Genomic DNA, 57671 nt, shown 5'->3' with positions numbered 1-57671 from the left:
GCGCAAAGCACGTATCGAGGCCGCGGATGCGGCTGTTGATCGAGCTTCCGCTGAGCGTCGAGTGACGCGTCTGAACGTGCGCCTGTCCACGGCATTGGCCTGGATCAATAGCTACTCGGTTGAGCGTAAAGATGCGTTGTTCCAGGACTTCTATAAAGAGAACCGTCTTCTAAGCGATACCGTCCTTTCACAGATTGCGGGTGGCCGCGCTCAACCCGCCGATGCGGTGACACCTAAACAGGAAGCTGCTCAACTGGCCGAGCAGCAGGATGATTTAGTTCGCCAACGTGCACAGGCCCGGGCTGCCCTCAAGCGCTGGATTGGCCCTGCCGCCAATGACAAACCGGTGGGCAGCTTGCCTGATTGGCCCATCGAAACCTCTGGTTACTCCCATAAGCTGCAACATCACCCCGAACTAGCGGCTTTTGTGCCGATGACCCGAGAAGCACAAGCCAAGATCCGTGAAGCTGAGGCGGAAAAGCAATCTGACTGGAGCTGGGAATTCGACTATCAGCATCGAGGCCAACAATTCGGTGACATGGTTAGCGTGCAATTTTCATGGGATCTCCCGCTGTTTCCTGACTCTCGGCAAAACCCCAAGATTGCGGCCAAGCACGCCGAACTAAACCAGCTTGAGGCTGAGCGCGAAGCCCTGTCACGCGAGCATACCCAGCAACTAGAGGATGAACTGGCCGACTACGAGCGCCTCAATCGTGCAGTCAACCGTAATCAGGAAAGCTTGTTGCCGCTGGCTAAAGAAAAGGTCGAACTCACCATGGCCAGCTACCGCTCCGGCAAGGGTGATTTGAACTCTGTTGTGGCCGCCCGACGCGAACTCATCGAAGCCCGTCTCAAGCAGATTGACGTTGAAGAGCAACGTGCTCTTACCAGCGCTCGCCTGTATTTCTCCTACGGGGAGTCCGCTCAATGATTTTTAAAGTCTGGAAAGGGACTTTGGTCGTCGGCATCTCGATTGCCTTGGGTGTTGCCGGTGGTTACTGGTTAGCTCAACCGCGAATGAGCGGAGTAGCTGGTGTCGTGCCGGATCAGGAACCCAAAGCCTCTGCCGATCGAAAAGTTCTGTATTGGTATGACCCAATGTACCCACAACAGAAATTCGATAAACCGGGTAAGTCACCCTTCATGGACATGCAGATGATCCCTCAATACGCAGATACCAAGGGGGACAGCGCTGCCATTCGAATTGATCCAAGCCTGACTCAGAACCTTGGTGTGCGACTGGCAAGCGTCAGTCGAGGCGTATTTGCCTCGACACTGAACGTGGTAGGTGTGCTGGCCTTCAACGAACGGGACGTTGCAGTCATTCAGGCCCGTACGGCGGGTTTTGTCGAGCGCGTGTATGCCCATGCACCTGGTGATGTGCTGAAGGCGAATGCCGCCTTGGCAGATATCTTGGTGCCGGAGTGGGCAGCTGCGCAGGAGGAATTTCTCGCCCTCAAGCGTATTGGCGATGCTGGCTTGCTGACAGCGGCCCGTCAGCGATTGCGGCTTACCGGAATGCCAACTTCGTTAATTGCTCAAGTTGAGCGCAGTAGCAAGGTTCAGCCGAACCTGACTCTGACCACCCCTATTGGTGGTGTGCTTCAAGAACTGAGTGTGCGTGAAGGTATGACGGTGGCCGCAGGCGAGACGCTGGCTCGTGTTAATGGTTTGAGCAGTGTCTGGCTGGCCGTGGCTGTACCAGAGTCGGAAGCTGGGTCAATCGTCGTAGGACAAGCAGCTGAAGCGCGTTTGTCCGCGTTCCCTGGAGTTGTGCTCAAGGGCGTCGTTAGTGCGATTCTTCCGGAAACCAGTTCGGACAGTCGCACACTTCGCGTTCGAGTCGAGTTACCCAATCCGGATGGTCGACTCAGACCAGGTTTGACCGCACAGGTAAGCCTCAACCGTTCGACGGAGCAAAGTGTTTTGTGGGTGCCGAGCGAGGCTGTCATTCGTACCGGTCGACGTGCGTTGGTGATGCTCTCTGAAGACGCTGGTCGATATCGCCCGGTGGAGGTGCAGTTAGGACAGGATAACGATGGCAAGACGGCTATATTGAAAGGCTTGGAAGAGGGGCAGAAAGTGGTGACCTCTGGCCAGTTCCTGCTCGACTCGGAGGCCAGTCTCAAGGGCGTTGTCGCAAGCTCATTGGACGTTTCGCCATCTACTGTAACCGTCGGAGCTTTGCATGAGGCCGATGGTCAGATCGTTGAGATCAACGACAAAGAAGTCACGCTCGCCCACGGTCCCTTCAGAACATTGGGTATGTCAGGCATGACGATGACTTTCCCTCTCGCCGCTCCAGCTCTGATGAAGGATCTTAAAACGGGCGACAAGGTTCGGATTGCTGTCAGCCAGACGGATGATGGTCTGCGCGTTGAGCGTCTGGAACGCTCTGGGAGCCAGCCATGATTGCGGCCCTTATTCGCTGGTCGGTGGCCAACCGCTTTCTTGTGTTGCTGGCGACGCTGTTCGTAACGGCATGGGGTATCTGGGCGGTTCAAAGTACGCCCATCGATGCATTGCCAGACCTGTCGGATGTTCAGGTAATTATCCGTACACCTTATCCAGGCCAAGCCCCACAGATCGTCGAGAACCAGGTGACCTATCCATTGGCAACCACCATGCTCTCAGTGCCTGGGGCCAAGACTGTGCGCGGTTATTCCTTCTTTGGCGACAGCTTCGTTTACGTGCTGTTCGAAGACGGAACTGACTTGTACTGGGCCCGCTCGCGGGTGTTGGAGTACTTGAGCCAGATACAGAGTCGCCTTCCGGCCAGTGCCAAGCCCGCCTTAGGACCTGATGCCACAGGGGTTGGCTGGATTTTTCAGTACGCGCTGGTTGATCGCAGCGGTGGGCACGATCTGGCGCAACTGCGAGCCCTACAGGATTGGTTTCTCAAGTTCGAGCTCAAGACACTGCCGAACGTTGCGGAAGTGGCCACTGTGGGTGGCATGGTCAAACAGTACCAGGTCCAACTCGATCCGCTTAAGTTGGCGAACTTGGGTATCACGCAGTCTGAGGTGACCGAGGCGATCGGCAAGGCCAATCAGGAAACCGGTGGGGCCGTGCTGGAAATGGCGGAGACAGAGTTCATCGTACGAGCTTCCGGCTACCTGAAGACGCTCAATGACTTTCGCGCTATCCCACTCAAACTGGGCACGGGCGGTGTGCCGGTCACCCTGGGCGATGTTGCCACGATTCAGTTGGGGCCTGAGATGCGTCGAGGCATCACCGAACTGGATGGCGAAGGTGAGACTGTCGGCGGCGTGGTGATTCTGCGCAGCGGTAAGAATGCTCGTGAAACCATTGCGGCGGTCAAAACCAAACTCGACGAGCTGAAAAGCAGTTTGCCGGCCGGGGTAGAAATCGTCACCACCTACGACCGCAGCAAGTTGATTGATCGTGCCGTGGAAAACCTCAGCCACAAGCTGATCGAAGAGTTCATCGTCGTCGCGTTGGTCTGCGGGATCTTTCTCTGGCACCTGCGCTCATCCCTGGTAGCAATTATCTCCCTGCCAGTGGGGGTGTTGATTGCTTTCATCGTCATGCGCTACCAAGGCATCAATGCCAACATCATGTCCTTGGGCGGGATCGCCATCGCTATCGGCGCCATGGTCGACGCCGCAGTGGTGATGATCGAGAATGCCCACAAGAAGGTAGAGGCCTGGCACATGGCCCACCCAGGGGAAGAACTCAAGGGTGAGCATCACTGGCACGTGATGACCGAAGCGGCTGCCGAGGTAGGACCTGCATTGTTCTTCTGTCTGCTGATCATCACCCTGTCGTTCATTCCGGTGTTCACGCTGGAGGCTCAGGAAGGACGTCTATTCGGTCCATTGGCGTTCACCAAAACCTACGCTATGGCCGCAGCGGCTGGACTGTCGGTAACTCTCGTACCGGTGCTGATGGGGTATTGGATTCGTGGACGAATTCCCAATGAGCAACAGAATCCGCTAAATCGCTGGCTGATCCGGATCTACGAGCCCGCTCTGGACGCCGTATTACGTCGACCCAAAGTAACCCTGCTGGTTGCGTTGCTGGTCTTTGTCAGCGCGTTGTGGCCGATCTCTCGTCTGGGTGGTGAGTTTCTTCCCCCGCTGGACGAGGGGGACCTGCTCTATATGCCATCAGCTCTGCCGGGATTATCGGCTCAGAAGGCCGCGCAACTGCTTCAACAGACTGACCGTCTGATAAAGACAGTTCCAGAGGTAGAACACGTATTCGGAAAAGCCGGCCGCGCTGAAACCGCGACTGACCCCGCACCTTTGGAAATGTTCGAAACCACCATCCAATTCAAGCCGCACGAGCAATGGCGGCCAGGCATGACCCAGGAAAAGCTCGTGGAGGAGCTGGACCGAGTGGTGCGTGTCCCAGGCTTGACCAACATCTGGATACCGCCGATTCGTAACCGCATCGACATGCTGGCTACCGGTATCAAAAGCCCGATTGGTGTGAAAGTTGCCGCTACCAACCTGACGGAGATCGATGCCGTAACCCAAGCCGTCGAACGTGTGGCCAAGGACGTGCCAGGTGTCAGTTCAGTGTTGGCCGAACGACTGACCGGTGGCCGCTATATTGACGTAGATATAGATCGTAACGCTGCGGCCCGCTATGGGTTAAATATTGCCGATGTGCAGTCGATCGTGGCCGGCGCAATAGGCGGTGAAAACGTCGGGGAGACGATTGAAGGGCTGGCTCGTTTCCCGATCAACGTCCGTTACCCTCGCGAGTGGCGTGACTCACTCGGTGCCCTGGAGCAGTTGCCGATCTACACACCTTTGGGTAGTCAGATCACCCTTGGCACTGTGGCGAAGATCAAGGTCAGCGATGGTCCGCCGATGCTCAAGAGTGAGAACGCACGACCTTCAGGCTGGGTGTATATCGACGTGCGTGGCCGGGACATTGCCTCCGTAGTCGCCGATCTACGCCGGGTCGTCAGTGAGCAGGTTAAGTTGCAGCCCGGCATGAGCCTGAGCTACTCAGGTCAGTTCGAGTTTCTCGAAAGGGCCAACGCACGACTCAAACTGGTGGTGCCTGCCACGCTGTTGATCATCTTCGTGTTGCTCTACCTGACATTTGCACGCCTTGATGAGGCTTTGCTGATTATGGCCACGCTGCCATTCGCTCTCACGGGCGGGGCATGGTTTCTCTATCTGTTGGGATTCAACCTGTCGGTTGCCACTGGGGTTGGCTTTATCGCCTTGGCCGGCGTTTCTGCCGAATTTGGCGTAATCATGCTGCTCTACCTGAAGAACACCTGGGCTGAGCGTGAAGACCTTGGCGACAGCACTGAGCGCGGGCTGGTGGCGGCGATTCGTGAAGGCGCTGTGCAACGCGTGCGGCCCAAAGCCATGACCGTGGCCGTAATCATTGCAGGCCTTTTACCTATCTTGTTGGGCAGCGGTACTGGTAGCGAAGTGATGAGCCGTATCGCCGCACCCATGGTCGGCGGCATGGTCACGGCCCCCTTGCTTTCCCTGTTTGTCATTCCGGCAGCCTATTACCTGATACGACGCCGGCGCCTCTTAGCTGAACCTGATAAGGAAGTTAATACGTAAATAGAAAATGTAGAAAACGAGGTCGCATTTGCTGCCTAGTTTTTTAAAGCATCAACTGCTTTTTGGACATCTGGAAACTCAGCCATATCTGTCTCCCTACCTGGCGCTAGGGTTTGACCGCCAACTGCCTCGAGAAAGAGCGGCGAGGACTCTGATGTTTGTGGTTTTCAGGAAAAAAGTATTGATATTAGCGAGTTTATGTCTTTTGCATAAATTCGCTAATATCGTTACATACGTTGTTGCCAGCGCTATTACTCAGCGGTGCCTACCAGGATAGCGGTCAACGTCACCGCTCTGTTCGATGAGCCAATAGAGGCCTCCTGCTAAAAGCCGACTCAGCATTAATCGTCCTCAAATCTCCCTTGAAATTGAGTTAAATGACCTCAATATGATTTTATCTGGCCATCATTATTTTGCATCATGGATGTTTTTCGGGGATAGGTCGCGAATGGCAGAGCAAGAAGAAACTAAGCCCGTGAACGGACGTTTCAACACTAATGATGAAACGAAGCGGATCGTATGGATTCAGACAGCTGGCCATTGTTGGTACCCACATCCAAGGCGACAAGTCACCCCGTCCACCACCAGCTCCACGAACAACGGAAGATCATCATGCTCAAACCACTGCCCTTTCAGGCTCACATCGAATTACAGGTTTACGCGGCGACGCCAGAAGACGGCAGAGTGCGCTGAAGGCAGCGTTTGAGCAACTGGCTCAAAATACTCCTCAAAGCCATACCGTGTTGAAGGATCGTAAAGCAGGGTTCACCTTCAGGGTCACGGCGATGAACCTTGACGACAATAAGCCCAGCCCTGCCATTCCGCCCCAAGTTTAAGGGAAAAGTCCGCTGCATCCACAAGCCCGCAGGTGTGGGCTAAGCCTGTACGAGTAATCGAATGGAACGCAGACGCTGCGTACTGATACCTAGGAAAACATACAGTATTTTTCACTACTTATTCATAGGAACTTTGCAACCCCTGGAAAGCATGCTCAGAAAAACAAAATTTATGGGAAACCTATTTCCTAATGTGATCGATGTACCGGTTTGAGAAGGTGGCCTTGTTTTCGCGCGAGGACGCCCATGAACTTACCACGCCCTACCCGGACCACAGTGCTACTCAGTATCTGCCTTGTCATCATGGCCGGGATGCTGAGTTATCAGCATCACCAACTATCCAATCTCAGTACTAGCCTTGCGTCGACCGCAGACAAAGACTCACTCGACGCGCTTCTTGCGCGACTGGGCAAAGTCGACGAGCGGCTTGATATGGTGGATGGAAAGCACCTTGTATCCAATGAGGATTTCCGTTCCGGACAGCAGGCGCTATCGAACCGTATTGATGCAGCGCAGGCCTACGCTAAGCAAGCGACCGAAACAGCCAAGGAAATCTCACAAAATGCCGCGTCTACAGGGGAGCTAGTAGCGCTCAAGGCCAGCGTCGAAACGCTTGATAGCCGTGTTCACGAAATAAGCCAATCCCAGATCAAGCAACCTACCGCAGCTCCCTCCAAGCCCAAAGCAGTTGTCCGCAAACCACCTCCCGTTCAAAAGCCCAGCACTAGCGTCGTTACGCCGAAATCGCCCCCGTTCACCGTTATAGGCATCGAGTACCGGGGCGGTGAACGCTTTTTGTCCGTAGCACCGCCAGGCAGCACACAGTTAAACCAGATCTACCTAATTCGTCCTGGTGACGCAGTGGCGGGTACTGAGTGGCGCCTCAACACACTGGACGGCAGATCAGCACGCTTTGACGTGGCTGGAAAACCGCAAACCGTAACCGTCGCGCAATAGGACCTCTTTTATGTATTTCCCAACGCCCATATCAGAAAAGCCGAGATCCACGAGCGCCTCGCGGCTCACTACAGGCTTGGCTATCCTTGCCTTTGCCTATGGCTGCCAGGCTGCTCCGGAACACGCTGCGTCAACTACAAACACTCAAATCAACGAGCTCGGCATCCAGAATCCCTCCCAAGGTGCCAGTCAGACAGAACTCGCCCGCGAGTGGGGGTTAACCCCCCAAGAGTGGACCCGTTATCAAACGGTTATGGCGGGACCGCGCGGGATCTATTCGCCAGGACTGGATCCGTTGACCGCGCTTGGCATCGAAGCCAAATCGGCTGAAGAGCGCAGACGGTACGCAGAACTACAGGTGCAGGCCGAGCGACAACGTATCGATAAGGAGCTTGCCTACCAAAGAGCTTATGACCAAGCCTTTGCTCGCCTCTATCCCAATGAAAAAGTCATCCAAATATCATCAGGCCCGACATCTCCCGCAGGCTCTGGCACCACCACAGCTCTAAAAGGTACAGGGCGATTAGCCGTTTTTGTTCAAGACAGCTGCACCGCCTGCATTGCTCGAGTGAAAGACCTTCAGACTCAGAAACAACCCTTTGATCTGTACTTCGTGGGTAGCCAAGGTGACGACGAGACCATTCGCCGTTGGGCGATCCTGGCAGGCATCGAGCCAACTAGCGTGCGCAACCGACAGATCACACTGAATCACGACGCCGGCCGCTGGCTCGGCCTTGGACTCGGCGGCGAGCTACCAGCTGTGGTGCGCGAGGTGAATGGGCAATGGCAGCGTCAGTAGTACGCGCAGTGCTGGCTGGCTTTCTTCTAATTGGCGCTGCAATGGCTAACAGTGCAGAGGTCCCGCCACCGGCCTATCAATTGATTGCGTTGCCTGCCGGAGTTCCATCCGAGGTGCTCTATTCAGTCGCACTGCAGGAGAGCGGTACGCGACTGCGTGGCCAGATCGTGCCCTGGCCATGGACGTTAAATGTCGCCGGTGCCGGCTACCGCTTTGCGACCCGTAGCGATGCATGCAGGGCACTGATGCTTGCGATTCAGACCGCTGGCCCCAATCGGGTCGACGTCGGTCTAGGGCAAACCAATATCGGTGCCAATGGCCATCGTTACAGCTACCCCTGCGAAGGACTGGATCCTTACAAAAACCTTTCGGTTACGGCTCAGATCCTGGCCGAGCAAAAAGCCAAAGGCGGAGATTGGATCACGGCCGCTGGCCGATACCACCGCCCGGCCGGCGGCGAACCTGCTGCCCGCTACCGCCGCGCATTTGCCCAACATCTTAGCCGGGTCACCGGCATCAACCTGATGGCGAACAACCCATGAATGGACTGTTGAGTTTCGTGCTTTTGCTGTGCTTGGCCACCCCAATTGTGGTGAACGCAAGCTCGTTGATTGTGGTTGAAGACCGGGGCGGTGTATCCGCCCTGCCCTACTACCAAGACTTAGCACCTGAACTTACCGCGCAATCCACACCAATCGAAACTATGGGGGTACGTGGCCATGGGTCTTTTCCCGTGCGCTCAGACCAGCTTGTCCCCGGCCAAGAGCAGGGCCGGGTTATAAACGCGCCAGGCCTACAACCTCTTTTCCTGGTGGGTGACGATGAAATGTCCAGAGCCTGGCTGACTCAACGCCGTGAGCAACTGCTGCAGTTGCAAGCGGTAGGTCTGGTAGTGAACGTGGCCAGTGCCGAGCGATTTGCAGAGGTACAACGATGGGCAGGCGACCTGCAGATGGTTCCAGCGCCGTCAAACGACCTGGCGCAGCGCGTTGGAATCAAACACTACCCACTGCTCATTACTGCAACAGCCATTCAGCAGTAGGAGACAGGGATGCCGCCACCTCAGTCACTCACCGTGGTGATCAGACAACCGGAAGATCCGCGAACTTGCCAGCTGATTTTGGAGCAAGTGACCTACGTGGTTTGGCTTTATGGCGGCCGCGTGACGTCCACAGAACAGGGTGACGCCATCGCTATGCGCGAGAAGCTAGCCGACCGAATACCGGAACATGAGCTAGCACTGGTGAAACAGGAGCTGGAAGAGCAGTTCCCCTTAAAACTCAATAAGCTTTAAAGGCACGCAACCATGGCCAGCCCCTTCACTATCGAGTCATTGCTTCGTCCTGCCGTCGAGCTTTACACGGTCTTGGTTTGTGCTGCTGCAGCGCTGCTTTGTATTTTCGCGCCCTGGGCGTTTGCACTGACGCCTTTATTTGGAGTGGTTGCCGCTACTGGCTTTTTAGGTCTTGGGTTTGTTCGCCTGAAGCAGGCCCTGATGGTATTGCGCTACCGACGCAATATCCGGCGCCTCCCCCACTACACCATGACCAGCAAAGAAATTCCGGTCAGCAACGAGCGGCTTTTTATAGGCAAAGGCTTTCGCTGGACTCAAAAACATACCCAGCGCTTGATGGACACTTACCTCCCCAAATATGCCGAGTACGTCGAGCCTACCTCGACCTACAACTGGGCAAGGCGGCTTGAAGAACGATTGGAATTCGCCCCCTTCCCACTCAAGCTTCTGGCAAAGGCTACCGCTTGGGACGTGCCATTGAACCCGGCGCGTCCACTTCCACCGGTCGGCGGCCTACCGCGCTTACACGGCATAGAACCGAACGAAGGTGACGTCAGCTTGCCATTGGGTGAACGTGTTGGGCACTCCCTGGTGTTGGGTACTACACGAGTGGGCAAAACCCGCCTGGCCGAACTGTTTATCACCCAAGACATCAGGCGCACCCGCAGACGGCCCCGCCGGCGCGTTCAGATGGGGCGCCGTGTTCAGCCTGTTCATCGGAGCCCGCGCAGCGTCGATAAAACTGATGAGATGAACCTTGATCGCGAGGTGGTTATTGTCTTCGACCCCAAAGGCGATGCCGACCTCCTGAAACGCATGTACATAGAGTGCAAGCGTGCCGGCAGACTGGATGAGTTTTACGTATTCCATTTGGGCTGGCCCGACCACTCCGCTCGTTACAATGCCGTTGGCCGATTTGGTCGGATCTCAGAGGTGGCGACCCGGATTGCCGGTCAACTATCAGGAGAAGGCAACTCGGCCGCGTTCCGCGAGTTCGCCTGGCGTTTCGTCAACATCATCGCACGCGCTTTGGTGGCCCTCGGACGTCGACCGGACTACGAGCAGATCCTCAAGCATGTGACCAACATTGATGCGCTCTTCATCGAGTACGCACAGAAGTACTTTGCTGAGCATGATCCGAAGGCCTGGCAAACTGTGGTCGAATTGGAAGGCAAGATCGATCGTAAAAACCTCAGTTTTGCTATGAAGGATCGACCGCTGAGAGTAGTGGCCTTGGACATGTACCTCACTCAGCAACGCATCTCCGATCCTGTGATGGAAGGCCTGCGATCAGCGGTACGTTATGACAAAACCTATTTCGACAAGATTGTGGCCAGCCTGCTACCACTGCTGGAAAAACTGACCACGGGGCGTATTGCTGAGCTGCTTTCTCCAGACTACATGGACCTTGAGGACCCACGACCAATCTTTGACTGGATGCAGGTCATCCGCAAACGGGCGGTGGTCTATGTCGGTCTGGATGCCTTGTCCGATACAGAGGTGGCTGCGGCAGTGGGCAACTCCATGTTCAGCGATCTGGTGTCAGTCGCGGGCCACATCTACAAATTCGGCATCGATGATGGTTTGCCCGGGGCAAGCGTTGGGAAGGTGGCGATTAACGTGCACGCCGACGAGTTCAACGAACTGATGGGCGATGAGTTCATTCCGATGATCAACAAAGGCGGCGGCGCCGGCATGCAGGTTACGGCCTACACCCAGACCATGAGCGACATCGAGGCCAAAATCGGTAACCGCGCAAAAGCGGGCCAAGTCATCGGTAACTTCAACAACCTGTTCATGTTGCGTGTTCGTGAAACCGCCACCGCCGAGCTGTTGACAAACCAGTTGCCCAAGGTCCAGGTGTTCACCAGCACACCGGCCAGCAGTGCCAATGATGCGATCAATGGCAAGACCGCTTTCACATCCAACACCCACGACCAGATCCAAAGCGTCAGCGTGCCGATGATCGAACCGGCGCACGTCGTTGCGCTGCCCAAGGGGCAATGCTTTGCCCTGATCGAGGGCGGCAACCTGTGGAAGATTCGTATGCCGTTGCCGGCAAACGATCCCGATGAAGTCATGCCCAAGGATCTTCAGGCATTGGTTGAAGGTATGCGCAAAGGATCCGGAACGAGCAACGATTGGTGGCAAGCGCCGGGTTATGAAGCATTAGGCGAATCGCTTCCAGATGATCTGGTCAATGATTTCCGCAAGTTGGCCACCGACGAGAAAGTCGCATAAGCCTGAAGGAGCAAGGCCATGGCCGATATCGCGGAAAAAGCCAAGCAACAGCAGGAAGGTCAAAAAACCTTCCTGGGCATGCTGTTCTCGGCTCCCTTTCACTTCCTGGGGGTGATGTTCGGCTCCCTGCTGGGCGCCGTCATCGTTGAATGGCTATGCATGTACGTGTTCTGGCCTGATGCTGGCTGGAAACATGCCCAGCAGATGTTCCAGCATGAATTGAGCAGGCTATCCCAAGACTTGCTACAGAGCGTTGTGATCAAAGAACCTGGACGCACAGCTACGTGGCTGGCAGAAACCGTGTATGACTGGCTGATGGTGAAAACCGGCCTGCAGGACAACATCAATGCACTAACCCAGTACGCCCGATCCATATCGCAACAACAAGCAGGCACCTTCAATCTCCGCTACGAGCTCGGCCGAGTCATGATCAAGTTCCAGGACTACGGCTTGGCTGCCCTGTATACCGTGCTGACCTTCTGTGTACGGATGGTCATCCTGACACTGACACTCCCACTCTTTGCACTGGCAGCGTTCACCGGTCTCGTCGACGGTCTGGTGAAGCGTGATCTGCGAAAATTCGGCTCCGGCCGGGAGTCCAGTTACCTGTATCACAAAGCGCGGGGGACGATCATTCCACTGACTATCGTGCCCTGGACGGTCTACTTGGCCATCCCCATCAGTGTCAGCCCACTTTTAATTCTGTTGCCCTGCGCAGTGCTGTTGGGCGCTTCCGTCTACATCACTGTCTCAAGTTTCAAAAAATACCTTTAGGAGCTGCCAATGCAGTGGACTCAAGAACAGCAGCCTATTATCCATTCAAGAGCTGACAAGTTACTGGTCCAGGCTTTTGCCGGTACCGGCAAAACCACCACATTGGTGGGCTACGCCACCCATCACGCCTCAGTGAAAATGCTGTACCTCTGCTACAACAAATCCGTTGAACTTGCGGCCAAGGGCCGCTTTCCTCGCAGCAACGTAGTGTGCAAGACCGCGCATGGCCTCGCATACGCAGTCTATGGCAACCAGTACGCCGCCAAGCAGACAAACAACTTGCGCCTGACTGATATCGCCAGAGCCGTCAACACGCAGGACTGGGAGCTCGTGCGGGACGTCCTCAGTACGCTAAACAACTTTATGGCCAGCGCCGACGACGAGCTGGGAAGCGGGCATTTTCCTAGGTTCCAAGAGCAAAGAATGCTCACCAGTGCCCAGGAGCGAAACCTGAACAGCGCGCTTACCGTGGCCAGCACCGTCTGGAACCGCATGATCGATCCTCAGGACACCGGAATGTCGATCACCCATGACGCTTACCTAAAGTTGTATCAGCTAAGCAAGCCCGACCTGTGCGAACGTTTTAATGCGATCCTTCTCGATGAAGGTCAAGACGTGAACCCGGTTATTGCCGACATTGTAAAAATACAACGGATCCGCAAGGTGACCGTTGGCGATCCCCATCAGCAGATCTATCGCTTCCGCGGCGCCGAAGACGCGCTCAACAGCGATTGGATGGCCGGTGCCGAACGCCATTACCTGACCCAAAGCTTTCGTTTCGGCCCAGCGGTCGCTCATGTGGCCAACATCATTCTCTTCTACAAGGGGGAAACACGAAAACTGCAGGGGTTAGGGCCCAACACACTGGTAAAACGGGCGCTGCCTGAAGATTTACCGCATCGCACGTTTATCCATCGCACCGTTACTGGCGTTATCGAGAACGCCCTGCTCTTGGTCGCGATGAACCCCAAAATCTTCTGGGTTGGTGGTATCGACAGCTATTCGCTGCGCGACCTGGAAGACCTTTACATGTTCAGCAGAAACCGTAATCAAGAAGTCCAGAACCGCAAGCTGCTGCGGGATTACCGAGACTTTGCGCAGTACGTAGAAATTGCTGAGGTAAGCCAAGACAGTGCGATGCTGCGATCGATCAAGATCATTGCGGCATATCCAGACCTACCTCAGCGAATTCAAACCCTACGCTCCCGGTCAGTGGATAACGAGCTGGATGCCACGCTGACGCTTACGACTGGGCATAAATCTAAAGGACTGGAGTGGGACTTTGTCAGCCTATATGACGATTTCACGGCTGACCCTTTGTCCGCAGATATGGATCAGGGACGTCGAGATGATGAGCTGAATTTGCTGTACGTGAGCGTGACGCGGGGAATGAAGATTCTAGCGTTGAACTCGATGGTGCTGTCGATCATGCAGCGCTATGTAGATGCTCGTACCTCTCCAACCCAACCTCAGAAATCATCTGCTTAGCAAAAAACTATTTCTGATTGCTGGCACGCACTGAGAGTTGAAACCCTGATAGCTCCGAACACTGAGGACGTCGTCATGGGCCGGCAGAAATTTGAATACCATACCGAATTCTCCCCGTTGGGCTACCTGACCCGAACCAAAAAAGTCCTGATGTTCAAATCTGAAGAACCTACGACCGAACCTGATATTCAGGGGTTTCTACAGAATCTTGGGCATCAACAGCGCCTATTAGAACTTGGTAAAGAGGGCTGGGAACTGGTCAGTGTTCAATCAGTCATCAGGGGTGACGTCAAAATCGGTAATCAAAATGCCCAAGGCTGGGCCTACGGCATCGCCTTGCCTTCGGGCTTTCTGATGTTCTTCAAACGCGCTATCCATAATGACTGATGGGTTCGCCCCGGTTTGAAGAAATCCTTCAAGCTCTGAATATGGTTTTCTTGCGGCGTGGGCTGGGATGAAAACGGCAAGCTGACGGCATCAGGAATTACCAGAGCCCAGCCGTGATCCAGTATCCACGCCTCACTGCACTCACTTGCCGACTTGCCTTAGCAGGCCTCATTGCGCTTTTTGGATTGGGTTTGCCTATCCCCTATGTAGCGGCTGCCTCGGCCTCCGAACAGGCCAATCTGGAAGTGATGATCCGCCAGTTAAATGCCTTGGAGGACACCGCACGTCGTAGCGCTCAGGTGGCAGACGAGCCAGGCAAGCGCTACTTCTTCGATTACCAACGCCTGGCCGGCGATATCGCGCAAATTCGCCACGGTCTTGAGGGATACCTGACCCCTAGCCGAGCCCAGCCACGTGATCCGGTGGAGCTTTCCGGCCAATACACGGCTGAAGGACACAAGCCATGAGCATGAATGGCGCTCAAGCGTCCGCCTTTCAAGCTGCGGGAGGATTCCCCGCCTCGTTGAGCTACCTATTTTTCGTCGGCGTGGCCGTGGCAATCGTTTTCTTGTGGGGGGCCTGGGCCGTCTGGAGCTGCTACCGAGGGTGGGCCACCGGCAATCTTGACCGGACGATTGCTTCGACGTCGGTTGTTCGCATCCTGCTCCTTTGCATGATCCTCACCACGTTTGTTCTCAGTTAACTCTATCGGAGATTCACCATGCCTTTGCTCTCAAAAAAACGCAGATTGCTGATCAGCATTCTTGCACTCCCTCAACTGGCCATGGCTGCGCTGCCCCAGTCTCAGCCCCCCACACGCGGCGAAGGCTCCAATCTGATGCAAACCATGCAGAACTACGCCTTTGACGGCTTTTCTCTGCTCGGTCTCATCATCTGCGCCGTCATTTTCAGCGGGGTGGCCTGGCATGCCTTTGGCACCTACCACGAGATCCAGCACGGCAAAAAGAAATGGATGGACTTAGGCGCTACCGCCGCTGTCGGTGTAGCCATCTTGGGTGTCGCCATCTTCCTGGTCACTAAGGCAACAAACATTCTTTAAAGAGCCTTGGCCATGACAGAACTCTCTGACGATGGAACGCTTATTTTCCTACCTGTGCGGCTAAACAATCAGCCAGTCATCATGGGTGGTCTCACCGCCGATGAGATGTGGGCCACCCTAGCGCTCAGTGCAGGCACCGGGCTGGTTGTTGGTGTTCTGGCAGCGATCCTGACCCACATCTGGGCGCTTATTATTGCCGCTGCCATGCTCTTCGCGGTCCTCGGACTGACTCTTGCGAGTCGCTTTTTAAGGCGTTGGAAACGTGGTCGACCCGATACCTGGCTATACCGGCAAATGCAACTGAACGTCGCACGATATCTTCCTACCTGGAACAAGGCCCACCTGATCACACGCACGGGTGCGTGGACCTGCCGTAGAACGGGGGCTGAATGACTTATCGAAAAAAAGTGGACGCCCAACTGTCCCATATCAACAGCCTGCGCCTGGTCATTGGCCTGCTGATCGCTCTCGGTCTTTACATGGCCTACGGCTGGCAGAGCGCACCGCGTGATTTGACTATCCATGTACCGCCTGACCTCCGGTCGGGCAGCACCCGTCAGTGGTGGGATGTCCCCCCAGAGTCTGTGTATGCCTTTGGGTTGTATATCTTCCAGCAAATGAATCGTTGGCCCGTCGACGGTGAAACCGACTACGAAGACAACATCGCACGCTTGAGTGGCTACCTGACGCCCAGTTGCAAAGCCTATCTGCAAAAAGACTTCGAACTGCGCCGCAACAGTGGGGAGTTGCGCAAACGCGAGCGCGGTGTATTTGAGATTCCTGGCCGAGGAATTGACGATAAATCAGAACAACATATTGAGCAGCACAGCATTAATGACTGGACGGTGAATCTGGATATCACAGCTGACGAGCACTACGGCGGGGAACGCGTGAAACGCGCACTGGCTCGTTATCCCCTGCACATCATTCGATCCGATGTTGACCCCGAAAAGAACCTCTTTGGCTTGGCTTGGGACTGCTACAGCGGCAACCCTCAGCGCATCGAAGTTTCCGCAGAACCTGTCCGATCAGGAGGTAAATGATAATGCGCCGGCTGCTGATTATCGGACTGCTCATGCTGAACTTCTGCGGGATGGCCAATGCCGTTGAGATTTTACGCTGGGACCGAATTCCACTGGCACTGCCCTTGATCGTCGGCCAGGAACGCATTGTTTTTGTCGACCAAAATGTTCGAGTGGGTCTTCCCCGGAATTTGGTCGATAAGCTTCGAGTACAGAGCACGGGTGGCGCACTGTACCTGCTGGCCAAAGAGCCCATACCTCCGACTCGCCTGCAGCTCCAAAATATGAGCAGTGGCGAAATTATGCTGGTGGACATCATTGCAACAGAAGGCAAACCAAATCAGGCCGCCCCCGAGCCTGCAAAAATTGTTGCCGGTGAAGGTCCCTCGCCTCGTTACGGGCAGCCCAGCTCTAAGCCGACGAGCAGCCGCGCTCCGGCCTCCACGTCGCAGCACAACGTTCAAGAAGAGGATCCGCCGACACCGCGCCGTGAGACGCCACTCCCTGTGGTCATTACACGTTATGCCGCACAGATGCTCTATGCCCCTCTACGCACCGTTGAGCCTGTAGACGGTATCGCCCAGGTAAATCTTAAGCGGGGCCTGAACCTCACCACTTTGCTACCGACGTTACCGGTCGAGGCCTCGGCTTTAGGAGCATGGCGGTTAGACGACTACTGGGTGACGGCAGTGAAACTGCGCAACACCAGCTCTCAGCACCTTGCACTGGATCCTCGGGATCTTATGGGGGACTTCATCACGGCGACGTTTCAGCACCCTTACCTCGGCACCAAGGGTGATGCAAGTGATACCACAACGGTCTATCTGGTGACTCGTGGCCACGGTTTGGCCGAGTCGTTGCTGCCGGCGGCCGTAAGCCAGATCGATCCGAAAGGAGGTCGCCGTGAAGAGTAACCCGCTGGTTAAATTCCTGGTCATCCCGTTCGCGATCCTGGCGTTATTCGTGGTGGTCAAACTATTCAGTAAGGGCAGTTCTGAGAAACAGGCTCAGACTCCAGATACGCTCGTGCTCAGTACGGGTGAAGCCAAAAAGCTTGGCGTTGACGGCGATACACCCGGCGACACCCTGCGCACCATTGTTGTGGAAAGCAGACAGCTTAAAGACCAGGTCTCTAATGCGCTCAAGAACAATGATGAGTTGAAGCAACAAAACCTTGAGCTACAAAGACGATTGCAGTCGATCAACGACAACGTCGACAGCAAGCTGCAAAACGTCCAGCAAACAATGAAACAGGAGTCACAACAACAAAGCCAGACCATCCTGGATACGCTGCAGCAGCAATACAACACCCTGAGCAGCAAATCTGTTGGCAGCGATTCGTCTGGATCGGATTTGCCGATCGGATTCGGTGTACAGCCAGGTGATGGGCAAGACTTCAAAGGAGCGCCTGGACCGGATGTCGTATGGATCGAGCCGCAGGACGGTACCCCTGTCGATATCAATGGGAAGCCCATTGCGGCCGGCTCCAATCAAACCGCCTCGGGATTCAACTTCCCAACTTCCTTTGGCGAGTCAGTAGACCGTGGGCAAAATGCTCTGCGAACGGGAGCCCAGAACGTTGCGAATGAGATCTCGCCACAGGAGGCCCGAAAACAGGTTCGAAAGGTCTATACCCTGCCACAGAACTCCACACTGATGGGTTCTGTCGCGATGTCCGCGCTTATTGGCCGCGTGCCTATCGACGGCACGGTCAACGACCCCTACCCATTCAAGGTGCTGATCGGCCCGGACAACCTGACGGCAAACGGTATCGACTTACCCGACGTCGCCGGCGCAGTGGCCAGCGGTACAGCGTCCGGCGACTGGACCTTGTCTTGCGTACGCGGGCAGATCAAAAGCCTGACCTTTGTTTTCAACGACGGCACCGTACGCACGCTGCCACAACCTCAAGAAGAAACGAACGGCAGTCAGAACGGCAATAACCAGAATAATGGCACCCAAACAACCATCCAGGGTGGTCTGGGCTGGATCAGCGATGCCTACGGTATTCCCTGCATCAGTGGCGATCGTAAAAGCAACGCCTCGCAATACATCGGTTCCCAGGTATTGATTACCGCTGCCGGCGCCGGCGCTGCCTCCCTAATCAAATCGGATGGAAACAGCAGTTCATTTATCAATCCGCAGTCCGGAACCATCGGTTCCGTTGGGGGCTCAGGCAGTGACGCCATGGGCAAGATCATTGGCCAAGGCGTCAATGATGTGTCCAGTTGGGTGAACAAGCTCTATGGGCAAGCCTTCGCGGCGGTGTACGTGCAGCCAGGCGCCAAAGTTGCCGTCCACCTAGACCAGCAGCTAACCATCGATTACGAACTCCAAGGCCGCAAGGTCAACTATCGCTCAGGAGCCCGTCATGCCTCGACTTCGCTTGACTAATAAGGCCTTAAAACCAGCGGCGTATCTAGCCATCGCCTCTTTCATCGTTCTCGCAACTGGTTGCTCCACCAGCAAGGACGAACTGCTCCCCCATGGCGACAACACGATGATGGACGTCTGGGATCAAGGTGCCAATGGTTCAGGCAATAGTACGAGTAGCCGACAGTTGCTCGATGCGCGCCAAGACCTCCGGCGACCTCTGGAGGCGGATGTAACAAACAACGCCAAATTCACCCGCACAGCCCAAAACGAGATCTACAGCCAGTTCAAGCGCCTGCCCAATCCGGACCTGGTCATGTATGTCTTTCCCCATTTAGCGGGCTCAGACCCTGCACCGATTCCAGGGTACACAACCATATTCCCACTGTACCAGCGCGTGCAATACGCCATGCCCGGTGAACGCACGGAGGCCTATTAATGAGGTTTTTTGAGCGGTTTAAAACACGACGTGGCTCAGACAGAGTCGAGCCGGACCTCGCCGCTAATGCTACCGAGCATGTCGACGTGCAGGCATCAGCGACTGAATCTTTGGAGGCAGCGACCGAGCGCTATTTCGCACGCCTGGCTGCCATGGGCATTCCCTCGCCGAGCGACTGGCGTAATCCAAAGAAAAAACCAGCTACTACTGCAGACGTCGACCGGATGTACGACGTGAATCCCTCATTTGTGGATCTTCTGCCGTGGGTGGACTATCTGCCGGCGGAAAAAGCCATACTGTTGGAAGATGGCATTTCTCGTGCTGCATTCTTCGAGCTGACGCCGATAGGAACCGAAGGTCGAGACCCCGACTGGTTGCGCAAAGCCCGGGATGCCCTGGAAAACGCCCTGCAAGACTCTTTCGATGAGCTGGAGACTTCCCCGTGGGTTGTGCAGCTGTATGCTCAGGACGAAACCAGTTGGGACAATTACCTGCAGCAGTTGCACGACTACATTCAACCCCGGGCACAGGGAAGTGATTTCACCGAGCTTTATTTGAAGCTGATGAAGCAGCACCTGGAAGCCATTTCTAAGCCGGGCGGGCTGTTTGAAGACACTAAGGTCAGCCAACTGCCTTGGAGGGGCCAGCAACGCCGTGTCCGCATTGTTGTGTATCGACGTACACAAGGGGCACAAGCGGACGTGCGCGGCCAAGCACCGGCCCCCTACCTAAAAAACATCTGTGATCGCCTGGCAGGCGGGCTGGCAAACGCGGGCATCAAGACTCATCGCATGGATGGCCACGCTATACGTCACTGGTTGATTCACTGGTTCAATCCACGACCTGACCATCTTGGCCCGGCAGACGCTGATATCCGCCGTTTCTATGAGGTGGTTTGCAAGCAAGTGCCGGCAGCGGAGGAAGGCGAGTTACCGCTGGCCAGCGGGACCGACTTTTCGCAAAACCTGTGTTACCGCGAACCGCTATCGCACACTGAGAAAGGCTTGTGGTACTTCGATGGTCTGCCCCACCGCGTGGTGATGCTCGATCGCCTGCGCGAAGCGCCCAAGACAGGCCATCTGACCGGAGAAACACGCAAGGGTGGTGATGCGCTCAACGCCCTGTTCGACAAAATGCCAGAGGACACCATTCTCTGTATCACCCTCGTGATCACTCCGCAGGACATCCTTGAAGGCCATCTGGAACAGCTCTCACGCAAGGCCGTTGGTGATACCCAGGCGTCGATCCTGACCCGCGAAGACGTTGCTGTCGCACGCCAGTTGCTTGGCCGCAAGCACAAGCTTTATCGAGGCAGCGTAGCGTTTTACCTACGCGGGAAAGATGACGTGGAGTTACAAGAGCGCAGTTTGCAACTGAGCAGTGCCTTGCTGGGAGCGGGCATGGAACCCGTGGAGCCTCGGGATGAGGTTGCGCCCTTAAACTCGTACCTCAGATGGTTGCCCGGCAATTTTGATCCCAATGAGCGCAAAGCACTGGAGTGGTACGCGCAACTGATGTTCGCTCAACACATTGCGAACCTGGCCCCCATCTGGGGAAGGTCGACCGGAACGGGACACCCTGGAATCACCTTGTTCAACCGAGGTGGAGCGCCGATCACCTTCGATCCGCTGAACAAGCTAGACCGCCAGATGAACGCGCATCTGTTCATCTTCGGCCCCACGGGTTCAGGAAAGTCAGCCAGCGCAACGAATATCCTTAGTCAGATCGTTGCCATCTATCGGCCGCGACTTTTCATCGTTGAGGCCGGCAACAGTTTTGGTCTGCTGGGTGACTTTGCCAAGAAGCTCGGTTTGACGGTTAACCGTGTCCGGCTTGCACCAGGATCAGGCGTCAGCTTAGCGCCCTTCGCCGATGCTGAAAAACTCATTGAGCCCACCGCAAACGTCAAAACTCTCAAGGCTGATGACCTCGAGGCCTCGGACGAACACCTGGCAAGCCAAACCGAAGACGAACAGCGCGACATTCTGGGTGAAATGGAAATTACAGCCAGGCTGATGATCACTGGCGGGGAGGATAAAGAAGATGCGCGCCTTACCCGGGCTGATCGCAGCGCCATACGCCAATGCATTCTCAATGCGGCACAAAAGTGTGTCGCCGAACAACGCATTGTGCTTCCCGAAGACATCCGTGAGGCACTGCGAGAGATGGGGCATGAATCGGGTATACCAGCTGCTCGAAGCTCACGCTTCCTGGAGATGGCTGAAGCCTTGTCCATGTTCTGCATGGGCACAGAAGGCGACATGTTCAACCGCCCAGGTACGCCATGGCCAGAAGCGGATATCACCATTGTGGACTTGGCCACGTATGCCCGTGAAGGCTACAGCGCACAGATGGCCATCGCCTACATTTCGCTGCTCAACACGGTCAACAACATCGCAGAGCGGGATCAATTCAAAGGCCGTCCCCTGATCTTCTTCACAGACGAAGGCCACATCCAGTTGAAGGTTCCACTACTGTCACCCTACTCCGTAAAGATCACCAAAATGTGGCGAAAGCTGGGAGCCTGGTTCTGGATGGCCACTCAAAACGTTGATGACGTGCCCCCAGAGGCCTCGGCTCTCCTCAACATGATCGAGTGGTGGATCTGCTTGAATATGCCGCCTGATGAGGTGGAGAAGATCGCACGCTTTCGGGAACTGACCCCCGCTCAGAAGTCGATGATGCTTTCCGCACGCAAAGAAAGCGGGAAGTTTACCGAGGGCGTAGTGCTTTCCAAAAGCATGGAAATGTTATTCCGGGTGGTACCGCCTAGTTTATACCTGGCCCTGGCCATGACAGAACCGGAAGAGAAGAAACAACGCTACGACATCATGCAGTCCAAAGGCTGCAACGAGCTCGATGCGGCCATTGAAGTTGCCGCAACCCTAGACCGCTATCGCGGTATCGAACCTCACATCATCACTTTCCCCGAGCAAGTTACGGCCTTGGAGCGCCAAGCATGAGAGCATTAAATTCCCTGACCCAGAATCTGATCGAAAGTCTGATTCACCTACTTGAACAGCCCGGAGAGGACGCCCTTCACACCCTGGAAGTGTGCGCTCCAGTATTGATAGAGCAACTGCAGCAGGTCGTAGTACGAGCGGTGGATCGTCGCGACGTCGAGTCCCAGCTTCAAACGGTGTTGGCCAACTGGCTTAGGCAGCATCCACAACCCGAGGGTGCTGAGACCGCGCTTCTTGAAGCCCTGCGTAAACAAGCGCTTCTTTCATCGAAGTTAGTTGAGGCTGGGGCATGACTCCCCCTCGCTTTAAAAGCGTGGTAGTAATACTCCTGTTATTAGGCGTCACGCTGGCCTGTATTCCCTTCATTCGAGATGAAATAAAAACACCAAGTTACACAGGTCCCTGGGTGTATGGCTCGCCCAATGCTCGTTGGACTGTGACAGAGTTTGCAGATCTTGAGTGCCCCTACTGCAAGACGTATACGCCGGCGCTGAAGAGTTGGATTCAGCGGCAGAAAGATATAAACATGCGGTGGCACCATCTGCCTCTGGATTTTCACGGCCCGATTGCAGTACACGAAGCTCAGGCAGTTGAATGCGCAGGGAAGTTGGGCGGGACTCAGGCATTCTGGCAAGCCATCGACCAGACCTTTGAACGCACACGCAGCAACGGTCAGGGTTTCAATGGTCATCTCGACGTCGATGGAGTTGATCAGCAAGACCTGGCGGCCTGTATCGCAAGCGACAAACAAATCGCTCTGCGCATTAACCAGCAAATCGGTGAAGCCAGCAAAGCAGGTGTCTCAGCAACACCTACTTTGCTGGTCAGAGACAATATGACAGGCCGGTCCATAAAGCTTGAAGGGCCCGCTGATGGGGTGCTTTTGCTATCGGCTATAGACTGGTTAGCTCAGAAAGCAGATGCACGTCAGGAGTTGATCAAATTTGATCAACCGAGATAGCCGTGATACCATTCACTCCAAGAATAGCCCCCACGCCTCGGGCAGGTCCATGACCTGTACTGCGCACCAGGGGGTTAGTTTTTTCTAGACTCAAAAATCCCCCTCCCATAAATGCCAAGCAGGAAGCCATGGCATGCCGCATGCCCGGATCAGTTTCCATAAACCTGCCAAATCCCCGAATGCCCTCCTGCGTCACATGCAGCTCAAAGGCTTAGACACACGAAAACAGACAGCTAAAGCCCTGCAAGCTCTCGAGTTCATTGGGTATCACCGGCTGCTCATTTATATGCGCCCCCTGCAAAATCCGCAGAAGCGTTTCTTTGCCACTGTCCAGTTCGACGACATCCTGCAATTGTATGACTTTGACCGTCGCCTACGGTTGGTTTTTCTGGATGCGATTGATCGAATTGAGGTCGCGTTTCGCTCCGCCATAATCAACACCTTGGCTTTACACAAGGCATGTGGCCCACACTTCTATCTAGATGCAATTCACTTCAATGATGGTCAGGCCCATCGCAATCTTCTGAAACAGGTTCTAGGTCTGCGTGACAGTGGCAATGCGTCACTTAAGCATTACTACGACACATACAATACACCAGCTCTACCGCCGGTTTGGACCGTGCTCGAAGCAATGACAATTGGCCAGCTATCTCGTCTGTTCAGCGATCTGCATCTGGATCACCGCAAGATGATTGCTGCTAAATTCAGCTACGACGAATCCGTATTATCGACATGGCTACAGAGCTTAACGTTACTTCGCAACGTCTGCGCCCATCATGGCCGACTATGGAACGCGTCGATCACGGCAGGCGCTCCAAAGTATGCGAAGGCCATCGCTAATGAGTTTCCACCCCACCAAGATCGAGGTCGGGTTTTTGCCAGAGCTGTGGTAGTTCAGGCTTTGCTAGCAAAGATCGATCCGACCTCCGATTGGAAATTTCGATTCAAGCACTTGATAGCAAGCCTGCCTATGACCGCACTGGCCAAGGCTGGCCGGACCACGGCTGATCTTGGGCTTGTTGCTGGCTGGGAAAACCATCAATTCTGGTCCTAGTTTGCTCCGCTAAACAGTTGGAGGCACATCGGCAAATCGCTCTTACATGCGTTGTTTATACCCAATGGCGTCAGTTCGAATTGGGGGCACCAAGTGCAGCAACTTTGATACCCCTCGTCGGGATCCACCTTCTGGACGATGCCCCCTACATGATAGAAACGGGAAGGCAACTTTCGCCTGAATTCAGCACTGGCAAATACCTCTCCCCCCCTAACTCCTATTTCTTAATGCATGCAAGACCACCATCCGGTTTTCTGTACCTGAACTCATATCAGGTACGGTGCCATGCTCCAGATCCTTACCCACCTTAGCGAAACTCGGCGCTGGCTGCTCCCGCTGCTACTGCTCTTGCCAACTGCTTCCCACGCAGAGACGTGGGTCATTACCAATCAGGCGCATCCGGTAGCGGCGCCCTCCGGCACTCGCATCATTCTTTTGGATGATCAGCAACGTCTTGAAGAGCAACTATCCCGGGTACTGCCTGCCGATCCGCGCCAGGCTGAAGCAAAGATCCAACAGTACCTGGCCAGCCCTACAGGCCAACTTCTGCAGCGCGACCTGGCCCAGGCGCAACAAGGGGTCACTGACGCTTGGAGTCTAGGGATTGAAAAGCTCCCAGCCGTGGTCGTTGATCGTCGCTACGTCGTCTATGGCGAGCCGGACGTGGCCAAGGCCGTAACTCTGATTGATCGAGCAAGGAGCCTGTCGCGATGAGGCACTCACGCTTCCGGATCAGACCATTGTCGCTGGCTATCACTTTCAGTTTGTCCTTCAGCGCATCAGCCGCAATCAACTCGGCAGCGATCATTGCATCGACCCTGTCGCCAACGTGCCTGGAGTACAAGGTGGTCGGCATTTGCTATTGGCTGCTCTGTACGCCTTTCGGCTGCAAAGTCAAAACCTCGACCAAGGTGCGTCACTACGTGCCAGACGCGGTGGTGTCCGCATACTCAAATACGGGGGCTAATCCTTGGATAGAAATGTCATCCCTTGGCACACCGAACGCGATGGCTCAGGCAGGCAATGACGGCACCACCAACCACGTCGCAGAAAACAACATCATCAAGTTCAAAGAAGCCGATGTCATTGGCCATCCCGGAGGCGCGACGTTGAGTCAGTTCGCAAGCGCCTCGGGCTACGTTTGCAAGGGTGCAACATTACCGCTTGTGCCCTACCTCCTTAGTACCCTTGACCCCATTGCCTGGCGGTACGGTGTACCCGAGTCCGTATATCCAGAGGCACTAATTCCAGGGATGCGTGAAGTCGGCAGTCTGCTCACAGCAAATAGCTGGGGGAATGTTTATCCACGCAGCGGTTTTCTCAACCAGACCGATGATTACAAGACCGGCGCAGTGATTGCGCAGCGTGCCGGCGACGTGGTCACCCGCCCAGGCCAGGTACATGTCTACTTGCCGATGCTCGCCCTTCCCTACCCCGGCTACTGGCCTGCAGGGCCGCTACGCGAAGGTGACGCCTCCACTGGCAAGTGGCAAGAGCTTACCCCAGTCCTCAACCCGACTTGCGCAACCTTTCCCACCATCGGCCCGAACATCGATGCGCAGGATGGTGGTTACGCCTGGGCGCTCTGGCGCCCGTATTCGTGCTGCCAGCGTCGTGGCCAAACCTTCCTCGGCAGTACGGACTTCCAATGAATTTCAGTTATCGGAGCACAACATGAAACTCACCACCTTGGCGATCGGACTGATTTGCTGCTTCAGCAGTGCGTTAGCCTTTTCTGCTGATCCAATCAACGTCTCCTCTTCTGGAAGCGTCATTGGAGATGACGTGCTGTACAACATCGGCGGGGGTAACGCCGTAACAATGGGTAGCGCCGGTAACATGGACAGCATCTCCGTTGGCGGCGGTTGGAACAACAATCTGGTCTGCGGAAATATGAGTATGAGCAACACCCTGCAGAATCAGTTGAATGGAGCCACTTCTGGATTCCAGAACATCATGAGTTCCGTGGTACAGAACGCCACCAGCGCCGTTGCTTCTCTGCCGGCGTTAATTCTTCAACGTGCAAACCCTGCGCTGTACAACCTCATCACCAACGGCATCTTGCAGGCTCGATTGGACTTTGACCGTTCCAAAGGTACTTGCCGCGCCATTGGAGAAAAAATGGCCGATATCGCCGGCAACCAAATGGGTTGGGGCAAGCTCGCTGAGGGTCAGGCCATGAGCCAGGCGCTGACATCCACCACGGACGCGGTATCTGCTGTGGAGCAAGTCGAAAAGAAAGGTGGCAACGATGGCGTCACTTGGGTTGGGGGGGATAGAGCTGGAGGTTCCGGCCAAAAGCCTATTCGGATCGTGGGGGACGTCACCAAGGCGGGCTACAACCTGCTGAACAAGCGTGCCGCCGGCGACACATCCTCGATCAGCAAAGACAACTGCAACAATGGCATGGTGTGCAACGTTTGGTCATCACCACAAGAGGCCACGGCCTTCGCCACTCGAGTGCTGGGGGAACAGCAACAGCAGACCTGTGACAGTTGCCCTAAAACGGTTACAGCCGCAGGCGTCGGTCTCACGCCGCTGATTCAGGAAACGTACGACACCAAGCTGAAGGCTCTGCAGGAGCTGCTGAGCGGAAGCAAAACCTTGTCGGTAGACAACCTGGAAGCGGCAAGCAGTAACTCCCTGCCCATTACCCGAGGGGTAGTGGCGGCGCTCAAGGACGAGCGTGATCAGGACGTGCTTGCTCGCAGGCTTGCCTCCGAAGTCGCGCTTTCTGATGTCTTGGAGAAAGCCTTGACCCTGCAGCGCACGCTGATGGCGGGCAGTCGCGAGCCGAACGTCGCGGCTAATGATCTCGCCGTTCAGGCAGTCGGTCAGCAGAGCTCCTCGCTGCAGCAGGAAATAGGCAATCTAAAGATGGAGCTGGATATGCGTCAGCAGCTCGCTAAGAACTCGCCTCTCACCATCATCGAGCGCGGTAAAGCGCGAGCAGAAGACTCACGTGGTGTGTCTCCGGGGGCCCCTGAAACGGATCGCCTGAACCAGTTGCAGTCACCCGCGAAGAACAATCAGTGAGAAATAGGCCATGAAAGATTCTCAGGATCCTGTCGCCATACCCGGCCGTTCACAGACTCGACGAGTCGTGCGGTGCATTATGTTGGTTCTAGGCACGTTGCTCTCAGCTACCGCTCTCATGGTACTACTCAGTGCCGTTTTGATGAGCGTGTTCGACAGTGCTGAGCAATGGCAAGCCTGGCGTACCGACCATTACTGGACCCTCGCCACTTGGCGCCTGGTGGTCTATGCCTTCCTTTTCGCGAGCTGGCTCAAGCTCAAAGCGCGATTATCCCAATCTAAACGGGCTGAAGCCCGAAGGGAGCTCAGGAGGTTGGAGGTCTTGATTGTGCTGCTGTTTGTCATGATCGAACTGAGCAAAGCGTTTCTCCCCAGTGGAGGCTTCCAATGACGCTCTACACCAATGACTATCTTGAGTACTACCTCACGCTGGTGGGTTGGATCATCAACAACGGCATCTGGGACATGATTTCTGACACCGGCTTGTTCGCCCTGCCCTTCAGCATCATCGTTATTCGAGAATGGCTGAAGGTGCGGGGTGAAGGGGCTGATGAGGGCAACAAAGGGGTACTTTCACTGGCCCGGATCGAGACCCAGATTTATGTGGGTTACATCGTCGTCGCATTCTTCGCTGTACCAGCCGTCAATGTGAGCTTTGATACCCTGGCATTTGATCAAAGCAGATCTCAGCAGTGTCAATACAACTTACCTAAACCATCCGATACAGGCTGGAACACATCATTCAGTACACTGGCAGGTAAGAGCGCACAAATGCCCATGTGGTGGGCCTTTATGCATGCCCTATCGAAGGGGTTAACAAACGGTGCTGTAGCAGCAATTCCTTGCGGAACCGATTTGCGGCAAGTTCGTATGGATGTGAACAACACCAAAATCAATAACCCATTACTGGCTCAGGAAATCGGTGACTTTACCCATGACTGCTATGGCCCCTCCCGCGCACGACTCTTCATGCGTCAACCTGATCTTGGCGCGAAAGCCGATGATCCAAAGTTCTTGGAGGATCTAAGTTGGATCGGCTCGCACTTCTTGCTTAACACCTCGGGTTACTACGACACCGACTACTCTAAGACACCAAGAGCCTCTTGGCCGTACAACTCAACACGCGATGTGGCCTTACCGCAAGTGAGCGGCGGCGGCGGATACCCAACCTGCAAGCAATGGTGGTCCGATAGCGGAGTGGGGCTGCAAGATCGTATCAAGGCTCAAGTGTCGCCAGACCTGATGACCAGGATGCTCGGCTGGGCCAAGTGGTTGTCACCAGAAGACGTAACCGACTCGCTTGTTCGGCAACTGGTCTCACCGTCTAATCAAGTGAAAGGAGACGTGTATTCGGACTACGGCGGGCAAATCAACGGAACCGTTTGGAACGGCGCCGCCCGGGCTGCTGGGACCCTAGGCGTTGCATTAGGGTCAATGGCCTATTTCCCAGCTATGGACATGGTTCGTCAGGCGTTACCGATGGTGATGGCATTCTTGAAGATGGCCATGGTGATTTGCATACCGCTGGTACTGATTGTCGGCGCCTATCAACTGCAGGTTGCCATGACATTAACGGTTGTGTTTTTTGCACTGATTTTCGTCGACTTCTGGTTTCAACTGGCCAGGTGGATCGACACCACGATCTTGGATGCCTTGTATGGTTCGGGCTCACCGCATTTATCATTTGATCCAGTAATGGGGTTAAACGCCACAACTCAAGACGCGATCTTGAACTTCGTGATGGGGGCGATGTTCATCATCCTCCCAGTATTTTGGGTAGGAGCACTCAGTTGGGCGGGCATAAAAGCGGGTTCAGTTCTAGGCGGATTGCAAACCGGCACTGACGGAGTTCAAAAAGCTGGGGCTCAGGGGGGAGGCCTGGCTAAGCAAGCGGTTGTTGGTGTGGCTGGAACAAAAAACTGAGAAGAATTCGGAATGATTAAGAAAACTACAAATTGTCTTGATCCTTGATCATTCCTCTTCTGCGTCAGTACGAACACCATTCAAGTACTGACCATAGCCATACAGGCCATATCGAAAGCCGTCATCCTGCCCAGGTATTTCATCTTGGCTCATCTTCAAGGAAGAAGAATCTCCTTTAACCAACACAACCAAAACGAGCCCGGCGGTTAGAACAGCCATAAACAAACTTGCAACCCAGTGGAATAAACCAGCTGAAAAAAACACGGCCACTGCGATCAGGGCCAGACGCTTGACCCAACGCAGTGTGCGGTTCTGGCTGAACCAAACGGCGCGCACGATAACACCCAAGGCATAGCCCAAGCGGCTTGCGACTCCCTGAGTGGCGTGTGTGGTCATGATGCTCATCCTCGAATGCCTCAACAACTAGAGGCGCTTTGACATTATTTATAATCCTGATTTTTCTCTGCCGCAAGCCTTTCTGATGCACAACCGCCTCTGCTCCCCGCTCATACGACCAGCTTTTCAACGCAGAAAATGGCCCAAAAGGTAAAAAGGGTCTGCAAGAGCGAATGGAATGGTTCACAAGGGTAAAAGCCCTACCCGAAAGGGCCGCCGTCAGCGGGGAAAAGCAAAAGGCTGCATGGCACGAATACGTCACTCCTGGAGACCATTCATCACCGAAACGGCAAAAGGTGGCAAGTAGCCAAAGAAATACCTGCGACCACTAATGTTACTTTTACCTTGTAGAGCGCACCTCGGATAGGCGAAAAGCCCGCCCCATAAGTCAATTCTGGAGCAAGCGATGTTGTCTATTTTCCGTCGCAAAAAAGCGCTACCCGCCCAAGGCCCCTCTCCAAACGGCTTCTTGCAGCCGGCCTCCAGCCAAACACTGCTGGCATCGCCACGTCGTCAAAAACTGCTGGAGAATATCTGGCAGCGAGCATCGTTATCCCGCTCACAATTTGCAGAACTCTATCGGCTTCCACTTGAGCGCTACGCGGAGTTGGTCCAGCAACTCCCTGCTTCTCAGAACCACCACCATGCACACCCTGGCGGCATGCTGGATCACGGGCTTGAGATCGTCGCCTACGCCCTGAAGATTCGACAGACGTACCTGCTCCCCATAGGCGCGCCACCGGAATCTCAATCCGCTCAGGCCGAAGCATGGACTGCCGCAGCGGCTTATGGAGCTCTGATACACGACCTCGGCAAGATTGCCGTCGACGTGCACATCGAACTGGAGGGAGGTAAAACCTGGCACCCGTGGCATGGCCCGATTAACCGCCCTTACCGCTTTCGCTACGTGAAAGGACGCAACTACCAGCTACATGGCGCCGCTGCCGCACTGATTTACGCCCAGATCCTCACCCCGCAGATTTTGGACTGGCTCAGTGACTTCCGTGAAGTGTGGTCGCAATTGATCTTCATATTGGCCGGGCAGTACGAACACGCCGGCATTCTGGGCGAGATCGTAGTCAAGGCCGACCAGGCGTCCGTAGCGCAGGAGCTCGGCGGCAATCCTGCCCGCGCACTGTCCGCGCCAAAACAGTCCTTGCAGCGGCAATTGGCGGACGGTTTGCGTTATCTGGTACGTGACACATTCAAGCTGAATAAGCCTGATGGACCTGCAGATGGTTGGCTGACGCAAGATGCCTTGTGGCTGGTCAGCAAACCTATCGCCGATCAACTACGCGCCTATTTGCTAACCCAAGGCGTCGAGGGTGTCCCCAGCTCCAATGCGCCGTTCTTCAACATGCTGCAGGATCAGGGGGTTATCCAGACCAATGCCCAGGACAAGGCAGTTTGGAGGGCTACGATCGACAACGGCCGCGGTTGGCGAAACACCTTCACCCTGCTCAAGCTATCCCCTGCGCTGATTTGGAATGACCCAAACGACCGGCCCCCAGCCTATACAGGCACTTTAGAAGTTGAAGCGGGCGATCCGGTAGAAAACTCTCCGGCGAAAAATAACATGACAACACCAGCGGGATTATTGCCTTCAGACATTGAATCTAGCGCGATACCAACCGCTTTGGCACCGCCAGTAGCCCCCCCTTTAGAAGTCTCGCAGCCTCCTTCGAGCAACCCGGCTGAATTTGACGAGCTACTGGCCCTCCTTGGTAATATCAATGAGCCACTAGAAAATAACAAAAACAACCAAGCTTCAGCGGCACTCACCCCCCTCCTTCAATTGGATGATACTCAGGCTTCACTCAGCTCGAATGAAGGGAATGCGACTCTCGCAATTGCTAAAGAAGTAGCTCCGATGCCTAGGAATAACACTGAGTTTGGTAGGGAATTTGTTGAATGGCTCAAAAATGGCATCGCATCCCGCAGCATCATCATAAATGACGCTAAAGCACAAGTTCATACGGTGGCGGGGACCGCTATGTTGGTAACGCCTGGAATATTCAAACGCTATGTTCTGGAGTTTCCTCACATTGAACAGCAGGCTAAAGCACAGCAGATGAATGCTTGGCAGATGGTTCAGCGGAGTTTCGAGAAGCTGAAGCTTCATAAAAAAACTGCGAAACACCTTAATATTTGGACATGCGACGTTGTTGGACCTCGAAAAACTAAGCAGCTCAAGGGGTACTTACTTGTAGACCCGCTCACGATTTTCTCTGAGGCTCCCTTTGACAACGTCAGCCTGTCTCTGAAATCGGAATTATTGGAATCGCCGGAATGATCACGCCTTTGAAGTTAACAGAGGAGTATATATTTGCCCACGATCTTCGCGATGCTAGTGCGAAGATCTATCGTGCATCGACCAAAGCACTAATTAAGCATTTTCGAACAACCCCGATTGAGGAGATTGATCATCGTGCAGTACTAAAATGGAGAAAGAAGATTCTTGAGAATGGATTATCCAAACGAAGCTGGAACACCTACTCGAATCATCTTCGTACTGTTTGGGGCTATGCCATAGAGCACGGCCTGACGACCCACACCACGATCAATCCATTCAGAAAAACCAGCGTAATTCCACCAAAGCGAGCCAGCAAGACAATCAATGGAGAAGCCATACAACAAGCACGTAACTGGCTCACATCTCTTGTTGGGCAAGAGCGCTGCACTCAAGAGCGTAGCCCAATAACTCCTGCCTGGTTCTGGCTCGCAGTTTTCGAGATGTTTTATTACACCGGTATTCGATTGAATGCCTTGCTATGCCTACGCTACAAGGATATTGACTGGGACAGTCAAATGATCCTAGTGCGCGGCGAAACAGAAAAAACCCACCGAGAGTTTTTTCTCCCCATCATGGAGGGGCTCGCGCCGCACCTTTGCAGAGTACTAGGAGAAGCAGAGAAGATAGGTTTTTCACCTAACGATCAGCTATTTAACGTCAACCGATTCTCCCGGCACTATCAGGGCAAGGAAATGAACATCGACCAGGTCGAGTCGATGTACCGCAAGCTCACCGATAAAGTGCGGGTGCGGATGACTCCTCACCGCTTTAGGCACACCCTCGCAACAGACTTGATGAAACAACCAGAGAGAAATATCCATCTCACGAAGAGTCTGCTGAACCACTCAAATATTGCAACGACGATGAATTACATCGAAGTCGACTATGGCCACATGCGTACGGTTCTGCACGAGAGAAGCCTGGCTCAGGGTGCTTTAAGCCGTGTTAGACGAGTTGACCCAAGCGGCACAACTCCGACTTCAACCACTACGTTACCACCCGCTCAAACTAGACTGCCATCGCCAGAAAGCGCCCATCCGAAACCTAAGAAGTTGCAGCCGCCACAACACCGGCCTATCGCAGAGTTCAATAGTGATAGGCCTAGCAGATCAACAGGTGCGAGCATACTGCAGAGAGCTCTCGAATTTGCATCTGCGCAACTACATCGCGACTCTGTGACATCAGCCACGGATGGACAGACAGATCAATTAGATCAGAATCTAATGTTAACGCTAATGGCTAGCGGCCTTGGCGTCGGCAGATTCAGGAAAAGCACCTCAACTGAGCGATCGATGGGAATCACATCGTTCTCCCGAGCATCTCCGTAGATAGACGCCTAAGTCAAAGCATCCGGCAACAGCGAGCTCTGGTTAAGCGGAGGCTTTCGCGTGCCTGGTAATAAATTTTCTGAGGAGACCGACCTGGATAAGCAGACCCGATGTATCTATCTGATTCACAAACAAAAAAAAGGCGCCATAAAGGCGCCTTTTTTCACTGAATATGGTCGGGGTAGGGGGATTCGAACTCCCGACATCCTGCTCCCAAAGCAGGCGCGCTACCGGACTGCGCTATACCCCGGAATGCGCACCGAAAAAACGATGCACATTGACATCATGACGAACCGAAACTACTGTTCGCCTCAGACGGCTGCATGTCTACGGCAATATCTAAGTGCTGCAACACTTTCCAAGACCGTAAAACCGCCTCGATCAGAGCTGCAAACTCTGATCCTAAGATTTGATTCCAGCGCTAACTGGTCTCAAAAATGGTGGGTCGTGTGGGATTCGAACCTACGACCAATTGGTTAAAAGCCAACTGCTCTACCAACTGAGCTAACGACCCAAATATGGTCGGGGTAGGGGGATTCGAACTCCCGACATCCTGCTCCCAAAGCAGGCGCGCTACCGGACTGCGCTATACCCCGATATTGAAATTGGCTCCGTGACCAGGACTCGAACCTGGGACCCAATGATTAACAGTCATTTGCTCTACCGACTGAGCTATCACGGAACTACATATTTCAAAGTACTACGTTGTTGCTGACTACCTTCTCTTCGACTTGTCCGTATCGCTACGTTCATGTCTCTGAGGCGCGCTATTCTACAATCTTAAAAACCCCTGTCAACCCTTTAAATTGCTTTTAAGACAATGATTTGCGCTTGTTTCTGATTTCTTCTTGGGGAGAAGAAACCCGTGGGCTGACGTTGCTGCGGGGCGCACTTTACAAGCCTTTGCCTTACAGTTCAACGCCCTATCGAAAAAAAGGCCCCGCAATGCGGGGCCTTCTCTTATTACCCAACAGACTGGGATCAGTGGAAGACGATTTCGTCGTTTTCCACAGTCGCCTCGACGCTGGTGCCAGGCATGAAGCTGCCGGACAGGATCAGCTGGGCCAGCGGGTTCTCGATCCAGCGCTGAATCGCACGCTTCAAAGGCCGTGCGCCATACACCGGGTCGTAACCGACTGCGATCAGCTTGTCCAACGCCTCGCTGCTCAATACCAGGTCCAGCTCGCGCTCTGCCAGGCGGCTACGCAGGCGGCCCAACTGGATCTCAGTGATGCCCGCGATCTGATCCCGTGCCAGAGGCTCGAAGATCACCACTTCGTCGACCCGGTTGATGAACTCCGGACGGAAGTGACTGGTCAGCGCATCCATCACCGCAGCGCGCTGGCCTTCACGATCACCCACCAACTCCTGGATCTGTGCCGAGCCCAGGTTGGAGGTCATCACGATCACCGTGTTGCGGAAGTCCACGGTACGCCCGTGGCTGTCCGTCAGACGGCCATCTTCCAGCACTTGCAGCAGGATGTTGAACACATCCGGGTGCGCCTTCTCGACCTCATCCAGCAAGATCACCGAGTAAGGCTTACGCCGCACGGCTTCGGTCAGGTAACCGCCCTCTTCGTAGCCCACATAGCCTGGTGGTGCGCCGATCAAGCGAGCCACCGAGTGTTTCTCCATGAATTCGGACATATCGATCCGCACCATGGCCTCTTCAGTATCAAAGAGGAACTCGGCCAAGGCCTTGCACAGCTCGGTCTTACCCACGCCGGTCGGGCCGAGGAACATGAACGAGCCGCTCGGACGGTTCGGGTCGGACAACCCGGCCCGCGAACGCCGTACCGCGTTGGACACCGCCACCACAGCCTCTTCCTGGCCGATCACGCGCTGGTGCAACAGGCTTTCCATCTTCAGCAGCTTGTCGCGCTCGCCTTCGAGCATTTTCGACACGGGAATGCCGGTCCACTTCGAGACGACTTCGGCGATTTCTTCCTCGGTCACCTTGCTGCGCAGCAACTGGTTCTCAGGCTTGCCGTGCTGGTCGACCATCTGCAGGCTGCGCTCCAGGTCCGGGATCACCCCGTACTGCAACTCGGCCATGCGGTTCAGGTCACCTTTACGGCGCGCGGCTTCCAGCTCCTGGCGGGACTGCTCGATCTTTTGCTGGATCTGCGCAGAACCTTGCACTTCGGCTTTTTCCGAAGTCCAGATTTCTTCCAGGTCCGAATACTCACGTTCCAGACGGACGATTTCTTCCTGAAGTTTTTCCAGGCGTTTCTTCGCCGCGTCGTCTTCTTCCTTCTTCAGGGCCTGGGATTCAACTTTCAGTTGAATCAGGCGCCGATCCAAGCGATCGAGCACTTCCGGCTTGGAATCGATCTCCATGCGGATGCGGCTGGCCGCTTCGTCTATCAGGTCGATGGCCTTGTCGGGCAACTGACGGTCAGTGATATAGCGATGGCTCAATTTGGCCGCCGCAATGATCGCGCCGTCGGTGATCGCCACCTTATGGTGGACCTCATAACGCTCTTTCAGGCCACGCAGGATCGCGATGGTGTCCTCTTCGCTCGGTTCTTCCACCAGTACTTTCTGGAAGCGACGCTCAAGGGCCGCGTCCTTTTCAATGTACTGGCGATATTCGTTGAGCGTCGTGGCACCGACGCAGTGCAACTCGCCCCGCGCCAAGGCCGGCTTGAGCATGTTGCCCGCATCCATGGAGCCTTCGCCTTTACCGGCGCCGACCATGGTGTGCAGTTCGTCGATAAACAGAATGATCTGCCCTTCCTGCTTCGACAGTTCATTGAGCAGGGATTTCAGGCGCTCTTCGAACTCGCCACGGAACTTGGCACCGGCAATCAGCGACCCCATGTCCAGGGACAGCAGGCGCTTGCCTTTGAGGCCGTCCGGCACTTCACCATTGATGATGCGCTGGGCCAGGCCCTCGGCGATCGCGGTTTTACCCACGCCAGGCTCACCGATCAGCACCGGGTTGTTCTTGGTGCGACGTTGCAGGACCTGGATGGTGCGACGGATTTCATCGTCACGGCCGATCACCGGGTCAAGCTTGCCTTCTTCGGCGCGCTTGGTCAGGTCGACGGTGTATTTATCCAGGGCTTGGCGCGACTCCTCATGGTTGGGGTCGTTCACCGCGTCGCCGCCGCGCAGGTTGTTGATGGCGTTTTCCAGGGCTTTCTTGCTCACGCCCTGGCCCAGCAGCAACTTGCCGAGCTTGCTGTTCTCGTCCATGGCGGCGAGCAGCACCAGTTCGCTGGAGATGAACTGGTCACCCTTCTGCTGGGCCAGACGGTCTGCCTGGTTAAGCAGGCGCGCCAAGTCCTGGGACATATTCACGTCGCCAGTCGGGTTTTGGATTTTCGGCAGTTGGTCGAGCTCTTTGCTCAACTCCTTGCGCAGGCTGTTGACGTCGAAGCCCACCTGCATCAGCAAGGGCTTGATAGAACCACCTTGCTGTTCCAGGAGCGCCTGCATCAAGTGTGCAGGCTCGATGGCTGGGTGGTCGAGGCCCACCGCCAGGGATTGAGAGTCAGATAACGCCAACTGCAATTTGCTGGTTAAACGATCTATACGCATTAGTCACCTTCCTTTTGAGCAGGCCGGAGCTATAAAACATTCCTGAATGAAGAAACCTGCCAGATACCCTTATAGATGGGGTGGATTCTGGGAGTTTCAAGCTTCGGACAGTTGACGCAGATCAGAGGAGTCTAGCGTTCCAGCCAGATAAGGGAGGCAAACCGACCGGTGCGTGGGCTACGGCGGTAAGAAAAGAAGCGCGGGTCGGTCACGGTGCAGAATCCGCCACCATAAACAGCAGTGACACCGCGTGCAGCCAGGCGCAAACGGGCCAGCTGATAGATGTCGGCCATGAACTTGCCGGGATTGCGGCTAGGCACAAAGGCTTCGGCAGTGATCGGCTGTTGCTGCATGAAGGCTTCACGCACTTCCGGGCCGACTTCAAAGGCTTGCGGACCAATCGCCGGGCCGAGCCAGACCAGCACTTCACCGGGTTCGACATCCAGGCTTTCGAATGCTGCTTCCAACACGCCCGCCGCCAGGCCACGCCAACCAGCATGGGCTGCGGCGACGCGAGTGCCAGCACGGTTGCAGAACAGTGCGGGCAGGCAATCGGCAGTCATTGAGGTGCAAGCGATGCCAGGGGTGCTGGTCCAACTGCCATCGGCTTCAGCGGTGCGGCCTGGGTCAGCTTCGACCACGGTCACACCATGAACCTGACGCAGCCAGGCCGGCTGGATATCAAAGGCATCACTTAAACGACGGCGATTCTCAAGGACAGCCTCCAGGCTGTCCTCGACATGATCGCCCAGGTTTAGGCTGTCGAACGGCGTCAGGCTGACGCCGCCCGCACGGGTGGTGACGCAGGCTTTCACCTGAGCCGGCGCAGGCCAGTCAGGAATCAGCCAGTCACTCATCCGATAAACGCCTCGCGATCCTGCTTGAGCAGCGACAACAACCAGACCAGATCGTCCGGCAGAGGCGATTCCCAGCTCATCCGCTTACCGCTCGTCGGATGGTCCAGTTCCAGGAAGCGCGCATGCAGTGCCTGGCGCGGGAAGGTTTTCAACGATTCAACCATGGTCTGGCTGGCCGCAGGCGGAATACGGAAACGACCGCCGTAGGCCGGATCTCCGACCAACGGGAAGTTGATGTGCGCCATGTGCACGCGAATCTGGTGCGTACGACCGGTTTCCAGCTTGACCCGCACGTGGGTGTGGGAACGGAAACGCTCCAGCACCCGGTAGTGGCTGACGGCCTGCTTGCCGCCTTCCATCACCGCCATACGTTGGCGCTGCTGGCCGTGGCGACCGATGGGAGCGTTGATCTTGCCACCCGCCACCACCACGCCGATCACGATGCACTCGTAGATCCGGCTGACGCTGCGGCTTTGCAATTGTGTGACCAACTGCGTCTGCGCCTGAATGGTCTTGGCCACCACCATCAAGCCGGTGGTGTCCTTGTCCAGACGGTGCACGATGCCGCAGCGCGGGACATTGATGATGTCCGGCACGTGGTGCAGCAGGGCATTGAGCAAGGTGCCATCAGCGTGCCCGGCTGCAGGGTGAACCACCAGGCCTGCGGGTTTGTTGATGACCAGGATGTCGTCGTCTTCATAGACGATATCCAGCTCGATGTCCTGGGCGACCCATTCTCCCTGGGCTTCCTGCTCGGCAGTCAGCTCAAGAATCGCACCGCCATGGACTATGTCTCGCGGGCGGATAACCGCTCCATCCACAGTCAGGCGGCCGTCTTTGATCCAGGCGGAAAGGCGCGAGCGCGAGTGCTCAGCGAATAATTGTGCGGCGACTTGATCGAGGCGTTGGCCGCCCAATTCGGACGGCACCTCTGCGCGAAGTTCAATTTTATCGGACATGCTCAGACTAGGCGTGGCACAGCCTTTGGTTTCGGCTGCGCGCTTGTGGTTAAATACGGCGTCTTTTGCCCCGAGGCTTTCAACGGGGCGCTCATCATAACAGGACGGCCCCGCCCAAGACAGCGGCCGTCATAGGGACGCAAGCCGCCATGCAAGTGAAACACCTGCTGCTGATCGCCATCCTCGCCATGACTGCTGCTTGCTCGTCAACAAAGGAAGTCGTCGACGAAAACCTGAGCGAAGTCGAGTTGTACCAACTGGCTCAGAAAGACTTGGACAATAATAGCTTCACCAGCGCCACAGCGAAGCTGAAGGCACTGGAGTCGCGCTATCCGTTCGGGCGCTACGCCGACCAGGCCCAGCTCGAGCTGATCTACGCCAACTACAAGAACGCCGAGCCGGAAGCTGCCAAGTCCGCCGCCGAGCGTTTCATCCGCCTGCATCCGCAGCACCCGAACGTTGACTACGCCTACTACATGAAGGGCCTGACCTCGTTCGACCAGGACGTCGGCCTGCTGGCGCGCTTCCTGCCGCTGGACATGACCAAGCGTGACCCGGGCGCTGCCCGCGACTCCTACAACGAGTTCGCCCAGCTGACCAGCCGCTACCCCAACAGCCGCTACGCGCCAGACGCCAAGCAGCGCATGATCTACCTGCGCAACCTGCTGGCTTCCTACGAGATCCACGTGGCCCACTACTACCTGACCCGTCAGGCTTATGTAGCCGCCGCCAACCGTGGTCGTTATGTCGTAGAGAACTTCCAGGAAACCCCTTCCGTGGGTGACGGCCTGGCCGTGATGACCGAGGCTTACCAGCGTCTGCACCTGGACGAGTTGGCCAGCACCAGCCTGGAAACCCTGAAGCTCAACTACCCGGATCACCCAAGCCTGAAAGACGGCCAGTTCGTGCCTCAGGTTGCTGAAGCCGACAACCGTTCGTGGCTGAGCAAGTACACCCTGGGCCTGATCGAGTCCCGTCCACCGCTGCCGCCGGGCGAAACCCGCGCCAACCAGGACGTGATCAAGCAGTACCAGGACGCCAAGGACGCTATTCCTTCGGAGCTCAAGCCGCATGACGAGAACGGCGACGTGATCAAAGAAGAAGAGCCTGAGGCCCTGGGCAACAACCAGGATCGTTCGTGGTTCAGCTACATGACTTTCGGTGTGTTTGACTGATAGCACCCGGTGTCATCAAGAAGGAGCCTTTCGAGGCTCCTTTTTTGTGGGTGATATTTATTGCGCTGTGCGCCTGGCACGTCCTTGGCTAAACTGGCGCATTCCTTGTCGAGAAACTGCCCATCATGCTTCGTCTATTGTTCTGGATTGCCGTCATTGCCGCCGCAGTATGGTTCTGGCGCAAATTCAAAAGCCCGGCCGCCAAGCAGCATCGCGCCAGTGAGCCTGACGCAGCCCTGATGGTGCGCTGCGCCCACTGCGGCGTGCACCTGCCACAGGATCGTGCCTTGAGCTCGCGCCAGGAGTGGTATTGCACCCAGGCGCATCTGGAGCAAGGACCGAAGTCTATCCAGCGTTGATCCGACCTTCTGGCGCATAAGGCGCGGGGTCGATGATCGGCGTACGCGCCAGCAGCAGGTCGGTAAACAACTGGCAGGACGCCGGCGCCAGCACCAGGCCATTGCGGTAATGCCCGCAGTTGAGCCACAAGCCGCTGAAGCCCGGCACTGGGCCGATGTAAGGAATGCCTTCCGGCGAACCGGGGCGCAATCCGGCCCAGTGCCCAACCACCTCGGCGCCTGCCAGGGCGGGAATCAACTCCACCGCGGATGCCTTGAGGCTTTGCAGCGCCGTTTCGGTGGGGGTCTTGTCGAAACCTTCATGCTCCAGGGTACTGCCGATCAAGATGTGCCCGTCACGCCGCGGGATCGCATAACGGCCCTTGGCCAGGACCATGCTCGACAGGAAGTCCGAGGCGCATTTGTACAGGATCATCTGGCCCTTGACCGGCTCGACCGGCAGCGACAGGCCCAACGTACCCAGCAGTTCACCACTCCAGGCGCCAGCCGCCAGTACGACCTGATCGCCGAAGATCGGCCCATTGGCGGTGTTCACCCCCACGACATTGCCCGCATCCAGAACAAACCCAGTCACTTCAGATTGTTCGTGAACGGTCACGCCGGGCAACGCCAGCAGCGCCGCCTTGAGGGATTTGACCAGGCGCGGGTTGCGCACATTGGCGACGTCAGCCATGTAGACCGCGCTGGAGTACCCGCCGCCCAGCACCGGAACGGCATCATGGGCAGCCGAGACATCCACCTTGCTCAAGGGGCGACCTTCCCGCGCAGCCCAGGCCAGGGCTTCGGCTTCGTCGTCCAGGTCCAGCCAGTACAGGCCGGTGGTATGCACCTCCGGATCAACCCCCGTCTGGGCGAACAGGCGCTGCGCCAGCTGTGGATAAAAGTCCTGGGACCAATGCGCGAGTGCAGTGACAGCCGGGCTGTAGCGCCACGGATACAGCGGCGAGACAATACCGCCGCCCGCCCAGGAGGACTCCTGCCCCAACCCCGCGCGCTCCAGCAGCACCACGGCTTGCCCTTGGGTCGCCAGGTTGAACGCCGTCAACAAGCCGATGACCCCGCCACCGACAATCACTACCTGCTGTTGCTCTGCCATCATTTGATCCAGCCGATAAATAGGAATACGCGCACCTGGCGCCCAGTCGTCCAGCATCCTCATCATTGCCCCCAGCACAGCTTGCGCGACATGTCCGGAGCGGCGCCCGGATTGGTCCGCGCGCCTGCGCTGGTCAGGCTGAAGTCGCCGCAAAGGTCGCCGGTCATCACCGAGCCGGCGCCAGGCGAAGCCACCAACTGGAAATCCTGAGGGTTCAATGCAGCGGTGATTCTATAGCGATCATTGCCCTCGCTGACGCCGCCTGCATCAATAAAAGTGCCCCTCCTCGTATAAAACCGCTCCAGGTGCTGAGCCTGGTCAGTCAATAACGCGACGATTTCCGCGCGATAGACCTTTTTCATATGGCTGGTGTAGCCGGGGTAAGCAATCCCGGCCAGCACTGCAATGATCACCACGGCGATCATTAACTCGATCAGGGTAAAGCCCTGGCTGTCCATGCCCATTTCAACGCTCCTTATTGAAGTTGCCGCCAGGCCACCCGCTGAAAACGCGAGCCGCCCTCCTCTTCTACCCGCGCATAGACGCTCTCCAGCACCGTGCGCAATTGGCCGCTTAATCCGACGGCCGTCACTCGATATACGTCGGCCACGGTTTGTGGTGGTACATGCGCCAGCCCCACCGCAGGTCCCAGGGATTGAATGCCGTACAGACCTCCGCTCAGCGCTACCCAAGTGACACCCGAGACAGGGTCCAGCCCAGCCCCAACTACCGAATAGGCGGCGGCCGGCGGTGCACAGGTGACAATCGACCGGCACGGCAGCAGTGTCGCAAATGACCGCTGCACGCTCGACTCTCCGCGTCGCAAGCCGCTCTCGGCGCTTTGCAGTGACTGATTGCGGTGCCAGAGGCTAGCGGTGATCTTTTGCTGGGTGACCGCGCCTTGCATGGATGACAGACCGATCAGCGACAACAGCAGCAACAACACCAGGCTGATCAGCAGCACCATGCCGGCCTGCCGCAGGCGAATAGGTTCTTTAAGCTTCATGGCGGCGCTACCCCAGACGGTTTCGCAGCGCCGCCACGACGCTGTAGGTTTGATCCTTCACGCGTCCGGCGGGATCTTGCAACGTCATCAGGATGCGCACGCTGCGTATCAAGCCCAGGTCCGCCGGGCTCGCGTCGTAACGCGCCACCTCCGTCGACGAGGGCTTGGCAGCCACGCCAAAGCTGATATCGAAAGCCTGCACGTTATCCACCAATACGGCCTTGGCGGGGGCTGCAGGCGTGCTGACTTTCAATTGACCGGCTTCGAAGGTGTAGGTGATCTGGCGCAGCGCAAAGCGGATTTGTCCGGGGGCAGGCGCAGGAGAACTATCTGCGTAGGCCTGGGCGGTGCCCGTGCAGTCGGACAATACGGTCCAGTCAGCCTTGCCATTCTCGTTACCAACATCTGCCGTGACTAGCGTCAGCGACTTTGCCCCCGCCCCAACGCTCCAACTGACAGGCTGATCAAAGGCCGACGGGACATTGTCGATAAACGCCGTGCCCAAACAGCCAAACATGCCCGCCTGGCGAATATCCTGGGTTATCTTGCCCAGCACGAACCGTGCGTCATCCTGCAGCAACATGGCCGCCTGCTGGCTGGCGTGGGTGGCTCTGGAACCGATCAGCACCTGAGTCCCCCCCAACACCAATACCAAGCCCGTGGCCAACGCCAGCAGCAATTCCACCAGGCTGAATCCCCCAGCACGACGCCTCATTGCGCCCCCCTCGATTCATCGCTGACGCGACTGGTCAGGGTGAATGTTTCCCGAGCCCCCGGCCTGTTTGTGCCCCGGCTATCGTCCCAACTGATGCTGACCGTCACCTCACCCGCACTGACAGACACAGAGCCTTTGGCAGTCGCCCCGGCAAAGCCGAGGATATTGGCCTCGAAGTCATGCAAGTCCAGGTCGCGCACGCTGGCAGACGCACTGCTGGCCGGCGCACGTTCGGCCCGGCCCCAGGAGTAGTCGACAGCGGAATTGGCGCGGATTCGGTCAAGCATGTCGTAGGCAATGAAACTGGCCTGGCTGGTCATTCGGGAACTGTCTGTGTACTTGAGCGCATTGAGCTGGATCACCGCCGCGCCCAGCAGGCCAATGGCGAGAACCAGCACGGCAACCAGCACCTCGATCAGCGTCATGCCGATTTGGTGTCGAGAAAAATCCTGAGGAAAACCGCTGTTGGGGCAGGCAAGCATTACCGTCGTCATCCGTGTCGAGGTCCGAAAAAAGCAGAAGAAATCTGCTGTGCGGCCCAAGACTAGCGCCGGTTTTTCGCTCGCGCTGCTCCCGGAACAAAGGGAAATACTTTGGACATGAAGGCCATCATTCGGCGTAACGCACGGGGCGCTATACCTAGGATTGCACCTGAATCCAAGGAGGGACGATACATGCGCCAACAAGGTTTCACCCTGATTGAACTGCTGCTCGGGCTGATCGTGAGCGGCATCCTGGCCAGCCTGGCAACCCCGAATTTCAAGGGATTGCTGGAATCACAGCAGCGACACAGCGCGGCACAGTCCTTGACCGCTGGCCTGCGTTACGCGCGCTCTGAAGCCATCGCCCGTAACCAGCCGGTGGTCATTCATGCACGGGAAGACGACTGGAGCCAGGGCTGGCGGGTCATTGTGGATGTGAGCGGACGTGGCTACCTGGATGACGACAACCCCGTGCTGCAGGAGCATCAGGATAACGGTCGTGTGCCAATAGTCGGCAATGGGCCGGTCAAGAGCCAGGTGCGCTTCAGCGGCTTGGGCGAACCGGTGTTTTCAGGGGGAGGTTTTCGCGCGGGCACCGTGCATGTTTGCACCCCGGACCAGGCGCAGAGCCTGTATCAGGTCGTACTGGCGCCCAGCGGACGCATAAGCCTGCGCAGCGAGCGTGCCGAGCAGGCGTTGTGCCGGAGTGACTCCGGCACACAGGCACTCAGAGCAGCGAGCGAACCCGCAGTTCCTTGGGCATAGAGAAGGTGATGTTCTCTTCGCGTCCAGCCAGTTCGTCGGCACCGGTGGCACCCCAGGCATGCAGTTGCTGGATAACGCCGCGCACCAGCACTTCCGGGGCCGAAGCGCCCGCCGTGATACCGATACGCTCGACGCCATCGAACCAGCTGCGCTGCATGTCTTCGGCGCCGTCGATCAGGTACGCCGGAGTTGCCATACGTTCCGCCAACTCACGCAAGCGGTTGGAGTTTGAGCTGTTAGGGCTGCCGACAACCAAAACCACATCGCATTCATCGGCCAGTTGCTTGACCGCGTCCTGTCGGTTTTGAGTGGCATAGCAGATGTCATCCTTGCGTGGCCCACCAATGGCCGGGAAGCGGCTGCGCAGCGCGTCGATCACGCGGCTGGTGTCGTCCATCGACAAGGTGGTCTGGGTCACGAATGCCAGGCGCTCGGGGTTGTGTACCTGCAGGTTGGCGACGTCTTTTTCGTCCTCCACCAGGTAAATCGCCCCGCCATTGCTGGCGTCGTACTGGCCCATGGTGCCTTCGACTTCCGGGTGGCCGGCATGACCGATCAGGATGCACTCTCGACCGTCACGGCTATAGCGCGCGACTTCGATATGCACCTTGGTCACCAGCGGGCAGGTGGCATCAAAGACTTTGAGGCCACGGCCTGCCGCTTCGGTACGCACAGCCTGGGAAACACCGTGGGCGCTGAAGATGACAATGACGTCGTCCGGCACCTGGTCCAGCTCTTCGACAAAGATGGCGCCACGCGCGCGCAAGTCTTCGACCACGAATTTGTTGTGGACGACTTCATGGCGCACGTAAATCGGCGGCCCGAAGACTTCCAGGGCGCGGTTGACGATTTCGATCGCCCGGTCCACGCCGGCGCAGAAGCCACGGGGGTTGGCGAGTTTGATTTGCATGCTGTGCCTCGTGTCTTGCCCTGTAGGAGCGAGCTTCTTGTGGCGAGGGAGCTTACTCCCGCTGGGCTGCACAGCAGCCCCAAAACAGTCCAGACATATCTCTATGATCAGTTTGGGAGCGCTACGCACTCCAGCGGGAGCAAGCTCCCTCGCCACAACAAGCCCCGTCCCACAATGGCCGGAATCTTCTGTTAGATCGCTTTAACGTCGATGATTTCAACATCAAAGGTCAAGGTTTTACCGGCCAACGGGTGGTTGAAGTCGATGGTCACTTGCGCGTCATCGAAGGTTTTCACCACGCCGGGCAGTTCGGTATTCGCCGCATCATTGAAGATCACCAACAGGCCTTCCGACAGGTCCATGTCCTGGAACTGCGAACGCGGGATGATCTGCACGTTTTGCGGGTTGGGCTGGCCAAAGGCGTTTTCCGGCAGGATCTGCAGGGTGCGCTTGTCGCCGGCCTTGAAGCCGAACAGGGCCGCTTCGAAACCCGGCAGCAGGTTGCCATCGCCGACCTTGAAGGTGGCCGGGGCTTTGTCGAACGTGCTGTCGACCGTGTCGCCATTCTCCAGGCGCAGTGCGAAATGCAAAGTGACTTCCGTGTTCTGGCCGATGCGTTGCTCAGCCAATACCTGATCAGTCATTGACGGTCTCTCCGGTTTTCTTGCTTTTGAACATGTCCAACGCCAGCATGATTGCACCGACGGTGATGGCGCTGTCGGCAAAGTTGAACGCCGGGAAGTACCAGCGGTTCTGCCAATGCACCAGGATAAAGTCGATCACATGGCCAAGGGCGATGCGGTCGTACAGGTTGCCCAGCGCGCCGCCCAACACCAGGGCCAAGGCGACAGCCAGCCAGGTGTCATCGCGACCAAGACGCTTGAGCCACACCACCAGCACCGCACTGACCACCACGGCGATCAGGGCGAACAGCCAGCGCTGCCAGCCACCGCCATCAGCCAAAAAGCTGAAAGCGGCGCCGGTGTTGTAGGCCAGGGTCCAGCTGAAGTAATCCGGGATCACCACGATCTGCTGGAACATCTGCAGGGAGCCTTCGAAATGAGCCTTGCTGACCTGGTCGATGACCAGGACCAGCAGACTCAGTACGAGCCAGCCCAGACGTCCGAAACGGCTGGCATCAGGCATAGTGGCGAACCTCACCAGCACCCGAGATGTTGTCGACGCAGCGACCACAGATTTCCGGATGCTCAGGGTTCACGCCGACGTCTTCACGGCAGTGCCAGCAACGGGCGCACTTAGGGAAGGCCGATTTGACCACTTTGAGCTTGAGGCCCGGCACTTCGGTGGCGACCGCGTCCGCCGGGGCCTGGGCGAATGGCGCCAGGCTCGCGGTAGAGGTGATCAGCACGAAGCGCAGTTCGTTGCTCAGCTTGGCCAGGTCGGCGGTCAAGCCGTCCTCGGCGAACAGGGTGACTTCGGCTTGCAGGTTGCCACCGACGGCCTTGGCCGCACGCTGCACTTCCAGCTCCTTGTTCACCGCAACCTTCACGGCCATCACGCCTTCCCAGTACTCGCGGCCCAGTTCGAAGTCGGCCGGCAATTCGGTCAGGCCTTCGTACCAGGTGTTGAGCATCACGGACTCGTTACGCTCGCCCGGCAGGTATTCCCACAGTTCGTCGGCGGTGAAGGCCAGGATCGGCGCGATCCAGCGCACCAGCGCTTCGGAGATGTGATACAGCGCGGTCTGCGCCGAGCGGCGCGCCTTGCTGTTGGCGCCGGTGGTGTACTGGCGGTCCTTGATGATGTCGAGGTAGAAACCACCCAGCTCCTGCACGCAGAAGTTGTGAATCTTCGAGTACACGTTCCAGAAGCGGTATTCGCCGTAGTTTTCCTGCAACTCGCGTTGCAGCAACAAGGTACGGTCCACGGCCCAACGGTCGAGGGCAAGCATGTCCTCGGCCGGCAGGATGTCGGTGGCCGGGTTGAAACCGGTCAGGTTCGACAGCAGGAAGCGTGCGGTATTACGGATGCGGCGGTAGGCATCGGCGCTGCGGGCCAGGATCTGGTCCGATACGGCGATTTCGCCCGAATAGTCGGTCGACGCAACCCACAGGCGCATGATGTCGGCGCCCAGGGTGTCGTTGATCTTTTTCGGCTCGATCACGTTCTTCAGCGACTTGGACATCTTGCGGCCCGTCTCGTCGACGGTGAAGCCGTGGGTCAGCAATTCGCGGTACGGCGCGTGGTTGTCGATGGCGCAACCGGTCAGCAACGACGAGTGGAACCAGCCACGGTGTTGGTCGGAGCCTTCCAGGTACAGGTCGGCACGCGGGCCGGTCTCGTGACCCATCGGGTGCGAACCACGCAGCACGTGCCAGTGGGTAGTACCCGAGTCAAACCACACGTCGAGGGTGTCGCTGATCTTGTCGTACTGCGGCGCTTCATCGCCCAGCAGTTCGGCGGCGTCCAGCTTGAACCAGGCTTCGATGCCTTCCTGTTCAACGCGCTGGGCCACTTCTTCCATCAGTTCGACAGTACGTGGGTGCAGCTCGCCGCTTTCCTTGTTCAGGAAGAACGGGATCGGCACGCCCCAGTTACGCTGACGGGAGATGCACCAGTCCGGACGGTTGGCGATCATCGAGTGCAGGCGCGCCTGGCCCCAGGCCGGGACGAACTTGGTGTCCTCGATGGCTTTGAGCGAGCGCACACGCAGGGTGTCGCCGCTGGTAGGCTCTTTGTCCATGCCGATAAACCACTGTGCGGTGGCGCGGTAGATCAGCGGGGTCTTGTGGCGCCAGCAGTGCATGTAGCTGTGCTGGATGGTGGCGGTTTGCATAAGCGCACCGACTTCACGCAGCTTTTCGATGATCGGCTGATCGGCCTTGAAGATGAACTGACCGCCGAAGAACTCCAGCGACGGCACGTACACGCCGTTGCTTTGCACCGGGTTGATGATGTCGTCGTTGACCAGGCCGTACTTCTTGCAGATCACAAAGTCGTCTACGCCATAGGCAGGCGAGCAGTGAACGATACCGGTGCCCGAACCCAGCTCAACGTAGTCAGCCAGGTACACCGGCGACAGGCGGTCATAGAACGGGTGGCGGAAGTTGATCAGCTCCAGCGCGCTGCCGGTGGTGGTCGCGATGACCGAACCTTGCAGCTCGTAGCGCGCCAGGCAGGCCTCGACCATTTCCTCGGCCAGCACCAGCAGGCGATCACCGACGTCCACCAGGGCATAGGTGAACTCCGGGTGCACGTTCAGCGCCTGGTTGGCCGGGATGGTCCACGGGGTGGTGGTCCAGATCACGATGGCGGCCGGCTTGGCCAGGGAAGAGAGGCCAAAGGCCTCGGCCAGCTTGGCGTCGTCGGCGATCGGGAAGGCCACGTCGATGGTCGAGGACTTCTTGTCTTCGTACTCGACTTCCGCTTCAGCCAGGGCCGAACCGCAGTCGAAGCACCAGTTCACAGGCTTGAGGCCCTTGAACACGAAACCGCCCTTGACGATCTCGGCCAAGGCACGGATTTCCCCGGCCTCGTTCTTGAAGTTCATGGTCTTGTAGGGGTTGTCCCACTCGCCCAGCACGCCCAGGCGGATGAACTCGGACTTCTGCCCTTCGATCTGCTCAGTGGCGTAGGCACGGCACAGTTCGCGGGTTTTATCCGCGCCCAGGTTCTTGCCGTAGGTCACTTCGACTTTGTGTTCGATCGGCAGGCCGTGGCAGTCCCAACCCGGCACGTACGGCGCGTCGAAGCCCGACAGGGTTTTCGAGCGCAGGATCATGTCCTTGAGAATCTTGTTCAGCGCATGACCGATGTGAATCGTGCCATTGGCATAAGGAGGGCCGTCGTGCAGGACGAATTTCGGACGATCCTTGCCAATTTCGCGCAACTTTCCGTACAGGCCAATACTGTCCCAGCGCTGCAGGATCTGCGGTTCGCGCTGTGGCAGGCCGGCCTTCATTGGGAAGGCGGTGTCCGGAAGGTTTAGCGTGGCTTTATAGTCGGTCATTTAAGGCTCTTCGGTTAGCGATGGGCGCTAGGTGCGGCTAGTGCACGGGCGGCGGCGACATCCGCATTGATCGCCGTTTTCAACGCCTCAAGGGAGGCGAAACGCTGCTCTTCACGCAGCTTCTGGTGGAAAACCACCGTCAAACGCCGGTCATACAGATCACCGGCAAAATCCAGCAGGTGTACTTCCAGGTGGGCCTTGCCATCACCTGCAACCGTGGGCCTGACGCCTATGTTGGCGACTCCGGGCCACGATTGGCCGTCGATGTCGACGCTCACCAGGTAGACCCCGGTCAGCGGCACACGACGGCGCTTGAGTTGCACGTTGGCGGTCGGCGTGCCCAATTGGCGCGCCAGCTTCTGGCCGTGCAAGACCCGCCCGGCAATGCGGAACGGGCGACCGAGCAAACGCTCGGCCAAGGCGAAGTCGGCAGCGGCCAGGGCGTTACGCACCTGGGTACTGCTCACGCGCAGGCCGTCCAGTTCGACGGTTTGCGCGGCTTCGACGGTAAAACCCTGGTTGACGCCCGCGTGTTGCAGGAAATCGAAATCCCCGACACGGTCGCAACCGAAGCGGAAATCGTCACCGACCTCCAAATGCTGCACGCCCAGGCCATCGACCAAGATACGGTCGACGAACTCGGCAGCGCTCAGGCTTTGCAAACGCTGGTTGAAGGCCAGGCAGAGGACACGGTCCACGCCCTCTTCAGCCAGCAATTGCAGCTTGTCCCGCAGGCGGGCCAGGCGGGCTGGCGCGGTTTCGGGGGTGAAGTATTCCCGCGGCTGTGGCTCGAAAATCACCACGCAGCTGGGCACGCCCAACTCGACCGCGCGTTCGCGCAGCCGAGCCAGGATAGCCTGGTGGCCACGGTGAACACCGTCAAAGTTGCCAATAGTGGCGACGCAGCCCCGATGCTCGGGGCGCAGGTTGTGGAGACCTCGAACCAGCTGCATAACGCGCTTCTTGCTCATAAAGTGGTCGATTATAACCACACCCGGCCCCGGACGACAGGCAACAGCACAGGCCAAATGGATCGAATCGATAAAACAACGGTTTTATCGCGGCAAACTCTCTAACCCAGGGACTTGCGATTGAAATCCCGCAGGCGGAAGCCCTGCAGCAGCAACATCCCGAAGTACACCACCACGCCCGCGACGACCAACACGCCAAGACGCATGAAGCGCTCCAGCATTTGGCCTTCATCCCACGCCGGCATGAAGTGCATCAGGCCCAACAGCACGGCCGACATCATGGCCACCGCCACCAGCAACTTGAGGGCAAACAGGCCCCAGCCTGGCTGCGGCTGGAACATCTGCTGCTTACGCAATTGGTAAAACAACAGCCCGGCGTTGATGCACGCACCCGCACTGATCGCCAGGGCCAGGCCGGCGTGGGCCAGCGGGCCGATAAACACCAGGTTGAGCAGTTGCGTGACGATCAGCGTGAATATCGCGATTTTCACCGGCGTACGGATGTTCTGCTGGGCATAGAAGCCGGGAGCCAGCACTTTGATCACGATAATGCCAAGCAGGCCGACGGAATAGGCGACCAGCGCGTGCTGGGTCATCAAGGCGTCATGGGCATCGAACTGGCCGTATTGAAACAGCGACACGGTCAACGGCTCGGCCAGGATCCCCAGCGCCAGGGCACATGGCAGCACCAATACAAAGCACAGGCGCAGGCCCCAGTCCAGAATGCGTGAATACTCCTGGCGATCCTTGCTGGCGTAGGTGCGCGCCAGGGTCGGCAGCAGAATCGTGCCCAACGCCACGCCCAGCACGCCGGACGGCAACTCCATCAGACGGTCGGCGTAGTACATCCACGACACCGAGCCGGACACCAGCAGCGAGGCAAACGCCGTATTGATGATCAGGGAAATCTGGCTGACCGATACGCCGAGGATCGCCGGCAGCATATTGCGCATCACGCGCCATACGCCGGTGTCCTTGAGGTTCAGGCGCGGCAGTACAAGCATGCCGATCTTTTTCAGGTGCGGCAGTTGGTAGAGCAATTGCGCCAGGCCGCCGGCCAGTACGGCCCAGCCCAGGGCCATCACCGGGGGATCGAAGTAAGGCGTGAGGAACAGCGCGAAGATGATCATGCTGACGTTCAGCAGGGTCGGCACGAAGGCCGGCACCGAGAAACGGTTCCAAGTGTTGAGGATCGCACCGGCCAAGGAAGACAGGGAGATCAGCAATATATAAGGAAAGGTCACCCGCAGCAGGTCGGTGGTCAGCGCAAATTTTTCCGGTGTATTGGCAAAACCGGGCGCCGTGGCCCAGATCACCCAGGGCGCGGCGAGCATGCCGAGGATGGTCACCAGCATCAAAACAAGGGTCAACAGGCCTGAGACGTAGGCAATAAAGGTGCGGGTGGCTTCTTCGCCCTGCTGGGTCTTGTATTCGGCCAGGATCGGCACGAAGGCCTGGGAAAACGCGCCTTCGGCAAAGATCCGCCGCAGCAGGTTGGGCAGTTTAAAAGCAATAAAGAAGGCATCCGTGGCCATGCTGGCGCCGAAAATACGCGCCAGCAGCGTGTCGCGCACAAACCCCAGAACCCGGGAGATCATCGTGATAGAGCTGACGGCGGCCAACGATTTGAGCAGATTCATTGAAAGAGTTTGCGCCTTTAGATAAAGAGCAGGCGAACAACGCGCCTACTTATGCGATACTGCGCGCCTGCAACAGCACAGAGCCAAAGCTCGCGAGTTTACAGGTCAAGCGCCGGAAATAAATCACCCGCCTCTTCAGATCGACCACTCAGCAGTTCGCATCAGCCGCCCTTGACAACACATCAAGTCATCGGCATGATTCGCGGCCTATTTTGTTTGCTATTTCCTAAAAAGTCTTTCGAGGAGCTCGACGGTGGCCAACACACCTTCCGCCAAAAAACGTGCAAAACAGGCTGAGAAGCGTCGCAGCCACAACGCCAGCCTGCGTTCCATGGTTCGTACCTACATCAAGAATGTAGTTAAAGCCATCGACACCAAAGACGCTGAAAAAGCTCAAGCAGCTTACGTTCTGGCTGTGCCAGTTATCGACCGCATGGCCGATAAAGGCATCATCCACAAGAACAAGGCCGCTCGTCATAAGAGCCGTCTGAATGGCCACATCAAGGCTCTGAGCGTCGCTGCTGCAGCCTAAGTGGTAACAACTGCAACGCGACCCAGGTCGCGAAACAGTTAAGAAATGCCCCGTACCGAAAGGTCCGGGGCATTTTTGTTTGCGCCTGAAAATACCCCCATCCCGGATGGGCGGCTTTTTTGTGGTGAGCGGGCTTGCCCCGCGCTGGGCTGCGCAGCAGCCCCAATACATTCAATGCGCTCCTCCAGACAGAACCCAATCTCAGGTATTAGGGCCGCTTCGCGCCCCAGCGCGGGCAAGCCCGCTCACCACAAAAAGCCCGCTCACCACTGGAAACCGGTCCACCAAAAAACACAGACAAAAAAAACGCCCCGAACCAGTCGGGGCGTTTTTGCTACCTATTGATCAAACCACAATCAATGGTGATGACCGCCTTCACCGTGGACGTGGCCGTGGGCCACTTCTTCCTGGGAAGCGTCGCGGATGGCAACGATCTTCACTTGGAAGTTCAGACGCTGGCCAGCCAGTGGGTGGTTGCCGTCGACGGTCACGTCGTCGCCATCCAGATCACGGATGGTCACGATCTGCATTTGGCCGTCTGGCGCGGAAGCGTGGAACTGCATGCCCACTTCCAGCTCGTCAACGCCTTCGAACATGCTGCGGCTCAGGGTGCTGACCAGTTCGGCCGAGTACTCGCCGTAGGCATCTTCAGGTTCTACGGCAACGGTCAGCTCATCACCGACGTTCTTGCCTTCCAGAGCCTTTTCCAGGCCTGGGATGATGTTACCTGCGCCTTGCAGGTAGACCAGCGGCGCGCCGCCGGCGGAGCTGTCGATGACCTCACCAGCGTCGTTGGTCAGGGTATAGTCGATGGAGACAGCCTTGTTAGCGGCGATCGTCATGGGGCGAGACCTTTTGCATAAGAATGAAGAACGGACAAGTCTAAACAAGGATTTGCCCGAAAGCGAACAGAACCCGGACAGACGGGACCGATCAACGGCATCCTTCATCATCGGGTTCCATCAGGATGACGACCAGCACTGGGTCGCGGAGCTGTCCTGTGGCCACACCCAGCACCTGCGCCACCAGCCACCCTGGCAGTCCCGCGCCTGGGTACTCGACCCCGCGCAACGCCTTGAAAAAATAGGCCAGCCCTTTGCCTGCGGCTGGTGTGCGCAAGCACACGAATAACGATAACCTTGGCGCCTGATTCCCGGTAGACGTTCAACCATAGAACCTCACCGAAGCCATGCACCTTCAGAGAATTCGCATGCAGACTTTTTTTATCGCGCCCACCGATTTTGGTGTGGGTCTGACCTCCATCAGCCTTGGGCTGGTGCGCACCCTTGAGCGGGCCGGGCTGAAAGTCGGGTTCTTCAAGCCGATTGCCCAACCACACCCCGGCGATACCGGCCCCGAGCGTTCCACCGAGCTGGTGGCGCGCACCCATGGCCTCAAGCCGCCACAGCCCCTGGGCCTGGCCCACGTAGAGCGCATGCTCGGCGACGGCCAGCTCGACGAACTGCTCGAAGAAATCATCACGCTGTACCAACAAGCCGCCGTGGGCAAGGACGTACTGATCGTCGAAGGCATGGTGCCGACCCGCAGCGCCAGCTATGCGGCGCGGGTCAACCTGCACCTGGCCAAGAGCCTCGACGCAGAAGTGATCCTGGTCTCGGCCCCGGAAAACGAAGTGCTCACCGAACTCTCCGGCCGCGTGGAATTGCAGGCCCAACTGTTCGGCGGCCCGAAAGACCCGAAAGTGCTCGGCGTGATCCTCAACAAGGTGCGCACCGACGAAAGCATGGAAGCCTTTGCGGCACGCCTCAAAGAGCATTCGCCCCTGTTGCGCAGCGGCGATTTCCGCCTGCTCGGCTGCATTCCCTATCAACCGGAACTCAACGCGCCGCGCACACGTGACGTGGCCGACCTGATGGGCGCGCAGATTCTCAACGCCGGCGACTACGAAACCCGGCGCATGACCAAGATCATCATCTGCGCCCGTACCATGCGTAACACCGTGGAGCTGCTCAAGCCTGGCGTACTGGTGGTGACCCCCGGCGACCGCGACGACATCATCCTCGCCGTCAGCCTCGCCGCGATCAACGGCGTACCCCTGGCCGGCCTGTTGCTGACCAGCGACACCCTGCCCGACCCGCGCATCATGGAGTTGTGCCGTGGCGCGTTCCAGGCCGGGCTGCCGGTGTTGTCGGTGAGCACCGGTTCCTACGACACGGCGAACCAGCTCAACAGCCTCAACAAGGAAATCCCGATTGATGACCGCGAACGTGCGGAGATCATCACCGATTTCGTCGCCAGCCATCTGGATGCGCGCTGGTTGCATCAGCGTTGCGGCACGCCACGGGAGATGCGCCTGTCGCCGGCGGTGTTCCGCTATCAGTTGATCCAGCGCGCCCAGGCCGCCAACAAACGCATTGTATTGCCCGAAGGCAGCGAGCCGCTGACCGTGCAAGCCGCCGCGATCTGTCAGGCGCGGGGCATTGCGCGCTGCGTGCTGCTGGCCAAACCGGCAGACGTGGAAGCGGTCGCCCGCGCCCAGGGCATCGAATTGCCCGAAGGCCTGGAGATTCTCGACCCGGACCTGATCCGCCAGCGCTACGTCGAGCCGATGGTCGCGCTGCGCAAGAGCAAGAGCCTCAACGCGCCGATGGCCGAGCAGCAGCTGGAAGACACCGTAGTGATCGCCACCATGATGCTCGCGCTGGACGAAGTGGACGGCCTGGTCTCCGGCGTCATCCACTCCACCGCCAATACCATCCGCCCTGCCCTGCAGCTGATTAAAACGGCGCCGGGCTGCACACTGGTGTCGTCGGTGTTCTTCATGCTGTTCCCCGAGCAGGTGCTGGTGTACGGCGACTGCGTGATGAACCCACACCCAAGCGCCGCCGAATTGGCGGAGATCGCGTTGCAAAGTGCCGACTCGGCGGCGGCATTCGGCATCACGCCACGCGTGGCAATGATCAGCTATTCCAGCGGCGACTCGGCCAGCGGCGAGGAAGTGGAAAAAGTCCGCGAAGCCACCCTGCTCGCCCACGAACAGCAAAGCTCGTTGCTGATCGACGGGCCGCTGCAATACGACGCCGCCGCCAACGAAAACGTCGCGCGGCAACTGGCGCCCAACAGCCAGGTCGCCGGCAAGGCCACCGTATTTGTGTTCCCCGACCTCAACACCGGCAACACTACGCACAAGGCCGTGCAGCGCAGCGCCGATTGCGTGAGCCTGGGGCCAATGCTCCAAGGCCTGCGCAAACCGGTCAACGACCTGCCGCGCGGCGCCCAGGTAGACGACATCGTGTACACCATCGCGCTCACCGCGATCCAAGCCGCCAACCGACCTATGGATATCTAAATGCTGGATTTTCTACCTGCCGCCGTGCGCGGGGTGATTGCGTCGCTGTTGTTGGCGCTGAACACGATCCTGTTGTGCTCGTTCCTGTTCATCGTGGCGCTGTTCAAGGCGTTGCCGTTTGCCAAGCGCTTCAGCGAATGGCTGATGAACCACACCCATGAAGCCTGGGTGACCAACAACAAGGGCTGGATGAACCTGGTGCGGCGCACGCGCTGGCACCTCACCGGCCTGGAAGGGCTGGACTATCAGCACTCGTACCTGGTGACCAGCAACCACCAGAGCTGGGTCGACATCATGGTGCTGCAATACGTGCTGAACCGGCGGATTCGTCCGCTGAAGTTCTTCCTGAAACAGGAGCTGATCTGGGTGCCGGTGATTGGCCTGGCTTGGTGGGCGCTGGGCTTTCCGTTCATGAAGCGCTACACCAAGGCATACCTGGAAAAACACCCGGAGAAGAAAGGCAAGGACCTGGAAACCACCCGCAAGACCTGTGCGAAGTTTCGCGACAACCCGGTGGGCATTTTCAACTTTGCCGAAGGCACACGGTTTACCCCGGGCAAGCATGCGCAGCAAAAGTCGCCGTTCCGTTATCTGCTCAAGCCTAAAGCCGGTGGCATTGCGTTTGTGCTGGATGCCATGGGTGAGCAGTTGAAGTCACTGGTCAATGTGACCATTCACTATCCCGCCGGTCGCCCTGGGTATTGGGATTTGCTATGCGGGAATGTGAAGGATGTGGTGGTGCAGTTCGAAGAAGTGCAGATCCCGGCCGCGTTCATTGGCAAGAATTATGAGCAGGATGGGGAGTACCGGACGGCGTTCCAGGGTTGGATCAACCGGTTGTGGGAAGACAAGGATGCATTACTGGAAAAGCTGCATACCCAGTACCCCCGATAAGGCATGAAAAAGCCCGCCATCGATCACTCGATGGCGGGCTTTTTTGTGGCTGCGATCCTTAGATCGCGCCGCGCTGACGCAACAGCTCCAGCACTTGCTTGACGCTTTCTTCCAACGACAAGGCCTGGGTGTCGATCACCAGGTCGGCATTCAACGGCACGTCGTACGGGAAGGATTCGCCAGGGATGTTATCCCCACCCGCCGCGTACAGGCCCTGCGGATCACGCTCGGCGCACACCAACGGCGACGCTTGCACGTAGACGGTCAGCAAACGATCACTGCCAATCAGCGCCTTGGCCTGTTCGCGGCCTTCGGCATCCGGCGCCACGAACGCGGCGAGAGTCAACAAGCCCGCTTCGTTGAACTGACGCGCCACATGTGCGGCACGACGCCAGTTCTCGGTACGCCCGGCGCGGTCCTGCGGCAAGCCCTTGTTAAGGTCGTGACGCAGGTTCTGGCCATCCAGCACGAACACCGCACGGCCCATGTCGAAGAGCTTGCGCTCAACCGCGTAGGCCAAGGTGCTCTTGCCCGCGCCCGACAGGCCACTGAACAACACGGTGGCCGGTTGTTGGCCAAAGCGCAGCGCGCGTTCTTCGGTGGCGACGTGAGCCAGCTTGCCGTGTTGCGCCGAGCTGCCGTGGGTGACCGGCGGCGCGATGATCATGCCCGCTGCCACGGTGCCGTTGGTCAAACGGTCGATAACAATGAACGCGCCGGTGGTGCGGTTGCTGTCGTAACCGTCCAGGGCGATGGCGGCGTCGAGGCTGACCTTGACCCGGCCAATTTCGTTCAGTTGCAGCGAACTCGCCGGACCTTCGGCCAGGGTGTTCACATCCACGCGATGCACGATGCTGGTGATGGAACCCGGCACGTAGCTGGTGGCGCGCTTGATGTCGTATTTCTTGCCCGGCAGCATCGGCTCTTCGGCCATCCACACCAGCATGGCGTCGAAGGCGTCGGTCACTTGCGGCACGTTGTCGGCGTGTACCAGCAGGTCGCCACGGGAGATGTCGATCTCGTCTTCCATGGTCAGGGTCACGGCCTGGCCTGGGCCGGCGTGTTCCAACTCACCTTCAAAGGTGACGATGGATTTGACGCGGCTGCTCTTGCCCGACGGCAGCACCACGACTTCGTCGCCCTTGTGCACGATGCCGCTGGCCAGGGTGCCGGCGAAACCACGGAAGTTCAGGTTCGGACGGTTCACGTACTGCACCGGGAAACGCAGGTCGGTGTAGTTGCGGTCGTTGGCGATCTCGACGGTTTCGAGGATCTCCATCAGCGACTGCCCGGTGTACC

Annotated in this window: 55 protein-coding genes and 4 tRNA genes (2 of these 59 only partly in view); 38 read left to right on the top strand and 21 right to left on the bottom strand. The window is 57.2% G+C overall.

Annotated elements, in window-relative coordinates; genetic code table 11:
• The 29 genes from OZ428_RS04825 to OZ428_RS04685 form a co-directional block, all read left to right on the top strand.
• Positions 1 to 931: the 3' portion of a TolC family protein gene (locus tag OZ428_RS04825; protein ID WP_269132825.1), read on the top strand. 329 nt of this gene lie to the left of the window's left edge; only the last 931 of its 1260 coding nucleotides appear in the window; its start codon lies beyond the left edge, outside the window; the stop codon is at positions 929 to 931.
• Positions 928 to 2412 (top strand): efflux RND transporter periplasmic adaptor subunit, encoded by a 1485-nt coding sequence (locus OZ428_RS04820; protein WP_133074757.1) that lies wholly within the window; start codon positions 928 to 930, stop codon positions 2410 to 2412. The genes OZ428_RS04825 and OZ428_RS04820 overlap by 4 nt, the downstream gene beginning before the upstream one ends.
• Entirely contained in the window at positions 2409 to 5561 is a 3153-nt protein-coding gene (locus OZ428_RS04815; protein ID WP_133074758.1) for an efflux RND transporter permease subunit, read from the top strand. Before OZ428_RS04820 ends, OZ428_RS04815 begins: the two co-directional genes overlap by 4 nt.
• A 1082-nt stretch (positions 5562 to 6643) precedes the next feature.
• Positions 6644 to 7354 carry a methyl-accepting chemotaxis protein gene (locus tag OZ428_RS04810; RefSeq protein WP_133074760.1) on the top strand — a complete coding sequence of 237 codons (711 nt, stop codon included), beginning with the start codon at positions 6644 to 6646 and terminating at the stop codon, positions 7352 to 7354.
• Positions 7355 to 7364: 10 nt separating this feature from the next.
• On the top strand, positions 7365 to 8153 hold the full coding sequence (locus OZ428_RS04805) for a TIGR03759 family integrating conjugative element protein (RefSeq protein WP_133074761.1): 789 nt from the start codon (positions 7365 to 7367) through the stop codon (positions 8151 to 8153).
• A complete protein-coding gene (locus OZ428_RS04800; protein WP_133074762.1) occupies positions 8138 to 8695 on the top strand; it encodes a lytic transglycosylase domain-containing protein in 558 nt (185 codons plus the stop codon). Before OZ428_RS04805 ends, OZ428_RS04800 begins: the two co-directional genes overlap by 16 nt.
• Positions 8692 to 9195 carry an integrating conjugative element protein gene (locus OZ428_RS04795; protein ID WP_133074763.1) on the top strand — a complete coding sequence of 168 codons (504 nt, stop codon included), beginning with the start codon at positions 8692 to 8694 and terminating at the stop codon, positions 9193 to 9195. Before OZ428_RS04800 ends, OZ428_RS04795 begins: the two co-directional genes overlap by 4 nt.
• 9 nt (positions 9196 to 9204) lie before the next feature.
• The gene (locus OZ428_RS04790; protein ID WP_133074764.1) at positions 9205 to 9447 is read left to right on the top strand and encodes a hypothetical protein; all 243 of its coding nucleotides are present in this window, start codon (positions 9205 to 9207) and stop codon (positions 9445 to 9447) included.
• A 12-nt stretch (positions 9448 to 9459) separates the two neighbouring features.
• Entirely contained in the window at positions 9460 to 11688 is a 2229-nt protein-coding gene (gene traD, locus OZ428_RS04785; RefSeq protein ID WP_133074765.1) for a type IV conjugative transfer system coupling protein TraD, read from the top strand.
• 18 nt (positions 11689 to 11706) lie between these two features.
• Positions 11707 to 12462 (top strand): TIGR03747 family integrating conjugative element membrane protein, encoded by a 756-nt coding sequence (locus tag OZ428_RS04780; protein ID WP_133074766.1) that lies wholly within the window; start codon positions 11707 to 11709, stop codon positions 12460 to 12462.
• A 9-nt stretch (positions 12463 to 12471) separates the two neighbouring features.
• A complete protein-coding gene (locus tag OZ428_RS04775; protein WP_133074767.1) occupies positions 12472 to 13950 on the top strand; it encodes a UvrD-helicase domain-containing protein in 1479 nt (492 codons plus the stop codon).
• Between the two features lie 75 nt (positions 13951 to 14025).
• A complete protein-coding gene (locus OZ428_RS04770; protein WP_133074768.1) occupies positions 14026 to 14337 on the top strand; it encodes a hypothetical protein in 312 nt (103 codons plus the stop codon).
• 170 nt (positions 14338 to 14507) lie between these two features.
• A complete protein-coding gene (locus OZ428_RS04765; RefSeq protein WP_269134157.1) occupies positions 14508 to 14804 on the top strand; it encodes an integrative conjugative element protein, RAQPRD family in 297 nt (98 codons plus the stop codon).
• A complete protein-coding gene (locus OZ428_RS04760) occupies positions 14801 to 15040 on the top strand; it encodes a TIGR03758 family integrating conjugative element protein (RefSeq protein ID WP_133074770.1) in 240 nt (79 codons plus the stop codon). Before OZ428_RS04765 ends, OZ428_RS04760 begins: the two co-directional genes overlap by 4 nt.
• A gap of 18 nt (positions 15041 to 15058) precedes the next feature.
• Entirely contained in the window at positions 15059 to 15397 is a 339-nt protein-coding gene (locus tag OZ428_RS04755; protein WP_133074771.1) for a TIGR03745 family integrating conjugative element membrane protein, read from the top strand.
• A gap of 12 nt (positions 15398 to 15409) precedes the next feature.
• Positions 15410 to 15790: a TIGR03750 family conjugal transfer protein gene (locus OZ428_RS04750; protein WP_133074772.1), complete on the top strand. Its 381-nt coding sequence runs from the start codon at positions 15410 to 15412 to the stop codon at positions 15788 to 15790.
• Positions 15787 to 16440, top strand: a complete 654-nt coding sequence (locus OZ428_RS04745) for a PFL_4703 family integrating conjugative element protein (RefSeq protein WP_133074773.1) — start codon at positions 15787 to 15789, stop codon at positions 16438 to 16440. Before OZ428_RS04750 ends, OZ428_RS04745 begins: the two co-directional genes overlap by 4 nt.
• Entirely contained in the window at positions 16440 to 17333 is an 894-nt protein-coding gene (locus OZ428_RS04740) for a TIGR03749 family integrating conjugative element protein (RefSeq protein ID WP_133074881.1), read from the top strand. The genes OZ428_RS04745 and OZ428_RS04740 overlap by 1 nt, the downstream gene beginning before the upstream one ends.
• Complete coding sequence (locus OZ428_RS04735) at positions 17323 to 18813, top strand: TIGR03752 family integrating conjugative element protein (RefSeq protein WP_133074774.1); 1491 nt, start codon at positions 17323 to 17325, stop codon at positions 18811 to 18813. Before OZ428_RS04740 ends, OZ428_RS04735 begins: the two co-directional genes overlap by 11 nt.
• Positions 18791 to 19231 carry a TIGR03751 family conjugal transfer lipoprotein gene (locus OZ428_RS04730; protein WP_133074775.1) on the top strand — a complete coding sequence of 147 codons (441 nt, stop codon included), beginning with the start codon at positions 18791 to 18793 and terminating at the stop codon, positions 19229 to 19231. Before OZ428_RS04735 ends, OZ428_RS04730 begins: the two co-directional genes overlap by 23 nt.
• Positions 19231 to 22194, top strand: a complete 2964-nt coding sequence (locus OZ428_RS04725) for a conjugative transfer ATPase (protein WP_133074776.1) — start codon at positions 19231 to 19233, stop codon at positions 22192 to 22194. The genes OZ428_RS04730 and OZ428_RS04725 overlap by 1 nt, the downstream gene beginning before the upstream one ends.
• Positions 22191 to 22487 carry a hypothetical protein gene (locus OZ428_RS04720; protein WP_133074777.1) on the top strand — a complete coding sequence of 99 codons (297 nt, stop codon included), beginning with the start codon at positions 22191 to 22193 and terminating at the stop codon, positions 22485 to 22487. The genes OZ428_RS04725 and OZ428_RS04720 overlap by 4 nt, the downstream gene beginning before the upstream one ends.
• Complete coding sequence (locus OZ428_RS04715; RefSeq protein ID WP_133074778.1) at positions 22484 to 23155, top strand: DsbA family protein; 672 nt, start codon at positions 22484 to 22486, stop codon at positions 23153 to 23155. The genes OZ428_RS04720 and OZ428_RS04715 overlap by 4 nt, the downstream gene beginning before the upstream one ends.
• 133 nt (positions 23156 to 23288) lie before the next feature.
• Entirely contained in the window at positions 23289 to 24209 is a 921-nt protein-coding gene (locus OZ428_RS04710; protein WP_133074779.1) for an Abi family protein, read from the top strand.
• A gap of 285 nt (positions 24210 to 24494) precedes the next feature.
• Positions 24495 to 24923 carry a TIGR03757 family integrating conjugative element protein gene (locus OZ428_RS04705; protein ID WP_133074780.1) on the top strand — a complete coding sequence of 143 codons (429 nt, stop codon included), beginning with the start codon at positions 24495 to 24497 and terminating at the stop codon, positions 24921 to 24923.
• Positions 24920 to 25861, top strand: a complete 942-nt coding sequence (locus OZ428_RS04700) for a TIGR03756 family integrating conjugative element protein (protein ID WP_133074781.1) — start codon at positions 24920 to 24922, stop codon at positions 25859 to 25861. The genes OZ428_RS04705 and OZ428_RS04700 overlap by 4 nt, the downstream gene beginning before the upstream one ends.
• 22 nt (positions 25862 to 25883) lie before the next feature.
• Positions 25884 to 27245: an integrating conjugative element protein gene (locus OZ428_RS04695; protein ID WP_133074782.1), complete on the top strand. Its 1362-nt coding sequence runs from the start codon at positions 25884 to 25886 to the stop codon at positions 27243 to 27245.
• A 142-nt stretch (positions 27246 to 27387) separates the two neighbouring features.
• On the top strand, positions 27388 to 27636 hold the full coding sequence (locus OZ428_RS04690) for a hypothetical protein (RefSeq protein ID WP_269132823.1): 249 nt from the start codon (positions 27388 to 27390) through the stop codon (positions 27634 to 27636).
• Positions 27633 to 29168 carry a conjugal transfer protein TraG N-terminal domain-containing protein gene (locus OZ428_RS04685; RefSeq protein ID WP_133074784.1) on the top strand — a complete coding sequence of 512 codons (1536 nt, stop codon included), beginning with the start codon at positions 27633 to 27635 and terminating at the stop codon, positions 29166 to 29168. The genes OZ428_RS04690 and OZ428_RS04685 overlap by 4 nt, the downstream gene beginning before the upstream one ends.
• Positions 29169 to 29216: 48 nt before the next feature.
• Here the strand turns inward: OZ428_RS04685 and OZ428_RS04680 are convergent, their stop codons facing one another.
• Positions 29217 to 29564, bottom strand: coding sequence for a hypothetical protein (locus tag OZ428_RS04680; RefSeq protein ID WP_133074785.1), 348 nt, complete (start codon positions 29562 to 29564; stop codon positions 29217 to 29219).
• Positions 29565 to 29970: 406 nt separating this feature from the next.
• Here OZ428_RS04680 and mobH point away from each other — a divergent pair, with 406 nt between their 5' ends.
• Together mobH and OZ428_RS04670 are read left to right on the top strand one after the other, a co-directional pair.
• The gene (mobH, locus tag OZ428_RS04675) at positions 29971 to 31857 is read left to right on the top strand and encodes a MobH family relaxase (protein WP_133074786.1); all 1887 of its coding nucleotides are present in this window, start codon (positions 29971 to 29973) and stop codon (positions 31855 to 31857) included.
• On the top strand, positions 31857 to 33185 hold the full coding sequence (locus tag OZ428_RS04670; RefSeq protein WP_269134156.1) for a site-specific integrase: 1329 nt from the start codon (positions 31857 to 31859) through the stop codon (positions 33183 to 33185). The genes mobH and OZ428_RS04670 overlap by 1 nt, the downstream gene beginning before the upstream one ends.
• 173 nt (positions 33186 to 33358) lie before the next feature.
• Here the strand turns inward: OZ428_RS04670 and OZ428_RS04665 are convergent.
• The 7 genes from OZ428_RS04665 to rluD form a co-directional block, all read right to left on the bottom strand.
• Positions 33359 to 33435 (bottom strand) — tRNA-Pro (locus tag OZ428_RS04665).
• Between the two features lie 188 nt (positions 33436 to 33623).
• A tRNA-Lys gene (locus tag OZ428_RS04660) sits at positions 33624 to 33699 on the bottom strand.
• Positions 33700 to 33704: 5 nt separating this feature from the next.
• Positions 33705 to 33781 (bottom strand) — tRNA-Pro (locus OZ428_RS04655).
• Positions 33782 to 33791: 10 nt separating this feature from the next.
• Positions 33792 to 33867: transfer RNA gene (locus OZ428_RS04650), tRNA-Asn, on the bottom strand.
• Between the two features lie 299 nt (positions 33868 to 34166).
• On the bottom strand, positions 34167 to 36731 hold the full coding sequence (gene clpB, locus OZ428_RS04645) for an ATP-dependent chaperone ClpB (protein WP_033897004.1): 2565 nt from the start codon (positions 36729 to 36731) through the stop codon (positions 34167 to 34169).
• A gap of 131 nt (positions 36732 to 36862) precedes the next feature.
• Complete coding sequence (gene pgeF, locus OZ428_RS04640) at positions 36863 to 37588, bottom strand: peptidoglycan editing factor PgeF (RefSeq protein ID WP_269132822.1); 726 nt, start codon at positions 37586 to 37588, stop codon at positions 36863 to 36865.
• The gene (rluD, locus tag OZ428_RS04635; protein ID WP_016976299.1) at positions 37585 to 38547 is read right to left on the bottom strand and encodes a 23S rRNA pseudouridine(1911/1915/1917) synthase RluD; all 963 of its coding nucleotides are present in this window, start codon (positions 38545 to 38547) and stop codon (positions 37585 to 37587) included. The genes pgeF and rluD overlap by 4 nt, the downstream gene beginning before the upstream one ends.
• A 149-nt stretch (positions 38548 to 38696) precedes the next feature.
• Here rluD and OZ428_RS04630 point away from each other — a divergent pair, with 149 nt between their 5' ends.
• On the top strand, positions 38697 to 39722 hold the full coding sequence (locus OZ428_RS04630; RefSeq protein WP_061435280.1) for an outer membrane protein assembly factor BamD: 1026 nt from the start codon (positions 38697 to 38699) through the stop codon (positions 39720 to 39722).
• Between the two features lie 125 nt (positions 39723 to 39847).
• Entirely contained in the window at positions 39848 to 40081 is a 234-nt protein-coding gene (locus OZ428_RS04625) for a PP0621 family protein (protein WP_033896999.1), read from the top strand.
• On the opposite strand, the gene thiO is transcribed toward OZ428_RS04625, so the two are convergent.
• The 5 genes from thiO to pilV all read right to left on the bottom strand — a co-directional run bounded on the left by thiO (position 40068) and on the right by pilV (position 43380).
• Positions 40068 to 41177 carry a glycine oxidase ThiO gene (thiO, locus tag OZ428_RS04620; protein ID WP_038846856.1) on the bottom strand — a complete coding sequence of 370 codons (1110 nt, stop codon included), beginning with the start codon at positions 41175 to 41177 and terminating at the stop codon, positions 40068 to 40070. The two genes, OZ428_RS04625 and thiO, sit on opposite strands and share 14 nt — an antisense overlap.
• Before the next feature lie 62 nt (positions 41178 to 41239).
• Positions 41240 to 41641 carry a type IV pilin protein gene (locus tag OZ428_RS04615; protein WP_133074789.1) on the bottom strand — a complete coding sequence of 134 codons (402 nt, stop codon included), beginning with the start codon at positions 41639 to 41641 and terminating at the stop codon, positions 41240 to 41242.
• Positions 41642 to 41652: 11 nt separating this feature from the next.
• Entirely contained in the window at positions 41653 to 42183 is a 531-nt protein-coding gene (locus OZ428_RS04610) for a pilus assembly PilX family protein (RefSeq protein ID WP_269132821.1), read from the bottom strand.
• A gap of 7 nt (positions 42184 to 42190) precedes the next feature.
• On the bottom strand, positions 42191 to 42898 hold the full coding sequence (locus OZ428_RS04605) for a PilW family protein (RefSeq protein ID WP_133074791.1): 708 nt from the start codon (positions 42896 to 42898) through the stop codon (positions 42191 to 42193).
• Positions 42895 to 43380 (bottom strand): type IV pilus modification protein PilV, encoded by a 486-nt coding sequence (pilV, locus tag OZ428_RS04600; RefSeq protein WP_269132820.1) that lies wholly within the window; start codon positions 43378 to 43380, stop codon positions 42895 to 42897. The genes OZ428_RS04605 and pilV overlap by 4 nt, the downstream gene beginning before the upstream one ends.
• Before the next feature lie 192 nt (positions 43381 to 43572).
• Between pilV and OZ428_RS04595 the strand changes: the two genes are divergently transcribed.
• Positions 43573 to 44145: a GspH/FimT family pseudopilin gene (locus OZ428_RS04595; protein WP_269132819.1), complete on the top strand. Its 573-nt coding sequence runs from the start codon at positions 43573 to 43575 to the stop codon at positions 44143 to 44145.
• Here the strand turns inward: OZ428_RS04595 and ispH are convergent.
• The 6 genes from ispH to murJ all read right to left on the bottom strand — a co-directional run bounded on the left by ispH (position 44108) and on the right by murJ (position 51636).
• Positions 44108 to 45055 carry a 4-hydroxy-3-methylbut-2-enyl diphosphate reductase gene (ispH, locus tag OZ428_RS04590; protein WP_025856583.1) on the bottom strand — a complete coding sequence of 316 codons (948 nt, stop codon included), beginning with the start codon at positions 45053 to 45055 and terminating at the stop codon, positions 44108 to 44110. The two genes, OZ428_RS04595 and ispH, sit on opposite strands and share 38 nt — an antisense overlap.
• A 191-nt stretch (positions 45056 to 45246) precedes the next feature.
• Positions 45247 to 45684, bottom strand: a complete 438-nt coding sequence (gene fkpB / locus OZ428_RS04585) for an FKBP-type peptidyl-prolyl cis-trans isomerase (RefSeq protein ID WP_173390393.1) — start codon at positions 45682 to 45684, stop codon at positions 45247 to 45249.
• 7 nt (positions 45685 to 45691) lie between these two features.
• Entirely contained in the window at positions 45692 to 46201 is a 510-nt protein-coding gene (lspA, locus tag OZ428_RS04580; RefSeq protein ID WP_016976310.1) for a signal peptidase II, read from the bottom strand.
• Positions 46194 to 49025 (bottom strand): isoleucine--tRNA ligase, encoded by a 2832-nt coding sequence (gene ileS / locus OZ428_RS04575; RefSeq protein WP_269132818.1) that lies wholly within the window; start codon positions 49023 to 49025, stop codon positions 46194 to 46196. Before ileS ends, lspA begins: the two co-directional genes overlap by 8 nt.
• A gap of 14 nt (positions 49026 to 49039) precedes the next feature.
• Entirely contained in the window at positions 49040 to 49978 is a 939-nt protein-coding gene (gene ribF / locus OZ428_RS04570) for a bifunctional riboflavin kinase/FAD synthetase (RefSeq protein WP_010213269.1), read from the bottom strand.
• 119 nt (positions 49979 to 50097) lie between these two features.
• Positions 50098 to 51636, bottom strand: coding sequence for a murein biosynthesis integral membrane protein MurJ (gene murJ / locus OZ428_RS04565; RefSeq protein ID WP_269132817.1), 1539 nt, complete (start codon positions 51634 to 51636; stop codon positions 50098 to 50100).
• A gap of 253 nt (positions 51637 to 51889) precedes the next feature.
• Here murJ and rpsT point away from each other — a divergent pair, with 253 nt between their 5' ends.
• The gene (gene rpsT, locus OZ428_RS04560) at positions 51890 to 52168 is read left to right on the top strand and encodes a 30S ribosomal protein S20 (RefSeq protein ID WP_016976313.1); all 279 of its coding nucleotides are present in this window, start codon (positions 51890 to 51892) and stop codon (positions 52166 to 52168) included.
• A gap of 356 nt (positions 52169 to 52524) precedes the next feature.
• Here rpsT and OZ428_RS04555 read toward each other — a convergent pair whose 3' ends face one another.
• A complete protein-coding gene (locus OZ428_RS04555) occupies positions 52525 to 53010 on the bottom strand; it encodes an FKBP-type peptidyl-prolyl cis-trans isomerase (RefSeq protein WP_003188398.1) in 486 nt (161 codons plus the stop codon).
• On the opposite strand from OZ428_RS04555, the gene OZ428_RS04550 reads away from it, so the two are divergent.
• From OZ428_RS04550 to OZ428_RS04540, 3 genes are all read left to right on the top strand, one after another.
• The gene (locus tag OZ428_RS04550) at positions 53009 to 53299 is read left to right on the top strand and encodes a DUF3565 domain-containing protein (protein WP_033896987.1); all 291 of its coding nucleotides are present in this window, start codon (positions 53009 to 53011) and stop codon (positions 53297 to 53299) included. The two genes, OZ428_RS04555 and OZ428_RS04550, sit on opposite strands and share 2 nt — an antisense overlap.
• A gap of 79 nt (positions 53300 to 53378) precedes the next feature.
• The gene (gene pta, locus OZ428_RS04545; RefSeq protein ID WP_033896986.1) at positions 53379 to 55478 is read left to right on the top strand and encodes a phosphate acetyltransferase; all 2100 of its coding nucleotides are present in this window, start codon (positions 53379 to 53381) and stop codon (positions 55476 to 55478) included.
• Positions 55479 to 56372, top strand: a complete 894-nt coding sequence (locus tag OZ428_RS04540; protein ID WP_269132816.1) for an acyltransferase — start codon at positions 55479 to 55481, stop codon at positions 56370 to 56372.
• Between the two features lie 58 nt (positions 56373 to 56430).
• Here the strand turns inward: OZ428_RS04540 and cysN are convergent, their stop codons facing one another.
• Positions 56431 to 57671: the 3' portion of a sulfate adenylyltransferase subunit CysN gene (gene cysN, locus OZ428_RS04535; protein ID WP_133074797.1), read on the bottom strand. Its footprint extends 658 nt past the window's final position; 1241 of the gene's 1899 nt are visible here — the last part of the coding sequence; its start codon lies off the right edge, out of view; it ends in the stop codon at positions 56431 to 56433.

The sequence above is a fragment of the Pseudomonas sp. GXZC genome, assembly GCF_026967615.1.
Lineage (GTDB): Bacteria > Pseudomonadota > Gammaproteobacteria > Pseudomonadales > Pseudomonadaceae > Aquipseudomonas > Aquipseudomonas azotoformans_A.
Note: the sequence above shows the minus strand (reverse complement) of the source record. Positions and strands in the feature narration are given on the sequence as shown.

Coding starts and splice junctions, on each gene's coding strand:
- OZ428_RS04820 (WP_133074757.1), top strand. CDS start 928: ATGATTTTTAAAGTCTGGAAAGGGACTTTGGTCGTCGGCATCTCGATT.
- OZ428_RS04815 (WP_133074758.1), top strand. CDS start 2,409: ATGATTGCGGCCCTTATTCGCTGGTCGGTGGCCAACCGCTTTCTTGTG.
- OZ428_RS04810 (WP_133074760.1), top strand. CDS start 6,644: ATGAACTTACCACGCCCTACCCGGACCACAGTGCTACTCAGTATCTGC.
- OZ428_RS04805 (WP_133074761.1), top strand. CDS start 7,365: ATGTATTTCCCAACGCCCATATCAGAAAAGCCGAGATCCACGAGCGCC.
- OZ428_RS04800 (WP_133074762.1), top strand. CDS start 8,138: ATGGCAGCGTCAGTAGTACGCGCAGTGCTGGCTGGCTTTCTTCTAATT.
- OZ428_RS04795 (WP_133074763.1), top strand. CDS start 8,692: ATGAATGGACTGTTGAGTTTCGTGCTTTTGCTGTGCTTGGCCACCCCA.
- OZ428_RS04790 (WP_133074764.1), top strand. CDS start 9,205: ATGCCGCCACCTCAGTCACTCACCGTGGTGATCAGACAACCGGAAGAT.
- traD (WP_133074765.1), top strand. CDS start 9,460: ATGGCCAGCCCCTTCACTATCGAGTCATTGCTTCGTCCTGCCGTCGAG.
- OZ428_RS04780 (WP_133074766.1), top strand. CDS start 11,707: ATGGCCGATATCGCGGAAAAAGCCAAGCAACAGCAGGAAGGTCAAAAA.
- OZ428_RS04775 (WP_133074767.1), top strand. CDS start 12,472: ATGCAGTGGACTCAAGAACAGCAGCCTATTATCCATTCAAGAGCTGAC.
- OZ428_RS04770 (WP_133074768.1), top strand. CDS start 14,026: ATGGGCCGGCAGAAATTTGAATACCATACCGAATTCTCCCCGTTGGGC.
- OZ428_RS04760 (WP_133074770.1), top strand. CDS start 14,801: ATGAGCATGAATGGCGCTCAAGCGTCCGCCTTTCAAGCTGCGGGAGGA.
- OZ428_RS04755 (WP_133074771.1), top strand. CDS start 15,059: ATGCCTTTGCTCTCAAAAAAACGCAGATTGCTGATCAGCATTCTTGCA.
- OZ428_RS04750 (WP_133074772.1), top strand. CDS start 15,410: ATGACAGAACTCTCTGACGATGGAACGCTTATTTTCCTACCTGTGCGG.
- OZ428_RS04745 (WP_133074773.1), top strand. CDS start 15,787: ATGACTTATCGAAAAAAAGTGGACGCCCAACTGTCCCATATCAACAGC.
- OZ428_RS04730 (WP_133074775.1), top strand. CDS start 18,791: ATGCCTCGACTTCGCTTGACTAATAAGGCCTTAAAACCAGCGGCGTAT.
- OZ428_RS04725 (WP_133074776.1), top strand. CDS start 19,231: ATGAGGTTTTTTGAGCGGTTTAAAACACGACGTGGCTCAGACAGAGTC.
- OZ428_RS04720 (WP_133074777.1), top strand. CDS start 22,191: ATGAGAGCATTAAATTCCCTGACCCAGAATCTGATCGAAAGTCTGATT.
- OZ428_RS04715 (WP_133074778.1), top strand. CDS start 22,484: ATGACTCCCCCTCGCTTTAAAAGCGTGGTAGTAATACTCCTGTTATTA.
- OZ428_RS04710 (WP_133074779.1), top strand. CDS start 23,289: ATGCCGCATGCCCGGATCAGTTTCCATAAACCTGCCAAATCCCCGAAT.
- OZ428_RS04705 (WP_133074780.1), top strand. CDS start 24,495: ATGCTCCAGATCCTTACCCACCTTAGCGAAACTCGGCGCTGGCTGCTC.
- OZ428_RS04700 (WP_133074781.1), top strand. CDS start 24,920: ATGAGGCACTCACGCTTCCGGATCAGACCATTGTCGCTGGCTATCACT.
- OZ428_RS04695 (WP_133074782.1), top strand. CDS start 25,884: ATGAAACTCACCACCTTGGCGATCGGACTGATTTGCTGCTTCAGCAGT.
- OZ428_RS04690 (WP_269132823.1), top strand. CDS start 27,388: ATGAGCGTGTTCGACAGTGCTGAGCAATGGCAAGCCTGGCGTACCGAC.
- OZ428_RS04685 (WP_133074784.1), top strand. CDS start 27,633: ATGACGCTCTACACCAATGACTATCTTGAGTACTACCTCACGCTGGTG.
- OZ428_RS04680 (WP_133074785.1), bottom strand. CDS start 29,564: ATGACCACACACGCCACTCAGGGAGTCGCAAGCCGCTTGGGCTATGCC.
- mobH (WP_133074786.1), top strand. CDS start 29,971: ATGTTGTCTATTTTCCGTCGCAAAAAAGCGCTACCCGCCCAAGGCCCC.
- clpB (WP_033897004.1), bottom strand. CDS start 36,731: ATGCGTATAGATCGTTTAACCAGCAAATTGCAGTTGGCGTTATCTGAC.
- pgeF (WP_269132822.1), bottom strand. CDS start 37,588: ATGAGTGACTGGCTGATTCCTGACTGGCCTGCGCCGGCTCAGGTGAAA.
- rluD (WP_016976299.1), bottom strand. CDS start 38,547: ATGTCCGATAAAATTGAACTTCGCGCAGAGGTGCCGTCCGAATTGGGC.
- OZ428_RS04630 (WP_061435280.1), top strand. CDS start 38,697: ATGCAAGTGAAACACCTGCTGCTGATCGCCATCCTCGCCATGACTGCT.
- OZ428_RS04625 (WP_033896999.1), top strand. CDS start 39,848: ATGCTTCGTCTATTGTTCTGGATTGCCGTCATTGCCGCCGCAGTATGG.
- thiO (WP_038846856.1), bottom strand. CDS start 41,177: ATGGCAGAGCAACAGCAGGTAGTGATTGTCGGTGGCGGGGTCATCGGC.
- OZ428_RS04615 (WP_133074789.1), bottom strand. CDS start 41,641: ATGGGCATGGACAGCCAGGGCTTTACCCTGATCGAGTTAATGATCGCC.
- OZ428_RS04610 (WP_269132821.1), bottom strand. CDS start 42,183: ATGAAGCTTAAAGAACCTATTCGCCTGCGGCAGGCCGGCATGGTGCTG.
- OZ428_RS04605 (WP_133074791.1), bottom strand. CDS start 42,898: ATGAGGCGTCGTGCTGGGGGATTCAGCCTGGTGGAATTGCTGCTGGCG.
- pilV (WP_269132820.1), bottom strand. CDS start 43,380: ATGCTTGCCTGCCCCAACAGCGGTTTTCCTCAGGATTTTTCTCGACAC.
- OZ428_RS04595 (WP_269132819.1), top strand. CDS start 43,573: ATGCGCCAACAAGGTTTCACCCTGATTGAACTGCTGCTCGGGCTGATC.
- ispH (WP_025856583.1), bottom strand. CDS start 45,055: ATGCAAATCAAACTCGCCAACCCCCGTGGCTTCTGCGCCGGCGTGGAC.
- lspA (WP_016976310.1), bottom strand. CDS start 46,201: ATGCCTGATGCCAGCCGTTTCGGACGTCTGGGCTGGCTCGTACTGAGT.
- ileS (WP_269132818.1), bottom strand. CDS start 49,025: ATGACCGACTATAAAGCCACGCTAAACCTTCCGGACACCGCCTTCCCA.
- ribF (WP_010213269.1), bottom strand. CDS start 49,978: ATGCAGCTGGTTCGAGGTCTCCACAACCTGCGCCCCGAGCATCGGGGC.
- murJ (WP_269132817.1), bottom strand. CDS start 51,636: ATGAATCTGCTCAAATCGTTGGCCGCCGTCAGCTCTATCACGATGATC.
- OZ428_RS04550 (WP_033896987.1), top strand. CDS start 53,009: ATGGGGCGAGACCTTTTGCATAAGAATGAAGAACGGACAAGTCTAAAC.
- OZ428_RS04555 (WP_003188398.1), bottom strand. CDS start 53,010: ATGACGATCGCCGCTAACAAGGCTGTCTCCATCGACTATACCCTGACC.
- pta (WP_033896986.1), top strand. CDS start 53,379: ATGCAGACTTTTTTTATCGCGCCCACCGATTTTGGTGTGGGTCTGACC.
- OZ428_RS04540 (WP_269132816.1), top strand. CDS start 55,479: ATGCTGGATTTTCTACCTGCCGCCGTGCGCGGGGTGATTGCGTCGCTG.